Source organism: Roseateles noduli, assembly GCF_050626985.1.
In the GTDB taxonomy this organism is placed as follows: Bacteria; Pseudomonadota; Gammaproteobacteria; order Burkholderiales; family Burkholderiaceae_C; genus Roseateles; species Roseateles noduli_A.
This window is the reverse complement of sequence record NZ_CP192463.1, coordinates 57,672-112,136: the sequence shown is the minus strand read 5'-3', so window position 1 is coordinate 112,136 and position 54,465 is coordinate 57,672. Positions and strand designations below refer to the sequence as shown.

General features: G+C 68.3%; 56 protein-coding genes (2 of these 56 running past the window's edge). 28 read left to right on the top strand and 28 right to left on the bottom strand.

What is annotated here, in order from left to right:
* The 7 genes from ACQ4L4_RS00480 to ACQ4L4_RS00450 all read left to right on the top strand — a co-directional run.
* A protein-coding gene (locus ACQ4L4_RS00480) for a methyl-accepting chemotaxis protein (protein ID WP_431102286.1) crosses the window boundary here: on the top strand, positions 1-1,136 show its 3' portion. Its footprint begins 409 nt before the window's first position; only the last 1,136 of its 1,545 coding nucleotides appear in the window; its start codon lies off the left edge, out of view; its stop codon occupies positions 1,134-1,136.
* A 191-nt stretch (positions 1,137-1,327) separates the two neighbouring features.
* Positions 1,328-2,875, top strand: a complete 1,548-nt coding sequence (locus ACQ4L4_RS00475) for a protein adenylyltransferase SelO (protein WP_431102285.1) — start codon at positions 1,328-1,330, stop codon at positions 2,873-2,875.
* Positions 2,872-3,327: a peptide-methionine (R)-S-oxide reductase MsrB gene (gene msrB, locus ACQ4L4_RS00470; protein WP_431102284.1), complete on the top strand. Its 456-nt coding sequence runs from the start codon at positions 2,872-2,874 to the stop codon at positions 3,325-3,327. The genes ACQ4L4_RS00475 and msrB overlap by 4 nt, the downstream gene beginning before the upstream one ends.
* Before the next feature lie 25 nt (positions 3,328-3,352).
* Positions 3,353-4,000 carry a septation protein A gene (locus ACQ4L4_RS00465; RefSeq protein ID WP_431102283.1) on the top strand — a complete coding sequence of 216 codons (648 nt, stop codon included), beginning with the start codon at positions 3,353-3,355 and terminating at the stop codon, positions 3,998-4,000.
* Positions 3,997-4,341: a BolA family protein gene (locus ACQ4L4_RS00460; protein ID WP_431102282.1), complete on the top strand. Its 345-nt coding sequence runs from the start codon at positions 3,997-3,999 to the stop codon at positions 4,339-4,341. The genes ACQ4L4_RS00465 and ACQ4L4_RS00460 overlap by 4 nt, the downstream gene beginning before the upstream one ends.
* 69 nt (positions 4,342-4,410) lie before the next feature.
* Positions 4,411-5,208: a peptidylprolyl isomerase gene (locus tag ACQ4L4_RS00455; RefSeq protein WP_377156693.1), complete on the top strand. Its 798-nt coding sequence runs from the start codon at positions 4,411-4,413 to the stop codon at positions 5,206-5,208.
* A gap of 110 nt (positions 5,209-5,318) precedes the next feature.
* Positions 5,319-5,888 (top strand): DUF2062 domain-containing protein, encoded by a 570-nt coding sequence (locus ACQ4L4_RS00450; RefSeq protein ID WP_431102281.1) that lies wholly within the window; start codon positions 5,319-5,321, stop codon positions 5,886-5,888.
* Positions 5,889-6,043: 155 nt separating this feature from the next.
* On the opposite strand, the gene ACQ4L4_RS00445 is transcribed toward ACQ4L4_RS00450, so the two are convergent.
* Positions 6,044-6,739: an ABC transporter ATP-binding protein gene (locus ACQ4L4_RS00445; protein WP_431102280.1), complete on the bottom strand. Its 696-nt coding sequence runs from the start codon at positions 6,737-6,739 to the stop codon at positions 6,044-6,046.
* On the opposite strand from ACQ4L4_RS00445, the gene ACQ4L4_RS00440 reads away from it, so the two are divergent.
* From ACQ4L4_RS00440 to ACQ4L4_RS00425, 4 genes are all read left to right on the top strand, one after another.
* Entirely contained in the window at positions 6,738-7,445 is a 708-nt protein-coding gene (locus ACQ4L4_RS00440) for an arylesterase (RefSeq protein WP_431102279.1), read from the top strand. The genes ACQ4L4_RS00445 and ACQ4L4_RS00440 overlap by 2 nt on opposite strands.
* Positions 7,446-7,488: 43 nt before the next feature.
* Positions 7,489-9,150 (top strand): phosphoethanolamine transferase, encoded by a 1,662-nt coding sequence (locus tag ACQ4L4_RS00435; RefSeq protein ID WP_431102277.1) that lies wholly within the window; start codon positions 7,489-7,491, stop codon positions 9,148-9,150.
* A gap of 111 nt (positions 9,151-9,261) precedes the next feature.
* Positions 9,262-10,362 (top strand): tetratricopeptide repeat protein, encoded by a 1,101-nt coding sequence (locus ACQ4L4_RS00430; RefSeq protein WP_431102275.1) that lies wholly within the window; start codon positions 9,262-9,264, stop codon positions 10,360-10,362.
* 148 nt (positions 10,363-10,510) lie between these two features.
* Complete coding sequence (locus ACQ4L4_RS00425) at positions 10,511-11,308, top strand: tellurite resistance TerB family protein (RefSeq protein WP_431102274.1); 798 nt, start codon at positions 10,511-10,513, stop codon at positions 11,306-11,308.
* An 18-nt stretch (positions 11,309-11,326) separates the two neighbouring features.
* Here the strand turns inward: ACQ4L4_RS00425 and ACQ4L4_RS00420 are convergent, their stop codons facing one another.
* Positions 11,327-12,154, bottom strand: a complete 828-nt coding sequence (locus tag ACQ4L4_RS00420; RefSeq protein WP_431102273.1) for an SPFH domain-containing protein — start codon at positions 12,152-12,154, stop codon at positions 11,327-11,329.
* A 12-nt stretch (positions 12,155-12,166) separates the two neighbouring features.
* A complete protein-coding gene (locus ACQ4L4_RS00415) occupies positions 12,167-12,349 on the bottom strand; it encodes a hypothetical protein (RefSeq protein ID WP_377156706.1) in 183 nt (60 codons plus the stop codon).
* A 526-nt stretch (positions 12,350-12,875) separates the two neighbouring features.
* Between ACQ4L4_RS00415 and ACQ4L4_RS00410 the strand changes: the two genes are divergently transcribed.
* From ACQ4L4_RS00410 to ACQ4L4_RS00400, 3 genes are all read left to right on the top strand, one after another.
* Positions 12,876-13,058 (top strand): hypothetical protein, encoded by a 183-nt coding sequence (locus ACQ4L4_RS00410; protein ID WP_331613886.1) that lies wholly within the window; start codon positions 12,876-12,878, stop codon positions 13,056-13,058.
* Positions 13,051-15,012, top strand: a complete 1,962-nt coding sequence (locus ACQ4L4_RS00405; protein ID WP_431102272.1) for an AAA family ATPase — start codon at positions 13,051-13,053, stop codon at positions 15,010-15,012. Before ACQ4L4_RS00410 ends, ACQ4L4_RS00405 begins: the two co-directional genes overlap by 8 nt.
* Before the next feature lie 113 nt (positions 15,013-15,125).
* Positions 15,126-15,524 carry a GFA family protein gene (locus tag ACQ4L4_RS00400; RefSeq protein WP_431102271.1) on the top strand — a complete coding sequence of 133 codons (399 nt, stop codon included), beginning with the start codon at positions 15,126-15,128 and terminating at the stop codon, positions 15,522-15,524.
* A 100-nt stretch (positions 15,525-15,624) separates the two neighbouring features.
* Here the strand turns inward: ACQ4L4_RS00400 and ACQ4L4_RS00395 are convergent, their stop codons facing one another.
* The 3 genes from ACQ4L4_RS00395 to ACQ4L4_RS00385 all read right to left on the bottom strand — a co-directional run bounded on the left by ACQ4L4_RS00395 (position 15,625) and on the right by ACQ4L4_RS00385 (position 17,317).
* A complete protein-coding gene (locus ACQ4L4_RS00395) occupies positions 15,625-16,149 on the bottom strand; it encodes a GNAT family N-acetyltransferase (RefSeq protein ID WP_431102270.1) in 525 nt (174 codons plus the stop codon).
* A 3-nt stretch (positions 16,150-16,152) separates the two neighbouring features.
* Positions 16,153-16,356 carry a hypothetical protein gene (locus ACQ4L4_RS00390; RefSeq protein WP_431102269.1) on the bottom strand — a complete coding sequence of 68 codons (204 nt, stop codon included), beginning with the start codon at positions 16,354-16,356 and terminating at the stop codon, positions 16,153-16,155.
* A 67-nt stretch (positions 16,357-16,423) separates the two neighbouring features.
* On the bottom strand, positions 16,424-17,317 hold the full coding sequence (locus tag ACQ4L4_RS00385; RefSeq protein ID WP_431102268.1) for an IclR family transcriptional regulator: 894 nt from the start codon (positions 17,315-17,317) through the stop codon (positions 16,424-16,426).
* Positions 17,318-17,457: 140 nt separating this feature from the next.
* On the opposite strand from ACQ4L4_RS00385, the gene ACQ4L4_RS00380 reads away from it, so the two are divergent.
* From ACQ4L4_RS00380 to ACQ4L4_RS00355, 6 genes are all read left to right on the top strand, one after another.
* Positions 17,458-18,411 carry an MBL fold metallo-hydrolase gene (locus tag ACQ4L4_RS00380; protein WP_431102267.1) on the top strand — a complete coding sequence of 318 codons (954 nt, stop codon included), beginning with the start codon at positions 17,458-17,460 and terminating at the stop codon, positions 18,409-18,411.
* A gap of 50 nt (positions 18,412-18,461) precedes the next feature.
* Positions 18,462-20,327 (top strand): FAD-dependent oxidoreductase, encoded by a 1,866-nt coding sequence (locus tag ACQ4L4_RS00375; RefSeq protein WP_431104841.1) that lies wholly within the window; start codon positions 18,462-18,464, stop codon positions 20,325-20,327.
* Positions 20,318-20,608 (top strand): DUF2783 domain-containing protein, encoded by a 291-nt coding sequence (locus tag ACQ4L4_RS00370; RefSeq protein ID WP_431102266.1) that lies wholly within the window; start codon positions 20,318-20,320, stop codon positions 20,606-20,608. The genes ACQ4L4_RS00375 and ACQ4L4_RS00370 overlap by 10 nt, the downstream gene beginning before the upstream one ends.
* On the top strand, positions 20,605-21,978 hold the full coding sequence (gene hmgA / locus ACQ4L4_RS00365) for a homogentisate 1,2-dioxygenase (RefSeq protein WP_377156725.1): 1,374 nt from the start codon (positions 20,605-20,607) through the stop codon (positions 21,976-21,978). The genes ACQ4L4_RS00370 and hmgA overlap by 4 nt, the downstream gene beginning before the upstream one ends.
* 14 nt (positions 21,979-21,992) lie before the next feature.
* Positions 21,993-23,321 carry a fumarylacetoacetase gene (fahA, locus tag ACQ4L4_RS00360; protein WP_431102265.1) on the top strand — a complete coding sequence of 443 codons (1,329 nt, stop codon included), beginning with the start codon at positions 21,993-21,995 and terminating at the stop codon, positions 23,319-23,321.
* 214 nt (positions 23,322-23,535) lie between these two features.
* Positions 23,536-24,303 (top strand): DUF481 domain-containing protein, encoded by a 768-nt coding sequence (locus tag ACQ4L4_RS00355; RefSeq protein WP_431102264.1) that lies wholly within the window; start codon positions 23,536-23,538, stop codon positions 24,301-24,303.
* 72 nt (positions 24,304-24,375) lie between these two features.
* Here the strand turns inward: ACQ4L4_RS00355 and ACQ4L4_RS00350 are convergent, their stop codons facing one another.
* Positions 24,376-25,248, bottom strand: coding sequence for a LysR family transcriptional regulator (locus ACQ4L4_RS00350; protein ID WP_431102263.1), 873 nt, complete (start codon positions 25,246-25,248; stop codon positions 24,376-24,378).
* Between the two features lie 136 nt (positions 25,249-25,384).
* Between ACQ4L4_RS00350 and ACQ4L4_RS00345 the strand changes: the two genes are divergently transcribed.
* Genes ACQ4L4_RS00345 through ACQ4L4_RS00335 form a run of 3 tightly spaced genes read left to right on the top strand, consistent with a single transcriptional unit; the run spans position 25,385 to position 28,046 of the window.
* Positions 25,385-26,386: a Bug family tripartite tricarboxylate transporter substrate binding protein gene (locus tag ACQ4L4_RS00345; RefSeq protein WP_431102261.1), complete on the top strand. Its 1,002-nt coding sequence runs from the start codon at positions 25,385-25,387 to the stop codon at positions 26,384-26,386.
* 11 nt (positions 26,387-26,397) lie between these two features.
* Complete coding sequence (locus tag ACQ4L4_RS00340; RefSeq protein ID WP_431102260.1) at positions 26,398-27,132, top strand: RraA family protein; 735 nt, start codon at positions 26,398-26,400, stop codon at positions 27,130-27,132.
* The gene (locus ACQ4L4_RS00335; protein WP_431102259.1) at positions 27,129-28,046 is read left to right on the top strand and encodes an NAD(P)-dependent oxidoreductase; all 918 of its coding nucleotides are present in this window, start codon (positions 27,129-27,131) and stop codon (positions 28,044-28,046) included. The genes ACQ4L4_RS00340 and ACQ4L4_RS00335 overlap by 4 nt, the downstream gene beginning before the upstream one ends.
* Before the next feature lie 251 nt (positions 28,047-28,297).
* On the opposite strand, the gene ACQ4L4_RS00330 is transcribed toward ACQ4L4_RS00335, so the two are convergent.
* Together ACQ4L4_RS00330 and def are read right to left on the bottom strand one after the other, a co-directional pair.
* A complete protein-coding gene (locus ACQ4L4_RS00330) occupies positions 28,298-30,352 on the bottom strand; it encodes a DUF6600 domain-containing protein (protein ID WP_431102257.1) in 2,055 nt (684 codons plus the stop codon).
* Between the two features lie 312 nt (positions 30,353-30,664).
* Positions 30,665-31,201 carry a peptide deformylase gene (gene def, locus ACQ4L4_RS00325; protein ID WP_431102256.1) on the bottom strand — a complete coding sequence of 179 codons (537 nt, stop codon included), beginning with the start codon at positions 31,199-31,201 and terminating at the stop codon, positions 30,665-30,667.
* Between the two features lie 120 nt (positions 31,202-31,321).
* On the opposite strand from def, the gene ACQ4L4_RS00320 reads away from it, so the two are divergent.
* Together ACQ4L4_RS00320 and ACQ4L4_RS00315 are read left to right on the top strand one after the other, a co-directional pair.
* On the top strand, positions 31,322-32,338 hold the full coding sequence (locus ACQ4L4_RS00320) for an MBL fold metallo-hydrolase (RefSeq protein ID WP_431102254.1): 1,017 nt from the start codon (positions 31,322-31,324) through the stop codon (positions 32,336-32,338).
* Positions 32,302-32,568: a hypothetical protein gene (locus ACQ4L4_RS00315; RefSeq protein WP_431102252.1), complete on the top strand. Its 267-nt coding sequence runs from the start codon at positions 32,302-32,304 to the stop codon at positions 32,566-32,568. The genes ACQ4L4_RS00320 and ACQ4L4_RS00315 overlap by 37 nt, the downstream gene beginning before the upstream one ends.
* Here ACQ4L4_RS00315 and ntrC read toward each other — a convergent pair.
* From ntrC to ACQ4L4_RS00265, 10 genes are all read right to left on the bottom strand, one after another.
* On the bottom strand, positions 32,531-34,027 hold the full coding sequence (ntrC, locus tag ACQ4L4_RS00310) for a nitrogen regulation protein NR(I) (RefSeq protein WP_377156740.1): 1,497 nt from the start codon (positions 34,025-34,027) through the stop codon (positions 32,531-32,533). The two genes, ACQ4L4_RS00315 and ntrC, sit on opposite strands and share 38 nt — an antisense overlap.
* 42 nt (positions 34,028-34,069) lie before the next feature.
* Positions 34,070-35,179 carry a nitrogen regulation protein NR(II) gene (gene glnL / locus ACQ4L4_RS00305; RefSeq protein ID WP_377156742.1) on the bottom strand — a complete coding sequence of 370 codons (1,110 nt, stop codon included), beginning with the start codon at positions 35,177-35,179 and terminating at the stop codon, positions 34,070-34,072.
* 63 nt (positions 35,180-35,242) lie between these two features.
* A complete protein-coding gene (locus ACQ4L4_RS00300; RefSeq protein WP_431102251.1) occupies positions 35,243-35,782 on the bottom strand; it encodes a hypothetical protein in 540 nt (179 codons plus the stop codon).
* A gap of 219 nt (positions 35,783-36,001) precedes the next feature.
* Positions 36,002-37,420: a type I glutamate--ammonia ligase gene (gene glnA, locus ACQ4L4_RS00295; RefSeq protein WP_377156747.1), complete on the bottom strand. Its 1,419-nt coding sequence runs from the start codon at positions 37,418-37,420 to the stop codon at positions 36,002-36,004.
* A gap of 243 nt (positions 37,421-37,663) precedes the next feature.
* Positions 37,664-38,458: a competence/damage-inducible protein A gene (locus ACQ4L4_RS00290; protein ID WP_431102250.1), complete on the bottom strand. Its 795-nt coding sequence runs from the start codon at positions 38,456-38,458 to the stop codon at positions 37,664-37,666.
* Between the two features lie 54 nt (positions 38,459-38,512).
* Positions 38,513-39,490 (bottom strand): EI24 domain-containing protein, encoded by a 978-nt coding sequence (locus ACQ4L4_RS00285; protein ID WP_431102249.1) that lies wholly within the window; start codon positions 39,488-39,490, stop codon positions 38,513-38,515.
* Positions 39,490-40,542 carry a sterol desaturase family protein gene (locus ACQ4L4_RS00280; protein WP_377156753.1) on the bottom strand — a complete coding sequence of 351 codons (1,053 nt, stop codon included), beginning with the start codon at positions 40,540-40,542 and terminating at the stop codon, positions 39,490-39,492. Before ACQ4L4_RS00280 ends, ACQ4L4_RS00285 begins: the two co-directional genes overlap by 1 nt.
* 71 nt (positions 40,543-40,613) lie before the next feature.
* Positions 40,614-41,489, bottom strand: coding sequence for a polysaccharide deacetylase family protein (locus ACQ4L4_RS00275; RefSeq protein ID WP_431104840.1), 876 nt, complete (start codon positions 41,487-41,489; stop codon positions 40,614-40,616).
* A 95-nt stretch (positions 41,490-41,584) separates the two neighbouring features.
* A complete protein-coding gene (locus tag ACQ4L4_RS00270) occupies positions 41,585-42,613 on the bottom strand; it encodes a YncE family protein (protein ID WP_431102248.1) in 1,029 nt (342 codons plus the stop codon).
* Between the two features lie 293 nt (positions 42,614-42,906).
* Positions 42,907-43,719 carry a TIGR00266 family protein gene (locus ACQ4L4_RS00265; protein WP_377162067.1) on the bottom strand — a complete coding sequence of 271 codons (813 nt, stop codon included), beginning with the start codon at positions 43,717-43,719 and terminating at the stop codon, positions 42,907-42,909.
* 83 nt (positions 43,720-43,802) lie between these two features.
* On the opposite strand from ACQ4L4_RS00265, the gene ACQ4L4_RS00260 reads away from it, so the two are divergent.
* On the top strand, positions 43,803-44,609 hold the full coding sequence (locus tag ACQ4L4_RS00260) for an IclR family transcriptional regulator domain-containing protein (protein ID WP_431102247.1): 807 nt from the start codon (positions 43,803-43,805) through the stop codon (positions 44,607-44,609).
* Positions 44,610-44,750: 141 nt separating this feature from the next.
* Here the strand turns inward: ACQ4L4_RS00260 and phbB are convergent, their stop codons facing one another.
* From phbB to phaC, 3 genes are all read right to left on the bottom strand, one after another.
* Positions 44,751-45,488 (bottom strand): acetoacetyl-CoA reductase, encoded by a 738-nt coding sequence (gene phbB, locus ACQ4L4_RS00255; protein ID WP_377156759.1) that lies wholly within the window; start codon positions 45,486-45,488, stop codon positions 44,751-44,753.
* Between the two features lie 130 nt (positions 45,489-45,618).
* Positions 45,619-46,806 (bottom strand): acetyl-CoA C-acetyltransferase, encoded by a 1,188-nt coding sequence (locus tag ACQ4L4_RS00250; RefSeq protein ID WP_431102245.1) that lies wholly within the window; start codon positions 46,804-46,806, stop codon positions 45,619-45,621.
* A gap of 112 nt (positions 46,807-46,918) precedes the next feature.
* Positions 46,919-48,724, bottom strand: coding sequence for a class I poly(R)-hydroxyalkanoic acid synthase (gene phaC / locus ACQ4L4_RS00245; RefSeq protein WP_431102244.1), 1,806 nt, complete (start codon positions 48,722-48,724; stop codon positions 46,919-46,921).
* A gap of 137 nt (positions 48,725-48,861) precedes the next feature.
* Between phaC and ACQ4L4_RS00240 the strand changes: the two genes are divergently transcribed.
* Positions 48,862-49,230: a hypothetical protein gene (locus ACQ4L4_RS00240; RefSeq protein ID WP_431102243.1), complete on the top strand. Its 369-nt coding sequence runs from the start codon at positions 48,862-48,864 to the stop codon at positions 49,228-49,230.
* On the opposite strand, the gene pgeF is transcribed toward ACQ4L4_RS00240, so the two are convergent.
* Positions 49,150-49,977, bottom strand: coding sequence for a peptidoglycan editing factor PgeF (pgeF, locus tag ACQ4L4_RS00235; RefSeq protein ID WP_431102242.1), 828 nt, complete (start codon positions 49,975-49,977; stop codon positions 49,150-49,152). The genes ACQ4L4_RS00240 and pgeF overlap by 81 nt on opposite strands.
* A 37-nt stretch (positions 49,978-50,014) precedes the next feature.
* A complete protein-coding gene (gene maiA / locus ACQ4L4_RS00230) occupies positions 50,015-50,653 on the bottom strand; it encodes a maleylacetoacetate isomerase (RefSeq protein WP_431102241.1) in 639 nt (212 codons plus the stop codon).
* Between the two features lie 52 nt (positions 50,654-50,705).
* On the opposite strand from maiA, the gene ACQ4L4_RS00225 reads away from it, so the two are divergent.
* On the top strand, positions 50,706-51,254 hold the full coding sequence (locus ACQ4L4_RS00225; protein WP_431102240.1) for an NUDIX hydrolase: 549 nt from the start codon (positions 50,706-50,708) through the stop codon (positions 51,252-51,254).
* Positions 51,255-51,269: 15 nt separating this feature from the next.
* Here ACQ4L4_RS00225 and ACQ4L4_RS00220 read toward each other — a convergent pair whose 3' ends face one another.
* The 4 genes from ACQ4L4_RS00220 to ACQ4L4_RS00205 all read right to left on the bottom strand — a co-directional run.
* A complete protein-coding gene (locus tag ACQ4L4_RS00220) occupies positions 51,270-51,554 on the bottom strand; it encodes a type II toxin-antitoxin system RelE/ParE family toxin (protein WP_431102239.1) in 285 nt (94 codons plus the stop codon).
* Positions 51,551-51,874, bottom strand: coding sequence for a hypothetical protein (locus ACQ4L4_RS00215; protein WP_377156772.1), 324 nt, complete (start codon positions 51,872-51,874; stop codon positions 51,551-51,553). The genes ACQ4L4_RS00220 and ACQ4L4_RS00215 overlap by 4 nt, the downstream gene beginning before the upstream one ends.
* A gap of 108 nt (positions 51,875-51,982) precedes the next feature.
* Positions 51,983-53,911 carry an EAL domain-containing protein gene (locus ACQ4L4_RS00210; RefSeq protein ID WP_431102238.1) on the bottom strand — a complete coding sequence of 643 codons (1,929 nt, stop codon included), beginning with the start codon at positions 53,909-53,911 and terminating at the stop codon, positions 51,983-51,985.
* 22 nt (positions 53,912-53,933) lie between these two features.
* Positions 53,934-54,465: the 3' portion of a transglutaminase-like cysteine peptidase gene (locus ACQ4L4_RS00205; protein WP_431102237.1), read on the bottom strand. It continues 170 nt past the right edge of the window; the window shows 532 of its 702 coding nt (coding positions 171-702); its start codon lies beyond the right edge, outside the window — the gene reads right to left on this strand; the stop codon is at positions 53,934-53,936.

Sequence of the window (54,465 nt, the reverse complement as noted above, 5' to 3'; positions counted from 1 at the left end):
AGGAAGGCGGCGGCGACGTGAAGCCGATCGCCGCGTCGCAGCTGATCCCGGCGATGAACGACTACCTGGCCGCGATCGACAAGTTCGCCGAGCACACCCGCGACCTGCTGCAGGCGGCGCGCCATGAGGCGCAGGCCGAGGCCGAGAGCACCCGCAACCTGGTCATCGCGCTGATGACGGTGGCGATCGCGCTGGGCGTGGGCATCGCGCTGGTGATCACGCGCTCGGTGACCGAGCCGCTGGCCGAGGCGCAGTCGCTGAGCCGGGCCATCGCCGAGGGCGACCTCAGCCGCCGCGGCCCCGACGTCGAGGGCACCGACGAGGTCGCCGCATTGCGCCGCTCGCTGCAGGAGATGCAGCAACGCCTGGCCAGCACCATCGCCAGCGTGCGCTCGTCCGCCGACCAGGTCCGCCACGCGTCCTCCGAGATCGCCACCGGCAACGCCGACCTGTCCAACCGGACCGAGCAGGCCGCGAGCAGCCTCGAAGAAACCGGCGCCGCGATGGCGCAGCTTGGCGAAGGTGTGAAGCTCAACGCCGAATCGGCGCGTGAAGCCGATGCCCTGGCGCAGACGGCCTCGCAGGTCGCCGGCCGCGGCGGCGCGATGGTCGAGCAGGTCGTCGCGACGATGAACGAGATCCAGCAATCGTCCAACAAGATCGCCGACATCATCGGCGTGATCGACGGGATCGCGTTCCAGACCAACATCCTGGCGCTGAACGCCGCCGTGGAAGCGGCCCGCGCCGGCGAACAGGGCCGCGGCTTCGCGGTCGTGGCGAGCGAAGTGCGCTCGCTGGCGCAGCGCAGCGCTGAGGCCGCCAAGGAGATCAAGTCGCTGATCTCGGCATCGGTCGAACGCGTGGACGGCGGCTCCCGCCTGGTCGGCGAAACCGGCGCCACCATGCGCGAGATCGTCACCAGCGTCGAACGCGTCACCCGCGTCATCGGCGAGATCTCCGCGTCAAGCGCGGCGCAGTCGCTCACCCTCGGGGAAATCGGGCAGGCCGTGCGCCAGCTCGACCAGATGACGCAGCAGAACGCGGCATTGGTCGAGGAATCGGCGGCCGCCGCGGAGTCGCTCAAGGATCAGTCGGCGCAGCTCGTCGATACCGTCTCGAGCTTCAAGCTCGGCTGACACTCTTGAGAACCTGCGCTTAGCCAAGCGCGGGCTCTCCGCGGCGCAGGGGGCGCCCCTCCAGGGACCCCCAGCACCACTCCGGCCCCAGTGAGACCCCTCACTGCGGGCCTTTTCGCTTTCTGGGACCCTCATCCTTCTCGGGTACCCCGTGGGCCGCAGGGCCATGGAGGGGTCGGTAAACTGGCGCGATGAATGCGCCTCTCAACGCGGCCCTCCACGCGGACTTCCCAGGCGCCGAGCCTGAACGCTGGACCCATCGCTTCGCGACACTCGGTCCCGACTTCTTCACCGAACTCCCCGGCACCGGACTGCCCGACCCGCATTGGGTCGCGACCAGCCCCGATTGCGCCGCCCTGCTCGGCTGGCCCGAAGACTGGTGGACACGCCCCGCCGCGCTCGACGCCTTCAGCGGCAACGCCCGCCTCGCCGGCATGAAACCACTGGCCACCGTGTACAGCGGCCATCAGTTCGGCGTCTGGGCCGGGCAGTTGGGTGACGGACGCGCGCTGCTGCTGGGCGGCGTCGATGGCCCGAACGGGCATTTCGAGTTGCAGCTCAAGGGCGCGGGGTTGACGCCCTATTCGCGTCGCGGCGATGGCCGCGCGGTGCTGCGCTCGTCGATCCGCGAGTTCCTCTGCTCCGAAGCGATGGCCGCGCTGGGCATTCCGACGACACGCGCACTCGCGATCACGGGCTCGACCTCGCTGAAGGTGCAGCGCGAGCGCGTCGAGACCGGCGCCATCGTCACGCGCGTCGCGCCGAGCTTCCTGCGCTTCGGCCACTTCGAGCACTTCACGCATCACGGCATGGAAGCCCGCACGCGCGAGTTGTTCGACTTCTTCCTTCGCCACCACGCGCCGGAATGCGCCGACGCGCCGAATCCGGTGACCGCCGCGCTGGCCAAGGTCGCCGCGCAGACCGCGGAACTCGTCGCGCTGTGGCAGGCCGTCGGCTTCATGCACGGCGTGATGAACACCGACAACATGTCGATGCTGGGACTGACCATCGACTACGGTCCGTTCGGTTTCATGGACGGCTTCGATCCGGGCCACATCTGCAACCACTCGGACCATCAGGGCCGCTACGCCTTCGCGCGGCAGCCGCAGGTGGCGTTCTGGAACCTGCATGCGCTGGCCCAGGCGCTGCTGCCGTTGATGCCCAACATCGAGACCGACGCGGAAGCCGCCGGCGACGAGCTGATCGAGGCGCTCGAGATCTACCGCGAACGCTTCGGCGCCGCGCTGCTCGGCGCGATGCGCGCGAAGCTCGGCCTCACCGCCGAGGTCGACGAGCGCGGCGAAGACGGCCCGCTGATCGACGACTGGCTGCGGCTGCTGGCCGCGCATCACACCGACTACACGATCGCGCACCGCCGGCTGGCCGGTTTCGATCCGGCCCAGCCGCTGGATGCGGCGGCGAATGCGGGCATCCGGGACCTGTTCCTGGACCGCACCGGGTTCGACGCCTGGGCGTCCCGGTACGCGGCGCGCTTGAAGATCGAGCCGATGGACGCACTTGGGACCCGTGCCCGACGGATGAACGCGGTCAATCCGGCGGTGGTGCTTCGAAACCATCTGGCCGAGATGGCGATCCAGCGGGCCGAGGCCGGCGACTTCAGCGAAGTGCGCCGGCTGCTCGATGTGCTGCGCCGTCCGTTCGACGAGCCCGCGCTGGCGTCCGACGCCGGTTTCCCGCCCGACTGGGCGCAAACACTGGAGGTTTCCTGTTCATCATGAGCCGCTACGACAAGTTCATCCAAGACGCCACCGACCAGGACCGCGACCGCGACACCGCCTACCCCGTCAAGAAGACGGACGCCGAGTGGCGTGAACAGCTGGATCCGACCCAGTACCAGGTCGCTCGCCATGCCGCGACCGAGCGCGCCTTCACCGGCAAGTACTGGGACCACTGGGAAGCCGGGAACTACAACTGCGTCGGCTGCGGCACGCCGCTGTTCAAGGCGGACACCAAGTTCGACGCCGGCTGCGGCTGGCCCAGCTACTACGAGCCGATCAACGCCGAGGTGGTCGAGCGCGTCGTCGACGCGACGCACGGCATGGTCCGCGTCGAGGTGCGCTGCAACCACTGCGGCACGCACCTGGGCCACGTCTTTCCCGATGGTCCGGAACCGACGGGCGAGCGCTTCTGCATCAATTCCGCCGCGATAGACTTCGAGCCCCAGCGCTGAGCGCGCCGTACTGATTCCCGACCGAATGAAGCTCCTGCTCGATTTCCTGCCGCTCCTGCTGTTCTTCGTGACGTTCAAGTACGCCGACGGACAGCCGGACTGGGCAGCGGCCTTCGCCACCGAGCATCTCGGTTTCCTGGTCTCCGGCGGCAAGGTCGGTCCGACCGAGGCGCCCGTGCTGCTCGCCACCATCGTCGTGATGCTGGCGACCATCTCCCAGGTGCTCTTCCTGAAGCTGCGCGGCCGCAAGGTCGACCTGATGCTGTGGATCAGCCTGGGGCTGGTCGTCACGCTCGGCGCGGCCACCGTCTACTTCCACAACGAGACCTTCATCAAGTGGAAGCCGACGATGCTCTATTGGGCGTTCTCCGCGGCCTTCTTCGTCAGCCACGTCTTCCTCGGCAAGAACCTGCTGCGCAAGATGCTGGGCGCCGAACTGCCGCTGCCCGATGCCGCATGGACACGGCTCAACTGGGCGTGGGTGGCCTTCTTCGGACTGATGGGTTTTGCGAATCTTTACGTCGCTTACTCGTTCAGCACCGAGGCCTGGGCCAACTTCAAGGCCTTCGGATCGACCGGCCTGATCCTGCTGTTCACGCTGGGCCAGGGCGTCTACATGAGCCGGCATCTGCCGCACGAGGCCGAGGCGCCCGCCGAGGAGCCCAAGCCATGAGCGGCGGCGACGAAGGCGGGCATTCCTCGTCGACATCGAGGGCGGCGCCGAATCCGGCGGCCACGCCCTCGGTCGAGATCGAGGCCCGGCTGAGGGCCGCGCTGGCGCCGGTCTCGCTGCGTCTGCGCGACGACAGCGCGCACCACGCGGGGCATGCGGGAGCGCGCGAAGGGGGGCATTACTACCTCGAAATCGTGAGCGCGCGCTTTGCCGGTTTACCCAGGGTGGCTCGGCATCGGCTCGTATATGATGCCCTCGCCGATCTGATGCAGAAGGGCATTCACGCGCTGGCCATCGAGGCTCGCGCGCCCGACGAACAGCAGAAACCAGGTCCTCAGTAGCGCCGCGTGTCGGCGCTTTGTTTTGGAGCGCTCACGCTCACCCGAGAGTCGAAAGGCCCTTTACCCATCATGAAGAAGTTTGTGCTCGCCGCCACCGTGGCGGTCATCGGCGCCGTGGCCCTGCCGGCCCTCGCCCAGAACATCGCGATCGTGAACGGCAAGCCCGTGCCGAAGGCCCGCGCCGACGTGCTGATCAGCCAGATCACCAAGGGTGGCCAGCCGCGCAGCCCGGAGATGGAAGCCAAGGTCAAGGAAGAGGTCGTCCTGCGCGAGATCTTCCTGCAGGAAGCCGAGAAGCGCGGCCTGAACAAGACCGACGACTACAAGAACCAGATGGAACTGGCGCGCCAGTCGCTGCTGATCCGTGAGCTCTTCGCCGACTACGCGAAGAAGAACCCGATCACCGACGCCGACGCCAAGACCGAATACGACAAGTTCAAGGCGCAGGCCTCGGGCACTGAATTCCACGCCCGCCACATCCTGGTGGAGAAGGAAGAAGACGCCAAGGCGCTGGTCAAGCAGCTCAACGGCGGCGCCAAGTTCGAAGACCTGGCCACCAAGAACTCCAAGGACACCGGTTCCGCCCAGAACGGCGGCGATCTGGGCTGGTCCGCGCCGGACGCCTACGTGCCTGAGTTCAGCGCTGCCCTGGGCAAGCTGAAGGCCGGCGAGATGACGCAAGAGCCGGTGAAGTCGCAGTTCGGCTATCACATCATCAAGCTGGAAGAGACGCGCCAGGCGCAGTTCCCGGCCTTCGACGACGTCAAGGGCCAGATCATCCAGCGCATGCAGCAGCAGAAGGTCGCGGAGTTCCAGGAGGAACTGCGGACCAAGGCCAAGACCGACTTCAAGTTCTCCGCGAACTGATCGCCGATCCGAACAGTCTTTGCTGTACTGTTCAGAGCCCGCGCCGCTGCAGGTCAGCCGCGCGGGCTTTTCACATCTGAAGCATCCCCGACGCCCACTCTGACGCCCCAATGACGGCTTCCCGACTTGCCCGCCGACTGCTGCCCTCGCCCGAGTCCCTGGAACAGACCAAGGGACTGAAGTGGCTCGGCCTCTACCTCAAGGAGCGCCCCTGGCTGTGGGTGGCGCACCGGCGGCGGGTCGCCCTGGGTGCCGGGCTGGGACTGGCGGTCGGCGTAATCCCCCTGCCGACGCAGATGCTGCTGGCGGCCGTGGTCGCGATCGTGTGCCGGGCCAATGTCGCTGCGGCGATTGCCGCGACCTGGCTGACGAATCCGTTGACGCTGGTGCCGATCTGGACTTTGGCGATCTTCCTGGGTCGGCAGGTGCTGGGCATTCACGGCCCGATTTCCGCGCCAAAGGAACTGGCGCTGAACTGGAGCGATCCTTCGAGCTGGTGGCACGCCTTGAGCCAATGGCTGTCCGAGCTGGGCACGCCGCTGCTGGTGGGCCTGCCGCTTGCGGGCATGCTGCTGGGTCTGTGCCTCTACGTGATTGTCTACGTCGGCTGGTGGGCCGTGATCCGCTACGAGCGCAGACGTCGCCTGCGCGAGCGCGCCGCTCGCACCGCCCCCCTCTGACCTCTCCCGAAGTCCTCGGCAGCAAAACCGTCGAAGGACGGCAGTGGTTGGGGACGGCATTGCTGGGGGTTCAGGCGCTTGCCGCCTGTGGCCCCCTGCAATGGCGGCCAACGCCCCGGCCTCGGCAGGACAACAGCTTCAGCAGGACAGCAGCCTCACGCCGGCAGATCCGCCATCGTGATGTCCTGCAGATGGCCTGCCGAGATTTTCAACTGCCGCTCGCAGCGCGCCGCGATGCTCTGATCGTGGGTGACCATGACCAGCGTCGTTCCGAGTTCGCGGTTGAGTTCGAACATCAACGCCATGACCTGCTCGCCGGTGGCGTAATCGAGACTGCCGGTCGGTTCATCGGCCAGCAGCAACGCCGGCTGCTGCACGAACGCGCGGGCGAGCGCGACGCGCTGCTGCTCGCCGCCCGACAGCACGCGAGGGTAGTGCGACAGCCGCTGCCCCAGCCCCACGCGTTCCAGCATGGCCTTGGCCTGCGACCGCGCATCGCGTTCGCCGCGGAGCTCCAGCGGGAGCATGACGTTCTCCAGCGCCGTCAGGTGCGACAGCAGCTGGAAGCTCTGGAACACGAATCCCAGATGCGCCCCGCGCAGCGCGGCCCGGCCGTCCTCGTCGAGGACGAACATGTCCTGCCCCTGCAGACGCACGGTGCCTTCGGTGGGCGTATCCAGCCCCGCCAGGATGGACAGCAGCGTGCTCTTGCCCGAGCCCGAGGCGCCGACGATGGCGACAGACTCCCGCGCCCGCAGCTGGAAATTGATGTCATGCAGAATGGTCAGCACGCCGTCGGCATCCTGGACCGACTTGCTGACGTGATCGACTTCGAGGATGTTCTGAACCATGAATCAACCGCAGATGCGCCGCCGTGAATGGATGTTGCACTGTAGCGCCTGTGTCGCGACCCTCGTCGCGACGGGGGTCCTGGCCGGGCCTGTCGCCGCGCAAGGCCGCACCGAAGCGGGCGTTGCGGCCGCAGGAGCGACTGGCGGGGCATCGCGCCGCATCGTCGTGCTGGGCGACAGCCTCTCCGCCGAGTATGGCCTGGCCCGCGGCAGCGGCTGGGTGGCGCTGCTGGACCAGCGGCTGAAGGCGCAGAAGCTGGACGCCGAGGTGATCAACGCCAGCATCAGCGGCGACACGACCTCGGGCGGACGCTCGCGGCTGCCCGCGGTGCTGAAGCAGCATCGTCCGACGCACCTGATCATCGAGCTGGGCGGCAACGACGCGCTGCGCGGCCTGCCGCTGAAGATGACCCGCGAGAACCTGAAGGCGATGGTGCAGGCCGGCAAGGACGCCGGCGCGAAGGTGCTGCTGATCGGCATGCAGATCCCGCCCAATATGGGCGCGAGCTACGCGCGGGACTTCGAGGGCAGCTTCAAGACCGTCGCGCAGGAGGAGAAGGTGCCGCTGCAGCCCTTCCTGCTGGCCGGCGTGGCCGATCGGCCGGACATGGCCGAGTGGTTCCAGGGCGACCGCATCCACCCGTTGGCCAAGGCGCATCCGGTGATGCTGGACAACGTCTGGAAGGTCCTGAGGCCGATGTTGTGAGCGGGCGCCTAGACTGCGCGCCTTCGCCGCTTCCTTCGACCTGATGTCCGCTTCGATTCCCGGACGCCCCGCGCTGCTGCGCTGGGGCGCCATGAGCCTGCTCGCGCTCGCCTGCGCCGGCGCGGTGCTGGCCGGGCACGACAGCCGCCGCGCGGCGCAGGTCGGCTTGCTCGTCCTCCCCGTGCTGCTGTGGCTGCTGTGGCCGATCGAGCGCCTCGCCTGGCGCCGGGTGCGCTGGGTCACGGCCTTCGTCGTGATCTCGGCCTTCCTCGTCGACGGCGCGGTGCGAGCCTTCCTGCAGAACCAGTATCAGGCGGCGCCGGACAGCTCGCTCGTGCTCGCCGCGGCGGCGAACACCACGCCGCGCGAGTCGATCGAGTACCTCACCTCACAGGTGCCCGCGATGGCGATGGCCGTCGCCGCGTTGATCGGGATGCTCGCGCTCACCGGCGTCGCGATCACGCTCGCGACCCGGGCGAGCGGCGCGCTAGGCGCGAGCGGCAATCAGGCGGTGCTCTCGCGCCGCGCCCGCATCGCGCTGCTCGTCGTTCTGGCCGTCTGCGCCCTCGCCCACCTGAGCAAGCCCTGGCGCCGGCATCATCCGCTGCTGTTCTGGCCGGCCTGGACGCAGCAGGTCGCGGACCTGCGCGCCAACTGGGCGGACCAGCAGGTCCAGCGCGAGCAGTTGATGCGCAATGCCCGCGCCGCATCGCCGGCGGTGGCGACGGGCAGTCCGTCGACGGTGATGCTCGTCCTGGGCGAGAGCGTGAACCGCGACAACATGGGCCTCTACGGCTACGCACGGCCGACGACGCCCGAACTGATCGCGCTACGCGATGAGGAACGCGCCAAGCTGCTGACGCTGCGCCACGCGTGGTCGACGCAGGCGACGACGGTCGCGTCGCTGAGCGGCCTGTTCAGCTTCGGCGAGCGCGACGAGGACGATCCCGCCGGCCGCACGCAGCATCTGATCGCGCTGGCGAAGAGCGCCGGCTACAAGGTCTGGTGGGTGAGCAACCATGACGACGTCGCCGTCGACCAGCAGCATGCGCGGCTGGCCGATGTGGTGGAGATGATCAACCGGCAGCCGGGACGCTCGTCGGGCTCGCTCGACGAGGACCTGCTGGACGAGGTCGAACAGGCGCTGGCCGATCCCACGCCGCGCAAGCTGGTGGTGGTGCACCTGCTGGGCGCGCACCCGCACTACCGGCTGCGCATGCCGCCGGGCGAGCATCCGTTCGACGACCAGGACGGCGACGCCGTGGACGCTGCGATGGCGCGCGACGGCCGCGCCGCCTGGGTGCGCGAGTTCCGGCAGGACTACGACTCGGCCATCCACTATCACGACCGCATCGTCGCGCGGACGCTGCGGCTCACGCGCAGCCACCTGCCGGCGGGCGGACACGGCGCATGGATGTTCCTGTCCGACCACGGCCAGGAGGTCGGACACAGCCTCGACCACGCCGGCCACAGCCCGGGCACGGCCTCGGGTTATCGCATCCCCGCGCTGCTGTGGCGCAGTGGATCGGGCTTCGAGGCGTCGACGGCCTCGCGCCCGTTCCGCGCCGACTGGGCCGGCTGGACGCTGGCCGAGTTGATGCAGCTCCGCTGGCCGGGCATGCACGACGAGCGCAATGTGCTCCATCCCGCTTACGCATGGGAAGCGCCCGCGCTGCCGGTGAAGAACGTCCGCTTCGAGCAATAGCCGGCGGGCGCTGCGCGGGACGTGCCTGAGCGTTGCGCGGGCATCGTGCGGTCCTCGATGATCGTGCTGCAGACTTCCAGCACGCTCGGAGGCAGTCGCTAGACTGCCCCGATGACCGCATCCGCCCCGCTCCACGACGCCTGGTCCCTGCGCATCGACGATGTCTGGCGGCGCGCACCGGATCTCACCGGCGCGCAGATCGTCGAGGCGATCGATGCGCTCGCGGCCGAGCGGCCCGACGGTGACGCGCGAGGCCTCTTCGAGCGCGCCTGCGCGCGCGACACGGCCGGTCTCGAAGCGGAGGCCGAGCCGCTCTACCGCGCGGCGCTCGAGACCGGCGCGCTCGACCCGTACCGCCGCACGCGGGCGGTCATCCAGCTCGGCAGCACGCTGCGATGGCTGAAGCGTCTCGACGAGAGCGAAGCGCTGCTCGTCGCCGAGCTGGCTCATCACCTTCAGCCCGGCCACGACCGCCCGCTGCATGACGAGGCGCGCGCGATCCTGGCGCTCACGTATGCGGCGCAAGGCCGCGGCAACGAGGCGGCCGGACTGGCGCTGGCGACGCTCGCCCCGCGGCTGTCGCGCTACAACCGCTCGATGCTGGCCTGCGCGAAGCAGCTCGCCAACGAGGTCTGGGACGACGGTGCCGTCGTCGCGCCGGGCACGCCGGGCGTCGAGCTGATCGAGGGTCGCTTCGTGCTGCGGCCCTATCGGCCGGCCGATCTGCCCGACTTCGTCGCCGCGGTCCGCGAGTCGCATGCCTCCATCGGCCGCTGGATGAAATGGGCGCACGCGGACTTCTCCGCCACCGAGGGCGCCGAGTGGATCGCGCATTGCGCGCGGGGCTGGCAGAGCGGCACGAGCTACGAGTTCGGCATCTTCGATCGCGAGAGCGGTGACTTCGTCGGCGGCGGCGGGCTCAACTCGCTGCATGCGGTGCACCCGTTCTGCAACCTCGGCTACTGGGTGCGTTCGTCCCGGGAGGGCCAGGGCGCGGCCTCATCGGCGGTGCGCGCGCTCAGCCGGCATGCGTTCGGCAAGCTCCAGCTGATGCGCGTGGAGATCGTGGTCGCCGACGGCAACGAACCCAGCCTCGCCGTGGCGCGGCGCTGCGGCGCGCACTACGAGGGCCTGCTGCGCAACCGCATCCGGGGCGTGGACGGCAAGGCGTGGGATGCGCACATGTTTTCGCTGGTGCCGGGCTCGCCATGAGGCGCGGAAACCCGCAACGTCACTGGCACCGAGGGCCCCGCCGAACAAGCAGGCCCGACCGAATCGATTGACAGGGCGATCGGACTTGGGGATGTCCTCCGATGCCCTCAACTGACAGACTCTTCTACCGTGTTGAAAGGGGCTGGCGATGAGTGCGCATGGACTTCTGGATCAATTGCTGAGATCGGGTCGCGACCTGCTGGCAGGCGGCGGCGCGCCGGGCCGCAGTGGCTCGGGCGGCCTCGGTGGACTGGGCGGGCTGGGGAACCTCGGCAATCTGAGCAATCTGGGGAATCTCGGCAACCTGGGCGGCCTTGGACAGATCGGCGCAGGCGCCGGCGTCGCGGGCGTCCTGGGCGCCCTGCTCGGCAGCAAGCGCGGACGCAGCTACGGCGGCAAGGCACTGAAGTACGGCAGCATCGCGGCGCTCGGGCTGATGGCCTACAAGGCCTACACCGCGTGGCAGGCGCAGCAGCAGGCCCAAGGCCAAGGGCAGGCGCAGGGCCAGTCGCATGCGCCGGGTTCGCCGTCGTCGTCGCAGGCCAGCCTCACGGCGGAACCACGCACGCTGGACCGGGTGCCGCAGGACGAAGCGGAGGAACACAGCCGCGCCGTGCTGCTGGCGATGATCGCCGCCGCCAAGGCCGACGGACATCTGGACGACCGCGAACGCGAACTGATCGAGCAGGCGCTCAGCCGCGTGGAGGACGATCCCGAGCTGCGCCGCTGGCAGGAAGACGTGCTGCGTCGCCCGCTCGATCCGGCCGCGGTCGCGCAGGCCGCCACGACGCCGGAGATCGCCTCCGAGATGTACCTCGCGAGTCTCCTGATGGTCGACGAGACCAGCTACATGGAACGCGCCTACCTCGATGAACTGGCCCGCCAGCTGAAGCTGCCGGAGGGCCTCAAGTCACAACTCGAGGCCCAGGCGCTCGCGCAAGGCTGAAGCGTCCGCGCTGACCCGTCAGCGCGCCGGGTTGGCGTTCACGATGCCCTTGAAGTCGTAAGGGACGACGATCGTCTGCACCTTGCCGGCCGCGACGCCTTCGGCGATCTTGAGCTGGGCCTGCGCGTTCATGTACTCGATCGCCTTGCTGTTGGTGTTCAGCGCGGCGATCCGTTCGGCCTCCTTCTTGGCCGTCTCGACCTCGATCTCCTTGGCGCGCAGCGCGTTCTGCGCCGTCACCACGGCGTTGGCGGACGCGATGATGTCGTCGGCCGGCATCACCGTGCGCACCTGCACCAGCGAGACCGACAGCGCCGTCCCCAGCCCCTCCGACGCCAGCGTCTCCGACACGATGCGCTTGATTTCGGACTCGATCTTCTGGCGGTTGTCCGCGACGGCCAGGGCCTTGTATTCGCGCACGGCCTTGTAGGCCGCGTTGTTGGCCACCGTGGTCATGTAGCCATGCATCAGGATCCAGTCGCGGTCATCGCGGCTGAAGGCATGGAAGGTGCGGCTCTTGGTGGTCCAGAGGTCCGACACCGCCGAAGGATTGATCGAGTAGACCAGGGTCATGTCGAAATCCTTGAGCGTGCTGTTGTCGGACGTCAGCGGCTGCTTGTTCTCCAGCGTGACCGCGATGTCGCGGACCGGGAAGGTCAGCACGTCGCCGAACAGCGTCTGGTTGAAGCTGCCGGGCAGCAGCTCGGCGCCGCTGATCTGCTTGTCGACGCCGACGCGCAGGCCGACCTCACCGGTCTCGATGCGGGTGCAGCCCCCAAGCAGCGCCGCCACGGCCAGCACGCCGAGCGACAGGCGCGACGAACGCGCGCGATGGGTGGTGTTCATTTCTTCTTCTCCTCAGAACAGATAGATGGTGAGTGCCGCTAGCGCCAAGGCGAGCACCGCTCCGCCGACGGCCCAGCGCGCGAGCTGGAACCAGGCCAACGCCTGTCTGCGCGTCATCGAACGCACCCAGACCACCAGGCCCAGACAGGCCAGCCACAACACGATGAGCACCAACCAGGCGCGAATGAGAGCCATGCTTTTCTCCTCGGCCTGCATTGTGGGACGGCGAACCTCGATCGTGCTCGACTCCGATGGGGGGACACCCCTCGGAGGGAGAACCGCGCGGCGGGGACGCCACATCGGCGCCATCGCCTTCGGTCTGCCGGTGGGGAGTGCCAGGACTTGCCTGCTTGCAGCGGAGGCTCCCGCGTGCGGCTGTTCCGCGTTGGCGCGCCGCAACGCGACACCGCTCCGCAGACGAATCGCACTTGCGCGTCCGCGCCGCAATGCGCATCATCCGCGCCCAACTGCTGAAGGCGCCCACGACAGCGCCCGCATGACGGAGATCCCTCTTATGTCCTCCTTGTTCACCTCGACGATCGACTGAACACGGTTCCCGAGCCCCGGCTGAACCGTGTCTGTTCACAGATACGGCCTCAGACCGCGCGGCAAGCAAAGCCCCGCCGCCATTGAGCCGGGGCTTTTGCTTTTCGGAAACCGAATGAGTGCACAACTCCGTTCCCGCGCCCTCCAGGAGGGGCGGGTCAAGGCCCTGCGCCGCATGAAACAAGCCATGACGCTGGTGCTCGAGACGAGCCCCGGTGCGCGCGACCCCGTGGCGCGCGCGATGGCCCAGCGTGGACTGCGTGGCGCAGGCCAACACATCCAGAGCCGCGGCGCGCAACGCCGCGCCGACCGCGTGGCGCTGCAGGCGCTGCTGCGACGAGAGGATTGGGATGAATGAATCCACCGACCTGCGCGCGCAGCTGGCGCAGAGAAACCAGCAGCTGCAAGACGTCGCCGCCCAGCTCAAGACCGAGCTGTTCGGCATCGACGACATCATCGACCGCGTCATCGATTCGGTGCGGGCCTGGTACGTGCTGCCCGAGCTCGTCGCGCGGCCCGTCATCGTCTGTCTCTGGGGCCTGACGGGCACCGGCAAGACGCAGCTCGTGCGCCGTCTGGCGCAGCTGCTGGGCTTCTACGACCGCTTCGTCGAAGTGCAGATGGACGGCTTCTCCAACGGCGCGGGCATGCGCGGCGCGCAGAGCATCTCGGGCATGCTGGGTCGGTCCGGCGTGCGCGAGGGCGAGCCCGGCATCCTCGCGCTCGACGAGTTCCAGCGCTTCCGCACGATCAACGCCCAGCGCGACGAGGTGCGCGTCGAGCGTTATCAGGACGTCTGGGCGCTGCTCTCCGACGGCCGGCTTCCGCCGGCGCTCTCGCTGCTGGGCGACATCGAATCGTCCCTGGCCGAGGCGGCCTTCGACGCCGAACGCGCCGATGCCGACGACGCGAAGCTGCGCTTCAAGCTCCGCAGCTGGGAGGCGCAGGAGCTGCAGCGCACCCTCAAGCTCGACGAACCGCTGATGGAGATCATGGCCTGGACGCCGGACCAGGTGCAGGCGCGTCTGCGCGAATTCCGCGAGCGCGGCCAGCAGCACTGGGAGACCGACTACAGCCGGCTGCTCGTCTTCGTCTGCGGCAACCTCGACGAGATGTACGAGGACCTCGCCACCAGCGTGGACGACTGCGACAGCGATGCCGACATCTTCCATGCGCTGACCGGCAAGCTCAGCGTGATCGACGTCAAGCAGGCGCTCAATCAGCGCTTCAAGCCGGAGCAGGTGGCGCGGCTGGGCAACGAGCACGTGATCTACCCCTCGCTGTCGCGGCGCGCGTACGAGCAGGTGATCGCGCAGGGCTGCGCGCGGTATGTCCGCGAATCGGAGGCGCGCTGCGGCCTGCGCTTCGAGCTGGCCGACAGCGTGCGCGCGCAGATCTACGCGAACGCGGTGTTCCCGGCACAGGGCACGCGGCCGCTGTTCTCGTCGCTGCACGCGATCCTCGGGACCGGGCTGGCCAAGGCGGCGCTGTGGGCGATCGAGCGCGGTGTCGCGCCTGGCGACGGCGTGAGCCTGAGCGCCGACGGCCGTTGCCTGATCGCGCATTGGCGCGGCGAGTCGGGCACCGTCGCCGAGCCCTTCGAGATCAACCGCCTGCGCCAGCGCACCAACGCCGATTTCCGGGCGCTGCTCGCGGTGCACGAGGCTGGCCACGGCCTGGTCCACGCGCTGCTGTTCGGCATGGCGCCGCGGGAGATCAAGATCCATGTCGCGAGCTTCGAGGGCGGCTACAACTCGTACACGTCCCGCAAGGTGTGGTCGCGCCGGAACCTGCTCGATTCCATCTGCACGAGCCTGGCCGGCCGCGCGGCGGAGCTGCTGGTCTTCGGCGCCGACCTGAGTTCCAGCGGCGCCTCGAGCGACCTGCGCAAGGCCACGCGGACGGCCGCGCGCATGCTCCGCTACCTGGGTCACGGCGACCGCATCGGCCGCGTCGACGTGTCGACGGACAGCGAAGAGCACGTCTGCACCGACGTCGAATCCACCAACGCGGCGATCGAAGCCCTGCTGCGCTCCGAGCACGCGCGCGCCACGGCGCTGATCGATTCACATCGCGAGGCGCTGCTGGCGCTCGTGGACGAGCTGATCGCCGAGGGACAGGTGACGCCCGAACGCTTCGCGGTCGTGGTGGGGCTGCCGCTGGGCAGGACGGAGGATGCGCTGGATCCCTACGCGGAGAGCCTGGCGGCGTTCCGGGCAGCGGGGCGGAGGCCGTCGCGGCATCTCCCCGCCGAGGCAAGACACGAGCATGCCTTTCCCGCCTTCGCTCTCTCGGCTGCGCAACAGGGATGACCATGGCCCTGCATCTCTACGCTGTCGCAGCGTCGCGAGCACATCGAGCCGCGGGACGGATGGCTGCTGACGGCATAGACTGCGCCGAGCTTGAACTTCGAGATTCGCCCGTCATGAAAGTCCACGGTTCCTGCCACTGCGGCGCCATCCGATTCACCGGCGACGTCGATCCGACGCAAGTCATCGTGTGCCATTGCGACGACTGCCAGATCCTCTCCGGCGCGCCGTACCGGGCGGTCATCTCGGCACCCATGGAGACCTTCGAGATCTCCGGCTCGCCGAAGACCTACGTGAAGGTTGCGCAGAGCGGGAACCGGCGCGCGCAGGTGTTCTGTCCCGATTGCGGAACCGCGCTGTATGGCGCCGCGGCGGAGAACCCGACGCATGCGGTGATCCGGCTCGGTTGCCTGGAGGAACGGGACCAGTTGCGGCCGTCGCGGCAGATCTGGACGCACTCGGCTGCTGGATGGACCGGCAAGCTCGCCGAGGTGCCCGCTTCGCCGGAGCAGTGACCCGAACACGGGGAATCCCATGCAGGTCGGCGAGGCCGACATCTCCGTCGAGTACGGCCCCGTCGTCGAACCCAGTCCACCGAGTCCTTCAGGCGCCCGGTCAGGACGCAGGGAGGCGATGGAGGTCGACAAACATGGTCGTGAAGCTATTCACTTCATCCGCGTCCTCGCCCATCTTTGAAAAACCCTTGCGCAGATAGAAGCCGACCGAGTTCGGCTTGGCATCAACGACAAGGAAGCGGCAACCGGCGTACGGCATGATGTGCTCCTCCGCGAGGCCGATGGCGAAATCGACCAACTGCCCCCCAACGCCCTGCCCCTGCAATCCACTGTCCACGGCCAGACGTGCGAGCTTCACGGCAGGGTAGTCGGCATACCGGAAGCCATCCACGGGAGCCGGGCCTCCAAACTGCTGAACGGAGACATGGGTGCACACCAAGGTGATGTAGGCGAGCACTCGGGTCTCCCCGAACTCGACCATCACAAAGGTCTTTGCAAGGTTGTCCTTATGGAGCCGCTTGGCTTCCTTGCGGAGGAAGGTCTTCAGCGGGACCAGGTTCTGATCACCGAGACTCAGCGCGTTGCAGCCATCGGTCTCGTCAAGAGCGCGCAGCTCGTAAGACACGCGTTATTTCTTCGTCGAGGCCTTGGTCGACTTCAATTTGATGGCCACGGACCCCTTCTTTGCGAAGGTAGTGACCAGCTTGCGACCGTTGACGGCTGACTCAGCAGCTGCCTTCGTTCCGCGCGCATGGGTAATCTTCCGGGCGAACGATTTCGCATCGTCGCCGGAGACCTTCACGGATCCAAGAAAAGTGCTGTGGATAGCCATGTCGGAATTTTAGCAGCCGATGGCAACTTGCAGAATCAAGGGCGCGCGCGCAATACAGAAGGTGCGCCTATCGAAACATCTCCGGAAAGCGCCCGCCGATCTCCCGCATCAACGCCGTCGCCGCGCCGGTGAGTCCGCGCGCGACGGCACCGTCCCACGCCGCATCGAACGCCCCCGACGGCCCGATCGCCGTCAGCGCCAGCGCCATCTGCGCATCGCTGTCGAAGACCGGCACGGCCAGTGCGCTGACGCCCTCGACGATCCCGCCCACCGAGCGGTGCAGGACCCGGCCGCGGATCTCCGCAAGGGTCGCTGAGAACGCCGGCCACGTCGGCAGTTCACGCGGTCGATCGTGCGGACCGACGCGGGCGAGGTCCGCGGGTCCCTTGCGACGCGCTTCCGCGAGCATTGCCTTGATCTCCGCCTCCGGCCGGTAGGCCGCGAACAGCGGACCCGACGCGGTGTCCGACAGCGACACCACCGTCCCGTGCCGCATCGTCACGTGCACCGCCGCCGGCGACGCCGCCGTGCGCACGATCGTCGCGCCCTGCGAGCCCCACACCGCGATCGCCACCGTGTGGCCGATCTCCTCGGCCAGCGCCTCCAGCCGCGCCGTCGCCAGTCGGATCGGATCGATCTGCCGCATACCGATCAGGCCCATCTCCATCGCCAGCGGGCCCAGGCCGTAGTACCCCGTCGCCGCGTCCTGCCGCATCAGCCCGAGCTTGCAGAAGCTCACCAGGTAGGGATGCGCCTTTGCCGGGCTCATCTCCGCCGCCTGCGACAGCGCCTTCAGCGGCAAAGGCTGGCCGCGCGCCGCCGCAGCCTTCAACAGGCGACCGCCCACCTCGATGCTCTGGATGCCGCGCCGGTCCTCGCGGTCGTCACGATCCTCCCGGTCGTCACGGTCGTCACGGTCGTTGGCGTCCGGCCCGTCGCCGGCAATGTCTGGCATGGTCATTTCGCTATTGTTGAACGAATTCAGCGACACAGCTATATTTGCATCCAACAAACGAATTCCGTTTTGTTGAATTCCATCGGGCTTCGATGACCATCGAAGCGCTCCCCGCCTTCCCCCTCAGCCAACGCCCGGGACACGCCATGACCAAGCAGTTCGCCAGCCACGCCGACGTCGAGGAGAAGCAGGTCTCCTTCGTCAAGCTCAGCGACAACGCCTACGCCTACACCGCCGAGGGCGACCCCAACACCGGGATCATCATCGGCGACGACGCGGTGATGGTCATCGACACGCAGGCCACGCCCGTGATGGCCCAGGACGTGATCCGCCGCATCCGCGAGGTCACCGACAAGCCCATCAAGTACGTCGTGATGAGTCATTACCACGCGGTGCGCGTGCTGGGTGCGTCGGCGTATGAGCCCGAGCACATCATTGCCAGCCGCGACACCTACGACCTCATCGTCGAGCGCGGCGAGCAGGACAAGGCCAGCGAGATCGGCCGCTTCCCGCGGCTGTTCCGCAATGTCGAATCGGTGCCGGCCGGCCTCACCTGGCCGACCATCACCTTCCAAGGCGCGATGAGCCTCTGGCTCGGCAAGCTCGAGGTCCAGTTGCTGCAGCTCGGACGCGGGCATACCAAGGGCGACACCGTCGCGTGGCTGCCCGAGCAGAAGATCCTTTTCTCCGGCGATCTGGTCGAGTTCGACGCCACGCCCTATGCCGGCGACGCGTACTTCAGCGATTGGCCGCAGACGTTGGACAACCTCGCCGCGCTCAAGCCAGTCGCGCTGGTGCCCGGCCGCGGCGCCGCGTTGACGACGCCCGAATCCGTCGCGCAGGGACTCGCCGGCACGCGCAGCTTCATCGCCGATCTGCACGCGTCGGTGAAGGCCGGCGTCGCCGCGGGCAAGGAGCTCAACGCCGTCTACAAGGACACCTACGCCGTCATGAAGCAGAAGTACGGCCACTGGGTCATCTTCGACCACTGCATGCCCTTCGACGTCACGCGCTGCTATGACGAGGTCACGCAGTTCCGCGACCCGCGCATCTGGACCGCGCAGCGCGATCAGGAGATGTGGCAGACGCTCGAAGGCTGATGGCCCTCACCCGCAAGCGGGAGAGGGAGTTTGAATCGCTGACTGCCGCGATGGAGACCGCCGTGCATGCCACCTCGACCGCGCCGACGTCCGATGTCGACTATCAGCGCGTCGTCTATCCGTACCGTCACAGCGCGGATCAGGACGCCCATGAGGGCGGCCGGGCCGCGCGCCATCCGGTGGTCGTCGTCGGTGCGGGACCGGTCGGATTGACGGCAGCGATCGACCTCGCGCTGCAGGGTGTGCCCGTCGTGCTGCTCAACAACGACGGGCGGCTCTCCGTCGGGTCGCGCGCGTTGTGCTTCGCGAAGCGGACGCTGGAGATCCTCGATCGCCTCGGCTGCGGTCAGCGGCTCGTCGACAAGGGCGTCTCGTGGAACGTGGGGCGCGTCTTCTTCCGCGACGAGCAGGTCTACCAGTTCAACCTGCTCGCCGAGCCCGGCCACCAGCGCCCGGCCTTCGTCAACCTGCAGCAGTACTACGTCGAGGGTTTCCTCGTCGAGCGCGCGCTCGAACTCCCGCTGATCGATCTGCGATGGCACCACGGCGTGACCGGACTGACGCAGCATGACGATCACGTCGCGCTGGAGATCGACACGCCCGAGGGGCCCTACACGCTGCTCGCCGATCACGTCGTCGCCTGCGACGGATCGCGCTCCACGCTGCGCAAGCTGATCGGCGAGGAGAGTCACGGCCGTACGTTCAAGGACCGTTTCCTCATCGCCGACGTGCGCATGAACGCGCCCTTCCCCGCCGAGCGCTGGTTCTGGTTCGATCCGCCTTTCCATCCAGGACAGAGCGTGCTGCTGCACCGCCAGCCCGATGGCGTCTGGCGCATCGATTTCCAGCTCGGCTGGGATGCCGATCCCGAGCTCGAGAAACAGCCCGAGCGCATCCTGCCGCGGGTGCGCACGCTGATGCGCGAAGCCTCGATCGCCGCGGGCGGCGATGGCTCGGTGCCTGAGATCGAGCTGGTCTGGGCGAGCGTGTACACCTTCGCCTGCATGCGCATAGATCGTTTTAGACACGGGCGCATCCTGTTCGCGGGCGACGCGGCGCACGGCGTGTCGCCGTTCGGCGCGCGCGGGGCCAACTCCGGCATCCAGGACGCAGACAACCTCGCATGGAAGCTCGCGGCGGTCGTTCAGCGGCGTGCGCCCGACGCGCTGCTCGACACGTATGCCCGAGAGCGTGAGATCGCTGCCGACGAGAACATCCTGAACTCGACGCGCTCGACGGACTTCATCACGCCGAAGAGCGACGTCAGTCGGATGTTCCGCGACGCGACGCTGACGCTCGCCAAGGACTTCGACTTCGCGCGCCGGCTGGTCAACAGCGGACGACTCTCTGTCCCGACGACGCAGTACGGCATGCCTGCCGCGGACGCGCCGATCCGCATCAACGACTGCGACGACTGGCTGCTCCGCCAGATGCGGCCGGGTCGATTCACCTTGCTGGTCTTCCACGATTCGAACGAGCACGAGCACGAGCACGAGCACGAGCACGAGCACGAGCACGAGCGCGAGCATGAGCATGAGCATGAGCATGAGCATGAGCATGAGCATGAGGACGAGGACGCCGTCGCAGTAAGTCGGAGTCAACGAGTGCCGGTGGGGCCGGAATGGGGCTTGGGGGTCCAGGAGGGATCCCCCATGCCCCGTGGAGAGCCCGCGCTTGGCGACGCGGGGTCTGGGCTTGAGGCGGTGCTGACGATCCACGTTGATGAGTCGCTCGACGCACGCGGGCTGGTCCGTCAGCGCTACGCCGGCGCCCCGGGCGCGGTGGTATTGCTGCGTCCTGACCAGCACGTCTGCGCGCGTTGGCGCAGGATGCCGGCTGGTGGAGCGATCCGTGCGGCGATGCGTCGCGCGCTCGGCCATGATGTTTCTGTGAAGGAGCCGGCCGCATGCCTCTGATCACTGCTCCCAACCTGGACGCTGGCGACGATTTCTATGAAGCGCTGCTGGGCGCGCATCATGGTCTTGACGCCGAGGCGAGCCATGCTTTCAACGCGCGGCTGATCCTGCTGCTCGCGAACCACATTGGCCGGCAGGATGTGTTGCTCGAGGCGCTGTCCGCGGCGGCCCGCGCCACTCCGGTTTCCCCGGTCTCCCAGGCTTCCCAGGCTTCCCAGGCTTCCCCAGTTTCCATCGATGCCCCGACCCCGGGCGCCGCTTCCCCACGAGGACAAGCATGAACGCACCAGAGACCCTCCGCTCGCCCGAGGCGACCGGCCAGGCGCCGAGCGCACTGGATTACCAGAGCGGCTTCGGCAATCAATTCGAGACCGAGTCCGTCCCCGGCGCGTTGCCGAAGGGCCGCAACAGCCCGCAGCGCGCGCCGATGGATCTTTATCCGGAGTTGCTGTCGGGCAGCGCCTTCACCGCACCGCGCGTGGAGAACCGCCGCACCTGGCTGTATCGCCGACAGCCCTCCGTCGTGACGGGCGCGTTCCACGCCTACGAGCAGCCGTTCTGGACCAGCGGCGCGGCGGGCGGTGTCGCGGCGCCGCCGGACCCGCTGCGCTGGCATCCGTTCCCGATGCCCGATGACAACGCGAATGCGCCGGGTGTCGACTTCGTCGACAGCATCAAGACCATCGTCAGCAACGGCGATCCTGACGCGCAGGTCGGCATGGCATCGCTGATCTACGCCTTCAACCGCCCGATGACCCGTCGCGCGTTGATGAACGCCGACGGCGAGATGCTGATCGTTCCGCAGGAAGGCGGGCTGCGCCTCACGACCGAGATGGGCCTGCTCGACGTCGTTCCCGGCGAGATCGCGCTGATCCCGCGCGGCGTGAACTTCCGCGTCGAGGCGCTCGACGGTCCGCAGGCCCGCGCACGCGGCTACGTCTGCGAGAACTACGGTGCCGCCTTCCGCCTGCCGGAGCTCGGCCCCATCGGCTCCAACGGCCTGGCGAACCCGCGCGACTTCCTCGCCCCCGTCGCCGCGCACGAACCCGACGGCGCGCCGTATGAAGTCATCCGCAAGACGGGCGGCGCGCTGTGGCGCAATGCCCAGGCGGTGACCCCGTTCAACGTCGTCGCCTGGCACGGCAACCTGACGCCGCTGAAGTACGACACGAAGGATTTCATGACGATCGGCTCGATCAGCTTCGATCATCCCGATCCGTCGATCTTCACCGTGCTGACCTCGCCGAGCGACACGCCCGGCACGGCCAACTGCGACTTCGTGATTTTCCCGCCGCGCTGGCTGGTGCAGGAGGACACCTTCCGTCCGCCCTGGTACCACCGCAACGTGATGAGCGAGTTCATGGGGCTGATCTACGGCCAGTACGATGCCAAGCCCGAAGGCTTCCGTCCCGGCGGCGCGAGCCTGCACAACTGCCTGGTGCCGCACGGCCCCGATGCCGACGCCTTCGAGGCCGCCAGCACGCGCACGCTGACGCCGCAGAAACTCGACCACACGCTGGCCTTCATGTTCGAGAGCCGCTGGCGCTTCCGCCCGTCCGAGTGGGCGCTCAACGGCGGCGCGCTCGACACGAACTACGCGGCCTGCTGGGGCGCGTTGAAGGACAAGTTCAATCCGAATGCCTCCGAATAACAAGGCCTGACCCCATGACCGACCTCGACCTCGACCACACCCACGATCCCGCGCTGCGCAGCTGGATCGCCTCCGCCAACACGCCGGACACCGACTTCCCGATCCAGAACCTGCCGCTGGGCATGTTCCGCATGGCCGGCGCGACCGGCTCGTTCCGGCCCGGCACGGCGGTCGGCGACCAGGTCCTGGACCTGATCGCCGCCGCCGATCTCGGCGTGCTGTCCGATGGACTCGGCGCCGTGCTGCGCACCTGCGAGGGACTCGGCCTCAATTCGCTGATGGCGATGGGCCCGGATCTGCGCCGGCAGCTGCGCCATGAACTCGTCGCCGCGCTGAACGCGGACGCGGGATCGACGTCCTCCGAGCAGCTCGCGCCGGCGCTCAAGCCGATGACCGACGTCGAGATGACGCTGCCCTGCCGCATCGGCGATTACACCGACTTCTACGCCGGCATCCATCATGCGACGACGGTCGGCAAGCTGTTCCGCCCGGACAACCCGCTGCTGCCGAACTACAAGTGGGTGCCGATCGGGTATCACGGGCGCGTGTCGTCGATCGGGGTCAGCGGGCAGACCTTCCGCCGTCCCGTCGGCCAGACCAAGGCGCCCGATGCCGAGGTGCCGAGCGTCGGTCCGATCAAGCGGCTCGACTACGAGCTGGAGGTCGGCGCGCTCGTCGGCACCGGCAATGCGCAGGGCCATCCGATCGCCATCGGCGACGCGGAGCAGCACCTGTTCGGCCTCGTGCTGCTGAACGACTGGTCCGCGCGCGACATCCAGGCCTGGGAGTACCAGCCGCTTGGCCCCTTCCTGTCGAAGAGCTTCGCGACGACCTTGTCGCCGTGGGTGATCACGATGGAGGCGCTGGCGCCGTTCCGTCGCGCCTTCACGCGGCCCGAGGGCGATCCTCAGCCGCTGCCGTACCTCGACGGCGAGGCGAACCGCGATCGGGGCGCGATCTCGATCCGCCTGGAAGTCCATCTGCAGACCCGCGCGATGCGCGACGCCGGCGAGGCGCCGGCGAAGCTGATGGCCTCGGACTTCGCCGACGCCTACTGGACCGTCGCGCAGATGCTCACGCACCACGCGAGCAACGGCTGCAACCTGCAGCCGGGCGACCTGTTCGGGTCGGGGACCATGTCGGGGCCGGAGGCCGGCCAGGGCGGATCGCTGCTGGAGTTGACCAACGGCGGCAAGCAGCCGATCACGCTGCCCAACGGCGAGCAACGCACCTTCCTGCAGGACGGCGACAGCGTCGCGCTGGTCGGTCGCTGCGAAGCGCCGGGGCGTCGCACGATCGGATTCGGACCGTGCGTCGGCACGGTCGTGCCGGCGGTGGCCTGATCGGCCAGACCGGCTAGACCGGCCAGATCGGCCAGATCGGCCGGGTCACACACCGAAACACCCTCAGGCGCCCGCTGTCGCCCCGCCATCCCGGCAGGTTGTCAGCGGAAGCCGACGGATGACGTCGGATTGAATCCAGTCCGTGCGCATTGCAGACGCACGGGATCGGAGGTTGCCGAAGCTGCGCATGCTCACTCTCCCCAAAGGAATCGACATGCCGCCGACGCGCCTCCTCGCCGTCTCCGCCGCCGCCTGCCTGGCCGCCTCGCCCCTGCTCTCCTTCGCCCAGGTCACCGTCAAGGACGACGGCCAGTGGCGAGCGCTGTTCACCGCCGGGGCCAGTCTCTCGTCGGGCAACAGCGACTCGACGACGGTCAACCTCAGCGGCGAAGCCGTCAAGGCCACGAAGACCGACAAGCTGTCGATCAACGGCCGCGCGCTGTACCTGAAGAACGACGACGACCAGGCCGAGCAGCGCTACGCCTTCGGCACGCACTACCAGCGCGACATCAACGAGCGCGTCTTCGGCTTCGGTCAGTTCGACGCGCTCAAGGACGAGCCGTCCAACCTGTCATCGCGACTCTCCGTCGGCACCGGTCTCGGTTATCACGTGATCAAGCAGGACAACGTGACCTGGGACGTCTCCACCGGCGTGGGCTACACCCGCGAGCGCTACGTCGAGCCGTCGATCGTCGACGGCGTGGCGCGCGACCGGTACGCCAACACCGAGTTGCTGTTCGCCGAAGAATCGAACCACAAGATCTCGGACAACACGACGCTCAAGCAGCGCCTGGCTTATCTGCCCGACCTGCGCAACGGCGGCGAATTCCGCGCCACCTTCGACGGCGGCATCTCGGTCGCGATGACCAAGCGGTTCAGCCTCACGGCCACGGTCCAGCACCGCTACGACAGCAATCCCGGCGATGGGCTGAAGAAGAACGACACGCTGTTCATCACCGGCGTGTCGTACCGGATCGATTGATCGATTGCTTGCTTGATCGGTTGATCGGTTGCTTGCTTGATCGGTTGATCGGTTGACCGAAGATCGTCCGCCTCAACCAAGCAGCGCAATGAGCCGCGTCGCCGCCGGCGGCAGGTAGGCCTGGGCGCGATGCGTCACCACCAGGTGGCGGCGCATCGTCATCTCTTTCAGCACGACCTCGCGCAGTGATCGAAGCCGCCCAGGCCCTTCGAGGTGGCGGCGCGAGATGAAGCTGAGCAGCCCCGTCTCGGCGATCAGCGCGGGCAGCATCTGCAGCGAACTGCTCTCCACCTGGACCACCGGTCGCGGCAGGCCGTGCCGGTCGAAACCGTGATCGAGCCAGTCGCGCGTCGGCGCGCCCGCCGGCTGCAGCACCCAGCGGTATTCGCCGAGCGCCTTCAGGCTCGGTTTCCCCGAGAAGATCGGGTGTTTCGCCGAGGCGGCCACGACGACGGCGTCCTCGACCAGCCGCTGCGACACGAAGCCCGCTTCCGCGCGCCGTTCGGTGCCGACGATCAGGTCCAGCTCGCCCGCGCGCAGCATCGGCATCAGCGCGTCGACCAGCGCGACCGTCGTCTTCAGCGTGACCTCGGGCGCCTCCTTCAACAGTCGATTCACCGCCTTGGGCATCAGGAACTGCGCCGCCGTCGGCACGACACCGACGCGGACTTCGCCCGACAGGCCGCGCCCGATGTCGCTCATCTCGCGCTGCGCGTCCTGCGCGTCGAAGCGCAGCTGACGCGCCCAGCGCAGCATCACCTTGCCGGCCGGCGTCAGACGGATGCCGCGCCCCGCGCGCTCGAACAGCGGCGCGCCGGCCGCCTTCTCGAGCCGGCGGATCGCGCCGGTCAGCGCCGGCTGGGTGCGATGCAGGCGTTCCGCCGCCTGGCCGACGTGTTCGAGCTCGGCGATGGTCTCGAAGTAGCGCAGGTCACGGAGATCCATAGCAAAAGCCGTGCTGATGAAAACGAAAGAATAATCGATTGGACCGGGGTGGAGGGTCCGCCAATACTTGGCCTCGACAGCTTCAAGAACGTCCAGACCCCGGCCTGCGGACCGGGGCGCACACGGAGACAGACCCATGATTCGATCGATGCCCTCGCGCCGGGCGGCCCTCGCCGTTCCGCTGGCCATTCCACTCGCCCTGACCCTGGCCCTGTGGACGACCGCCAGCGTTGCCGCGCCCTATCCCAACAAGCCCATCCGCGTCTACGTGCCCTTCCCGCCCGGCGGCGGCACCGACGTGATCGCCCGCGAGGTCACGCAGGCGGTGGCGACCTCGACCAAGTGGGTCTTCGTCATCGAGAACAAGCCCGGCGCCGGCGGCAATCTCGGCGTGGACGCGGCCGCCAAGTCGGCCAAGGACGGCTACACGCTGGTGCTCGGCCAGAGCAGCAACCTCTCGATCAATCCGTGGCTGTACGCGCGCATGCCCTACGACCCCGCGAAGGACCTCGCGCCCATCGGCCTGGTCGCGCGGGCGCCGCTGGTGCTGGTGACCTCGGCCGACTCGAAACTGAAGACCATCGCCGACGCCGTGGCCGCCGCCAAGGCCCAGCCGGGTGCGCTGAACTACGCATCGGCCGGCAACGGCACGGTCGCGCATCTCGCCACCGAGCTGTTCCAGAAGGCCGCTGGCGTGAAGCTCCAGCACGTGCCGTACAAGGGCGTGGGGCAGGCGCTGACCGACGTCGTCAGCGGCAACGTGGACCTGTACATGTCGACCACGCCGTCGCTGCTCGGCCACATCCGCCAGGGCAAGCTGCGGCCGCTCGCGGTGACCTCGGACAAGCGGCTGCCCGAGCTGCCCAACGTGCCGACGCTGGCCGAATCCGGCTTCAAGGGCGCGGAGTCGGCGACCTGGTTCGGCTTCCTCGCACCGGCCGGCACGCCGCCGGAGATCGTCGCCCGATTGAACAGCGAGTTCACCAAGGCGCTGCAGCAGCCCGCGCTCGTGAAGAAGCTCGGCGACGAAGGCGTCGCCGTCACCGTCAGCACCCCCGACCAGTTCAGCCAGCTCATCCGCCAGGACCTCGCCCGCTGGGGCAAGGTCGTGAAGGACGCCGGCATCAAGATCGATTGAAGGAGAGCCCCATGAGTCAAGCCGCCGCATTGCCGAACGCGACGCAGAGCACGACGCCCGACGCGCTGCCCGACGTGATCCGGGACATCGAACGCACGCCCGCGGAGGTCGTGGCGCGCGCCGCCGCCTATCCGTCGTCCATCCTGGCCGACGTCGCGGGACGCCGCGGCGCGTTGCACGGGCGCATCCAGGGGCTGTCCCCGTCGATGCGCTTCGCGGGCACCGCCATCACCGTCGAGGTGCGGCCAGGGGACAACCTCATGATCCACGCCGCCATGGCATTGGCGCAGCCGGGCGACGTGCTGGTCGTCGACGGCAAGGGCGACCTGTCGAGCGCACTGATGGGCGAGATCATGTCGCAGCAATGCGTGGCGCTCGGCATCGCGGCCGTCGTGATCGACGGTGCCGTGCGCGACAGCGAGGCGATCCGCGCGCTCGGCTTCCCGATGTTCGCCGCGGGCTTGAATCCCAACGGGCCGACGAAGTCGGTCTCCGGCCGCTTGAACCATCCCGTCTCCATCGGCGGCGTGACGGTGCATCCGGGCGACCTGGTCGTCGGCGATGCCGACGGCGTCACCGTGGTCGAGCGCGCCAGGGCCGCGTCGCTGCTGCCGCTGGCCGAAGCGAAGGTCGCCGCCGAGACGGCCCGCATCGCGGGCATCCGTGATCGCGTGGCGTTGCGGCCGGCCTGGCTCGACGGCGCGCTGCGCGCCGCGGGCGTGATCAAGGACGGAGAGACGCTGTGAGCCGTCCCGTGCTGCTCGTGACCGGCGCGGACCTGGCGCCGCAGGCGCTCGCGCTGCTGTCGGACTTCGAGGTGATCTACGCCGGCAGGACGCCCAGCGAGGACGACATCGTCGACCTCTGCCGCGCGCGCAATCCGACGGCGATCATCGTGCGCTACAGCAAGGTCGGCGCGGCGGCGATCGAGGCGGCACCGGCCTTGAAAGTGATCTCCAAGCACGGCAGCGGCACGGACACGATCGACAAGGCCGCCGCCGCTGCGCGCGGCATCCACGTGGTGGCCGCGGCCGGCGCCAATGCGGCGGCCGTGGCCGAGCAGGCGATGGCGTTGCTGCTGGCCTGCGCGAAATCGGTCGTGGCGCTGGACGCGCGAATGCGTGATGGGCACTGGGACAAGGCGACGCACAAGAGCATCGAGCTGGAGGGGCGCACGGTGGGTCTCGTCGGTCTCGGCGCGATCGGGCAACGCTTCGCGCGGATGGCCGACGCGATGGGCATGCGCGTGATCGGATCCGATCCGTTCGCGAAGGAGCTGCCCGCGTTCATCGAACGCGTCGCGCTGGATCAGCTCTGGCGCGAGGCCGACGTGATCTCGTTGCACTGTCCGCTGACGGCGGACAACGCAGGGCTGCTCGACGCGGGCACGCTCGCGGCGTGCAGACGTGGCGTGATCGTCGTCAACACGGCGCGCGGCGGCTTGATCGACGAGGCCGCGTTGCTCGAGGCCGTCCGCAGCGGACAGGTGGCCGGAGCGGGCCTCGACAGCTTCGCGATCGAGCCGATGCCGGTGGACCATCCGTTCATTCACGAACCGCGCATCCTGCTCAGTCCGCACATCGGCGGCGTCACCGCCGACGCCTACGTGAAGATGGGCATCGCCGCGGCGCGCAACGTGCTGGCCGCGCTCGCGGGTTGACAGGCTACAGGCTGACAGGCTGACAGGCTGATGGGCTGATGGGCTGATGGGCTGATGGGCTGGCGGGCGGGCTGGCGGGCTGGCGGGCTGGCGGGCTGGCGGGCTGGCGGGCTGATGAGCTAACGGTCTCATGGCTCATGGCTCATGACTCATGACTGATGGCTCATGACTGATGGCTGATGGCTGCTGGGCCATCCCACTGCGGCGAGGCCCAAAAAGCACTGAGGGGCTCGCGCCCCTCAGTCTCTCGTTCAGCGCTCCATCTGACGGCCGGGGCCGTCGTTGCGGCGCGGCGGATCCACCGCGCGCGGAGGTTCCGCGGCCCGTGGCGGCTCGGCCCGCGGGGCGGGACGCGGCGCCTCGACGCGCGGCTGCTGCGGCATCGGGCGCGGCGCTTCGACGCGAGGCTGCTCCACGCGCGGTTGCTCGAACCGCGGCTGCTGCGGTTGCTCGAACCGCGGTTGCTGCGGACGCTCGAAACGAGGCTGCTCCGCACGGGGCTGCTCGAAGCGCGGTTGTTCAACACGAGGCTGCTCGAACCGTGGCTGCTCCACCCGCGGCTGCTCGACACGATCGGGGCCACGATGGCGCCAGTCGCTCCGATCGCGATCGCCATCGCGGCGCTCCGACGGACGTTGCACGTCGGGACCGCGCTGCGGCACCACCGTCTGCGCGGGCGGCGTCTGCTGCGCCTGCGGCAGCTGCGGCAGCTGCGGCCGCACCGTGGCGTTGTCGGGCTCGGGGCGGATCACGCCGCGAACCGGGCGGCTCTCTCCGGGCCGCGCATCATTCGGCGCGTCCGGGCGACCGTCACCGTTCCGGTCCATGAAGGGGCGGCTTTCGTTGCGGCCATCGTTACGACCGTCATTCCGTCCGCCATTGCGACCGTCGTTGGGGCCATCCGGCCGACCATCGTGATTGCGGTCCACGAACGCACGTCCGTCATTGCGCCCATCAGGGCGGCCATCCGGACGACCATCGGCCTGCCCGATCGGACGCGGCGGCCACGCGCGCTGCGGCTGCAGCGCGGTCGCCGGCAGCGGCGCCGACACAGGGCGTTGCGTGTAGAGCGCGCCGTGGTCACGCTCGTTCCGATAGGCCGGTGGGCGCTGACCCGGCCGCACGACGGTGGCCGGATTCGCATCCGGATTCACGCGGCGCCAGTAGGCCTGGCTGTGGCGGAAGCCCGGGGTCCAGGCCTCGCGCGGCGCCAGCGGCACCCAGCTGCCGTAGCGCGGCGGCGGCGGACGCCGGCCTCCCCCCACGACAACGCCGATCGAGATCCCCGGCCCCACCCCGCCGACCAGCGCCGGCGCATACGCGGGACGACGCACATACGGTCCCGGCACCCAGCACCAGCGGTCGCGCCAGTAGGCCCAGCGGCCGTAATGGAACGGTGCGAAGCCCCAGGGCATGTCGTCCACCCAGGTGTAGCCCCAGCGCGCGCTCCACATCCAGCGGCCGTAGCGGTACGGCGCCCAGTCGGCGACGACCACCTGCGGCACCCACACGGCGCCGTAATCCGAGCTCTGTTCCCAGGCGCCGTAGCGCGCCAGATCTTCAGCGCCGGTCATCTCCGGCGACACGTAGGGCACGCTCGTGCCGCTGCCCACCAGCGGCTGGACCGCGTCGCGGCTGTCTTCCAGCATCAGGCGCGCGAAGCCGTCCTGCTCCAGCGGCTGACGCTCGGTGCGCGGGCCGTTGTCCCACCAGAACTCGGCCTGTTCGTTCGTTCCCAGCCAGACCGGCTGCGCGTCGGTCGCGCGCGAGTCGAAGCGCAGCTTGCCCTGCCACGCCTGCGCCTCGCTGCCGCGATCCAGCTGCGTCACGCGGTACAGGCCCTCGCGCTCGAAGCCGAAGCGGCCTTCGAGCGTGCGCACCGTCCATTCATCGGCCGACTCCTGGCCCCGCACCCGCAGACCGACCGCGCCCTTCACGATCTGCACCGCGATGCGGTTGTCGGCGAGCGCATTGAACTCGATCTCGCTGCGCTGGTCGATCCACAGCGTGGACGTGCCGATGGTGACCGTCGCGCCGCTCCCGTCGTCGGAACGCAGCCGATCGCCTTCGCCGATGCTCTGGTTGCGGTGCATCTGCACCCATTCGCGTTCATCGGCGTCGTACAGCCACACCGAGCCCGCCAGATCGGCCAGCCGCCCCGCGCGCGACGGGGCGTCCGCCATCGCCGGGCCATGGGCCAGCAACGCCGCCAGCGCGACCAGCACCAGCGAGGTCGCGATCCACCAGCGCGACAGCGCCCCGCGATCCCGCGCACGCGCCAGCCCGGGGGTCGGGCGTCGGAACAACGCGTGCTCCGGCGGACGATCTGGTGAACGATTCAGCGAACGGGTCATCGAGTCTGTCATGGCCTTGAGCCTCCACCGGTATCCGGAGGAATGCGGGACGCGGAACTCCGCGATCGCTTCTTAACGCTTTGGCGACGTCCTGGTGCACGCCTGCTTACAACTTGACGCCCTGTTGCGCGAAGGTCAAGCGGACGGCGTATGTCCATCCGCGATATCCATCCGGTCCGACTGCGCGCCACCAGACGCTCGCAGACGCTCGCAACAGGTTCCGGCACTGCTCCGGCACCCGGCGCGCCCGGGATTGCGCCCGGGTCAATCGTCGGTGTTCGGGTCCAGGCCCGGGAACAGGATCTCGGTGAAACCAAAGCGGCTGAAGTCCTTGATGCGCATCGGATACAGCGTCCCGACCAGGTGATCGCATTCGTGCTGGACGACGCGGGCGTGGAAGCCCTCGGCCTCGCGGTCGATCAGGCTGCCGAAGGCGTCGAAGCCGCGGTACCGGATGCGGCTCAGCCGCGGCACGACGCCGCGCAATCCCGGCACCGACAGGCAGCCTTCCCAGCCCTCTTCCATGTCGTCGGACAGCGGCTCGATGGTCGGGTTGATCAGCACCGTCATCGGCACCGGCGGCGCCTCCGGATAACGCTCGTTGCGCTGGAAACCGAAGACGACCACCTGCAGGTCCACGCCGATCTGCGGCGCGGCCAGGCCGGCGCCGTTGGCGGCCTTCATCGTGTCGAACATGTCCTCGAGCAGCTGCTTCAGCTCCGGCGTGTCGAAGTCCTCCACCGGCTTGGCGTGGCGCAGCAGGCGCGGGTCGCCCATCTTCAGGATGTCTCGAACGGCCATGGCGGGTTCCTTGTGCGGTGGCTTCCGGGGGAAGCGTGGCGGGTCATGCAGGCGACGGCGGCCGGAGGCGCCATCACGTAATCTGGGGACCATTCTAAGAACCCGACCCGGAGACCGCCCGTGAGCGTCACCACCGCCCTGCCCTCAGCCCCGGCATCACTGCCGGCCTACCTCGAACCGCTGGGTCCCGGCGTCTTCGCCATCGACACGGCCTTTCAGCGCGACCACTTCGACGCGGCGTTCCTGATCGTCGACGGCGGGCGCGCGGCCTTCATCGACACGGGCACGCGGCTGGCGCTGCCGCGGCTGCTCGGCGCGCTGGAGGCGCTCGGCGTGCCGCGCGACGCCGTGGACTGGGTGATCCCGACCCATGTGCATCTGGACCACGCCGGCGGCGTCGGTCCGCTGATGGCGGAACTCCCGTTGGCGACGCTGCTGGTGCATCCGCGCGGACTGCGGCACATGGTCGATCCGTCCGCGCTGTGGGCCGGTGCGCTCGCGGTCTACGGCGAGGCGGAGATGCGCCGCTCCTACGGCGAGCTGGCGGGCGTTCCGGAATCGCGCGCGCAGGCGAGCAGCGATGAGCAGCGCATCACCGTGGGCGCGCGCCCGCTGCGGCTGATCGACACGCCGGGGCACGCGCGCCATCACCACTGCGTGTGGGACGAGACGAGCGGCGGCTGGTTCACCGGCGACACCTTCGGCTTGTCGTATCGCGAGTTCGACGATCCCGAACGCGGCGCGTGGATCATGCCGACCAGCACGCCGGTGCAGTTCGAGCCGGACGCGCTGCGCGCCTCGATCGCGCGGATGATGGCGACGCGGCCGTCGCGCATGTACCTGACGCACTACAGCGTCGTCGGCCGCGATGCGGCGGACGTCGAGCGCCTCGCCGCGCTGCTGGTCGCGCAGATCGACGAGATGGAAGCGATCGCGCTGCGGCTGAAGGACGCGCCGGATCGGCACGTTGCGCTCAAGCGCGAGTTGCTCGCGCTGTACCAGCGCCGCGCCATCGAACACTGCGGCGAGCGCATGCCGCCGACGCGTGTGGCCGCGCTGCTGGCGATGGATGTCGAGCTGAATGCGCAGGGGTTGAGCGTGTGGCTGGACAAGCTCGACAAGGCTTCGACAGCCTGAGCGCGAGGCGGCCGTTCGGCATCGGCATCGGCATCGGCATCGGCATCGGCATCGGCATCGGCATCGGCATCGGCATCGGCATCGGCATCGGCGTCGGCATCGGCGTCGGCATCGGCGTCGGCATCTGCGTCGACAACACCCCAAAGAAAACGGCGGCCAAGGCCGCCGTGAGGTCATGCGTGAAGCGGTGCGTCACGCGTCGAGATTCAACTCCTGGATCTTCCGCGTGATCGTGTTGCGTCCGATGCCGAGCTTCTGCGCGGCCTCGATGCGGCGGCCGCGCGTCAGGTCCAGCGCGGTCAGGATCAAGCTGGCCTCGAAGCGACGCGTCAGCACGTCCCACACGTTGGGCTCGCCGGCCGCGAGCAGGCGTCTGGCCTCGCGCGCCATCTCGGCGACCCACGCGTCCGGCGACGGCGGAATCGGCACCGCCGGCAACGGCATCGATGTGGATGCAGCCGAACTCGTCAGCCCGCTCGCCAGCGGCATGACCTCGGACGACATCGTGGCGGAGATCGCCGACGCATGCGCGCCGGGCTGCGCCAGCAGTTCCTGCGGAAGGTCCTTGGCCTCCACCACCAGGCTCGGCGCCATCACGCTCAGCCAGTGGCAGATGTTCTCCAGTTGCCGGACGTTGCCCGGGAAGTCGAAGTTCACCAGGCGCTGCAGCGCCGCCTCCGACAGCCGCTTCGGCTCGACGCCCAACTCGCCCGCGCTGCGCTGCAGGAAGTAGCGCGTGAGCAGCGGCACGTCCTCGCGGCGCTCGCGCAGCGGCGGCAGTCTCAGGCGGATCACGTTCAGGCGGTGGAACAGGTCTTCGCGGAAGCGCCCTTCCTTGACCAGCGTCTCGAGGTTCTGGTGCGTCGCCGCGACCACGCGCACATTCGCCTTCTGCGGGCTGTGACCACCGACGCGATAGAACTGGCCGTCGGACAGCACGCGCAGCAAGCGCGTCTGCAGGTCCAGCGGCATGTCGCCGATCTCGTCGAGGAACAGCGTGCCGCCCTCGGCCTGCTCGAAGCGGCCGCGCCGCGTCGCCTGCGCGCCGGTAAACGCGCCGCGCTCATGGCCGAACAGCTCCGACTCCAGCAGGTCCTTCGGGATCGCCGCCGTGTTGATCGCGACGAACGGCCCGTCCGCGCGCGGACTGTGCTTGTGCAGCGCCCGCGCCACCAGTTCCTTGCCGGAACCCGACTCGCCGGTGATCAGCACCGTCACGTGGCTCTGGCTCAGCCGGCCGATCGCGCGGAACACGTCCTGCATCGCCGGCGCCTGGCCCAACATCTCGGGCATCTGCACCTGCTCGGCCTCGCCGACGGCTTCGCGCTGGCTCTCTTCCTGCGCGCGCCGGATCAGCTCCACCGCGCGGGGCAGGTCGAAGGGCTTGGGCAGGTATTCGAAGGCCCCGCCCTGGAACGCGCTCACCGCGCTGTCCAGGTCCGAGTAGGCCGTCATGATGATCACCGGCAGCCCCGGCAGCTGCTTCTTGATCGTGCTCAGCAGCTCCAGGCCCGAGCCGCCCGGCATGCGGATGTCCGACACCAGCACCTGCGGCGTGTCCTCCTCCAGCGCGGCCAGCACCTCGCGGGTCTGGCTGAAGCTGCGCACCGGCAGCCCTTCGCGCGTCAGCGCCTTCTCGAGAACAAAACGGATGGAATGGTCGTCGTCAACAATCCAGATCGACTTCATCTATGGCTCCCCTTTCCCCCGTTGTCGGCTTGTGGCCGCGGCTCAGGGCAAAGGCAGGGTGATTCGGAAATCGGTCCGACCCGGCTGGCTGTCGCAATCGATCATCCCCTGGTGCTGTTGGGCGATCGTCTGCGCCAGCGTCAGCCCGAGACCGGAACCGCCCTCTCTCCCTGAAACCAGCGGAAAGAAGATGCGGTCCTTGATCTCCTCGGGCACGCCCGGGCCGTTGTCTTCGATATGCAATTCCAATGCCAAGCGCCAGCGCTGCTTGCCGATGGTCACCTGCCGGGCCACGCGTGTGCGCAGGGCGATGAAGGCATCGCCCATCGGGATGCGCTCGTGCAGCGCCTGCGCGGCGTTCTGGACGATGTTGAGCACCGCCTGGATCAGCTGCTCGCGGTCGCCGCGGAAGTCGGGCAGCGAGATGTCGTAGTCGCGGATCATCGTCAGCCCGCGCGGGTACTGCGCCAGCACCAGCGTGCGCACCCGCTCGCAGACCTCGTGGATGTTGACGTCGCCCACCACCTGCGCGCGCCGGTGCGGCGCCAGCAGCCGGTCGACCAGCGACTGCAGCCGGTCGGCCTCGTGGATGATGACCTCGGTGTATTCCTCGAGCTCCGGCCACAGGTCCGTCGGCTGCAGCTCCAGCGCCAGCAGCTGCGCCGCGCCGCGGATGCCGCCCAGCGGATTCTTGATCTCGTGCGCGAGGTTGCGCGTCAGTTCCTTGGTCGCGTGGACCTGGTCGAGGTTGCGTTCCTCGCGGTCCTGGCGAGTCTGCTGCGCGTTCTCGATCAGCTCGATCACCAGCCGCTGCGGGTCGTCGGTCTGGCTGACGATCACGTGCACCGGCAGCAGGTCGTCATGCGTGCGCGGGCCGCGACGGATGGTGGCGTCGAAGCGCGAACTCGAGAACGCGTTGCGGCTCACCTCCTCGAGCGCCTCGACCACACGCCCGGTGTCGACGAACCATTCGAGCAGGTTGCTGCCCTGCACCGCGCGGCGCGGCAGGTTGAACAGCGTCTCGACGGCGGTGTTGGCGAACTCGCAGGTGCCGTCGGCTCGGACCACGGCGACCAGGGTCGCCAGCAGGTCGAAGCAGGCGTACTGCGCGTGATGCGGATCGTGGGGAACTGGGGCGGGCGTCTTCTTCATGCGGTGTCGCTCTCGTCGCCATCGACGCGCGACAGGCCGGCGGCCCCGCCCGCCGTCCCTCGATCAGAGGTTGGGCGGCGGAAGCTTGGCGAGCTCGCGCTTGATGGCCTGGACGTCGGCCTCCTGGCGCGACACCGAAGCCTTGAGCTCGGTCGTGCGGTCCAGGTACTTCTGGTAGTTGCGTTCGTCGCCGCGGCGCTCGGGCTGGCCGTTGTTGTATTCCTGCTGGATCTTGGCGAGCTTGCCTTCGGCGTCGCGCAGTTCCTGCTCGAGGATGCGGCGGCGGTCGTCGTCGCGGACACGCTGGTCCTTGACATCGACCTTGAGGTCAGCACTCTGACCTCCCGAGGCGGGCGCCGTCGTCGACGGCGCGCGCGGCTTGCTCGGCGCGATCACGGAGATCGGCGTGCCCTCGATGCTGCGGCAGCCCTTGTCGGCGGCTTCCTTGGCGGACATCGCGTCGGTGTACAGCACGGGGGGGCCGGGGCAGCGATACACCACGCCCTGCGCCGATGCCTGCCCGGCCGCCATGCCCACCATGGCGGTCAGCATCATCACCAACCACGAACGTCCCACCCGCTTGTGCTGCAGCGTCATCTGCATTCCCTGCTTCTAACTGACCAGAGTCGTCGGGCATTGTGACGCAATCAGTCACTGTCAGGCGAGGGCGTGCATTCACGCGCTGTTGCCAGGTGTACGCGCGGGGAAGGTCCGGCACGGCGCGCCAATGAGAAAGGGACGGCCGGAGCCGTCCCTCTGCGTGGTCACGAACGTGCGGAGCGGGCCGTGCCGAAGCGGTCATGGCGCCCTCCGCGCGGACGATCACAGCGAGTAGTACATGTCGAACTCGACCGGGTGGGTGGTCATGCGGAAGCGCTGGACTTCCTGCATCTTCAGCTCGATGTAGGCATCGATGAAGCTGTCGGTGAACACGCCGCCCTTGGTCAGGAACGCGCGGTCCTTGTCCAGGTACTCCAGCGCCTGGTCCAGCGAGTGGCAGACGGTCGGGATCTTCGCGTCTTCTTCCGGCGGCAGGTGGTACAGGTCCTTCGTGGCGGCTTCGCCCGGATGGATCTTGTTCTCGACGCCGTCCAGACCGGCCATCAGCAGGGCCGCGAAGGCCAGGTACGGGTTGGCCGAGGGATCCGGGAAACGCGCCTCGATGCGGCGGCCCTTGGGGTTCGCCACGTACGGGATGCGGATCGAGGCCGAACGGTTCTTGGCCGAGTAGGCCAGCTTCACCGGGGCTTCGAAGCCGGGCACCAGGCGCTTGTACGAGTTCGTGCCGGGGTTGGTGATGGCGTTCAGCGCGCGGGCGTGCTTGATGATGCCGCCGATGTAGTACAGCGCGAAGTCGCTCAGGCCGGCGTAGCCGTCACCGGCGAACAGGTTCTTGCCGTCCTTCCACACCGACTGGTGGACGTGCATGCCCGAGCCGTTGTCGCCGACGATGGGCTTCGGCATGAACGTGGCGGTCTTGCCGTAGGCGTGCGCGACGTTCTGGATGATGTACTTCTGCAGCTGCAGCCAGTCGGCGCGCTGGACCAGCGAGCTGAACTTGGTGCCGATCTCCATCTGGCCCGCGTTCGCGACCTCGTGGTGGTGGACTTCGACGGGGATGCCCATCTGTTCCAGGATCAGGCACATCTCCGAGCGCATGTCCTGGCCGCTGTCGACCGGGGGCACCGGGAAGTAGCCGCCCTTGACGGTCGGACGGTAGCCGCTGTTGCCGTGCTCGTAGTCCTTGCCGGTGTTCCAGGCCGCTTCTTCCGCCTCGATCTTGACGAAGGAGCCGGACATGTCGACGTTCCAGCGCACGCTGTCGAAGATGAAGAACTCGGGTTCCGGACCGAAGTAGGCGGTGTCGCCCAGGCCGGACGACTTCAGGTAGGCCTCGGCGCGACGGGCCAGCGAGCGCGGATCGCGCTCATAGGCCTTGCCGTCGGTCGGATCGATGACGTCGCAGCTCAGGATCAGGGTCGGTTCTTCGAAGAACGGGTCGATGTTGGCCGTGTTCGGATCCGGGATCAGCAGCATGTCGGACGCTTCGATGCCCTTCCAGCCGGCGATCGAGGAGCCGTCGAAGGCATGGCCCGACGTGAACTTGTCTTCGTCGAAATGGGAGACGGGCACGGTCACGTGCTGCTCCTTGCCGCGCGTGTCGGTGAAGCGGAAGTCAACGAACTTGACTTCATGCTCCTTGACCAGGTTCATCACGTCGGCGACGGTCTTGGTGGCCATCAATCACTCCTAGAGGGGGCTGGATGAGAAAGAAAGAGTCGTGGGGCATCGGCCCAGCGCGGACGATTTAGCAGTTTGCATGCCAACAGATGGCGGCACGGTGACAGTCAGGCGCCAGAGCGGTGCATGGCACGCAAGCCCTTGATGCCCAACGCGCCACACGGGGGCGGTGTCAGGCGATCAGAGAGATCCGCTGCCCGACCACGCCCGGCATCGTCCGGGCGACCTGCCCGAAGCGGTGCATCATCGCACCAATTCAGTGCTGATGGCGGCACCAAACTGAACCACGCCCGCCCGCAGGGCAGCGTAGGCGGCGTCCATGGCGGCCGGGTCGCCCTTGACGCCCAGTTCGATGTGCCGGCCCCATTGCGGGTGGTCGACGCTGGGCAGCGAGAAGACCTTGATGCCGGGGAAGTCGGACTCGACGCGTTCCATCAGCGGCGTCAGGCTGGCTTCCATGGCGCCTTGCACGATCAGCGAGCGCTCCCGCGTGCCGACCTCGCGATGCAGGTCGGCGTGCAGGTGGTCCAGGACCCACTCGATCATCGGGTGCGCCATCACCGGGAAGCCGGGGACGAAGTAGGCGCGACCGACCGAGAAGCCGGGGATCTTGTTGTACGGGTTCGGGATGATGGCGGCCCCTTGGGGGAACACGCCCATCTCCATGCGGCGCCGCGTGTCCGGATGGTCACGCTCGGGCGTCGTGCCCTGCTCCGCGGCCATCTGCTGGACGCGCTGCCAGATCAGGTCCGCGGCTTCGGGATGCAGCTCGAGCGGTCGACCGAGCGCCGCGGCCGCGGCCTGGCGCGTGTGGTCGTCCGGCGTCGCGCCGATGCCGCCGCAGCTGAAGAACAGGTCGCCGCTGTCGAAGGCGGCGCGGTACTCGCGGATCAGGTGCTCGCGGTCGTCGCCGAGGTACTTCGCCCAGGCGAGCGACAGGCCGCGCGCGCCCAGCAGCTCGATCACCTTGGACAGGTGCTTGTCCTGGCGTTTTCCGGAGAGGATCTCGTCGCCGATGATGAAGAGGCCGATGTTCATGCGGGGTTCCTGCGAAAGCGTGGGAGCGGAGGTCGGCGCGGGCCTGGATCGGGATCAGAGCGGCGACGGCTTGTTCTCGATGCGGGGCGTCGGACCGGGGGCCGGGTCTTGCCTGTCGTCGACATTCTCGATCTGGTCGACCTGGTCCAGGACACGCGGCGGTGCAGCCTCGTAGTTCGCCGGCAGCGCGTCCATCACCGGATCCGGCGCGCGATCGGCGACGGTGTCGGCGCGCCGCATCTCCTGCAACGCGGCCAGCGCGTAATGCGAGAACCACAGCGAGCTGAACGCGAAGACCAGCGTGTACAGCCACACCGAGACCAGGATCAGCACCGGCGCGAAGGCGATCGTCAGCGCGCCCATCGCCCAGATCGCGGCAGGCGCCGCACCGAGGTAGCCGGTGGCCAGGCCGAGCACCAGCAGCGGCATCCGGTGCTCGGTGATCAGGCGGCGGCGCTCGGGGCCGGACGCATGCTCGGCGAGCACGTCGAAGGTGAAGACGCGGTAGCCCAACCAGCCCCAGATCAGCGGCGGCAGGATCAGCGCCAGCGGCGGGATGAGCCAGAACGGCAGCGACGCGATCAGCAGCACGACGCACAGCACCGTGTGGCCGAGCGACCAGCTCAGGCTCGCGACGAAACCCGCGCCGTGCTTGCGCTCCAGGCTGGCGAAGCGCCGCTGCGCGACCAGGTCCACCATCGACGGCGTCATCAGCAGCGCCACCAGCAGCAGGCTCAGCACGACCAGCGCCGGCACGGCCATCGCCAGCACGATGATGGGCGCGAGCACGGTGCGGAAGGACGCGGCGCCGAGGCTGTCCAGCCACTTCAGCATGCCGTCGATGAGACTCCACGACTCCATCGTCGCGCGCACGCCGGCGACCGCCGCTTCCCAGAAGAAGTAGCCGAGCCCGAACGCCAGCGCCGCCGACACGATCAACGGCAGCAGCGACAGGCCGATCACCCGCGGATGCAGGCAGTACGCGGCGGCGCGCCAGAACGAGTCCGCCAGGCGGCTCATCGGCTTGATCATCAGTCGTTCCCTCCGGCCGGCGCGCGGCCGGCGATGTCCATGGGCGCGCCGCCGGACGGGGTCGATCCGTTCCCGGGCGCGTCCGCGATCTTGTCACGCCCGACCATCCGCTTGAGTCCCAGCCACTGCTGCGCCCAGAAACCGCGCCCGTAGTCGCGACCGCCCTCCTCCGGCAACTGGTCGCGCACGCCGGTCGGATCCCAGCGGTCCTCGAAGTTGGCGGTGCGGAACAGCACGTCCCAGATCGGGAACATCACCGCGAAGTTGTGGCCGCCCAAGGTGCCGCGGCCGAAGCCCTCATGGCCGATGCCGATCGAATGGTGCAAGCGGTGGAAGCGCGGGCTCACCAGCAGCCGCTCGCCGATCAGGCCGAAGGTCAGGCGCAGGTTCGCGTGCTGCAGGTTCTCCAGCAGCTGCGAGATCGCCACCAGCGCGACGAACTGTCCGGGACCGACGCCGATCAGCCGCGCCGTCACCGCGACGGCGCTGTCGATGATCAGGTCGTCGAGCAGATGGTTGCGGCTGTCGCTCCACATCGTCATCTGGCGCTGGCTGTGGTGCAGCGAATGCAGCGCCCACCACCAGTTCCACGAATGCTGCGCGCGATGCAGCCAGTACATCAGCAGGTCGAAGGCGACGAGGTAGACCACGAAGCTGACCCAGGCCACGTCGGTGACGCCGGGCCACAGCGCGTCGAGCTGGAAGGTCGGGATGCCGTGCATGCGCATCTCGCCGACGGCGCTGTCGAACAGCGGTTCCAGCGAGAAGAACATCACCAGCCGGAACAGGCCCAGCCGCTGGATCAGCGTGTAGAGGATGTCGATGCGGATCGCGTGGCGGTCGGTGACGGCCTCAGCCGGACGCCAGCGCTGCAAGGCGCCGATCACCGCCAGCATCACGATGATCTGGATCAGGCCGACCAACAGCCAGCCGGTCGCGTCGAACGCGTCCTCGAGCAGGTTGCCGTAACCCAGGTTGAAGACGATCGGTTGAATGACGCTTTCGAACAGCGCCTGCTGCACCTGTCCGAACAGATCGGTGAACCAGTCCATCACGCCGTCGGCCCTCCTGAAAATCGATGCATCGCCGCTTCAGCCCGGAAGCACGTCCACACGCCGACGCTTCAGCGCCTGAGCGCGTCCTTCGGGCCTGGCGCCCCGGCGCCACCGCCGGAGGCCGCGGTGCCCGCGGCCGACGTCGCCTTCAGGGCGACCGCCTCCTGCGGCCTGCGCATCCACGCGACGTACTCCGGATGATCGCGCAACGGCGCGAAGCACATGCCCCGGGCTTTCAACCCTTGCAGCAGCGGTTCCAGCACCGTCGGCGCCCAGGGGTCCTGCCGCGACCAGATGCCCAGGTGCGCCATCAGGATGTCGCCGGGCTTCACACGTCGCAGCGCCTGATCGAGCAGCGCCTGGTTGGGAAACTTGTCGCTCGGCAGTTCGTCGCCGAGGAAACCCGACGCGCTCCAGCCCACATGCCGGAAGCCGCAGGCCTGCGCCGCCGCGAGCAGCGCCGGCGAGGTGCGCCCGGCCGGCGCGCGGAAGATCATCGACATCGGCCGCCCCGTCATCTCGAGGAAGCGCCGCGCGGGGCGCTTGAGCTCCTCGCAGTACTCGGCCGAGGTCAGCACGACGTTCTGCGGCACCTGCTCGCCCGCCGCGCGCTTGAAGCGGAACTTCCCGTCGGGCAGATCCGCCGACCAGGCGTCGTGGAACCAGGTGTGCGAGCCGAAGTCATGGCCCTGCTCCGCCAGCTGCTTCCACCAGGGCGCCCACTTGTCGTCGAGCGTCTGGCCGCCGTCCATCGTCGGCTCCTGCGCCAGGAAGAACGTCGCCTTCGCGTCGAAGCGCTTGAGCGTGTCGACGATCAAGGGCGCGACCCCCATGTGGCCGGTGTCGAAGGTCAGATAGACGGGTTTGTCGCAGGTCGCGGCGGCCGGCGCTGGCGCGGACTGCGGCTGCGCCTGCACGACCGCGGTCAGGCCGAGCAGCAGCATCGCGCCATGACGCGACACCTGACGCAGCGCATGACGGCGCGCCTGGCGCAGGACGAACGAAGTCTTCACGGGTAGTGGCCTGGGTGGGGTCGCGCTCACTGGCGCGGCATCTGGTCGAGCGTCCACACGCCGTGCGGCGACTTGCCGACCTTGACCTGCTGCAGGATCTGCTTGGTCTGCAGGTCCATCACCGTGAGCTTGCGGGCCCAGCGCGACGTGAACATCAGCGTGCGGCCGTCGGTCAGGATCTCCATGTCGTCCGGGCCGCCGGGAGCCTTGAACGTGTCGACGACCGTGAAGTCCGCCAGCGCGATCTTGCTGATCGTGTTGGCCGCGCGGTTGCTCACCAGCACATGCTTCCTGTCGCCGAGCGCGCGGAACGAGTGGGCGCCGTCGCCGGTCTCGATGCGCTTGACCAGCTTGGGTTGCGCGGCGCTGACGTCGTAGACCTCGACGCTGCGCTCGCCGGTCAGCGCGACCAGCAGGTACTTGTCGTCGGGCGTCAGGTAGAGATCGGCGGGCAGCTTGCCGACGGGGATCTTCCAGCGCGCGGCCATCGTGTTCAGGTCGATCGCCAGCAGCTCGCTGCTGTCCTGCAGGCTCGCGTAGACGACGCTGCTCCTGCTGTCGATGGACAGGTGGCTCGGCGTCTTCGGCGCGGAGAAACGCTTGAACAGCGCCAGCGGCTGTGCCGCGTTCTGCGGCTGCCACTTGTAGATGTCGACGTGGTCCAGGCGATTGCCGGCCAGCACCAGCCACTTCATGTCGGGCGAGAAGCGCAGGTGGTAGGGATCGGGAATGCCGCGCACGGTGCGCTGCACTTCGGCCGTCACCGGATCGAGGAAGGTCAGGGAGTCACCCAGCGCGTTCGCCACGACCATCGTCTTGCGGTCGGGCGTCAGGTAGAGGTGATGGGGCTCCTTGCCGGTCGGGATGCGCTTGAGCTCGCGGAAGTCCTTCGGGTCGATGACGCTGATGTCGGCGTCCAGCGAGTTCAGCACGAAGATGGGACTGCCGACGGACGCGAAGGCGGCCGGGGCCGCGGTCAGCGCGCCCAAGGCGGCAACGACCAGGGCGGTGACGGCCAGGGCGGCCCGCACGGGCCGCACGAGGGAAGACAGCATGGAGATCCTCAACAGGAGATGCCCGGCGCGCCCAGCGCCACGCAGCCCTCAAGTGTAGGCGGGTTCACCCTAGGTCCCGGCCGGAACAGGGCCGCGCAGCCCCTGCTGATGCGGGCTTGGGCGCCAGACAGGTCCGGTGCGTGAGCTGATCTTGAGCGATTCGAGGCGCCGTCTTCACGCGGCCAGCGAGTCAGTCACGGGACGGTCGTCTGGGCCTGCCGTTGCATCCGGTTGCGCCAGACTTGCCGCCAGCGTTGCGGCAAGTCTGCGCATGGCGAACTTCGCCCGACGACTTATTCGTCGTCGCCGCCCAGCAGGCCACCCAGCAATCCGCCGCCGGCGATGCCGGTCAACAGGCCGCCCTCTTCCCGGGAGCCCCCGCGTTGCGGGGCCGCGGCGAAGACACGCGAAGCCAGACGGGAGAACGGCAGGCTCTGCAGCCAGATCTCGCCGGGGCCGGTCAGCTTCGCCAGGAACAGACCTTCGCCGCCGAACAGGGCGGTCTTGATCTTGCCTACGTACTGGATCTCAAAACTCACGCTGGGCGTGTAGGCGACGACGCAGCCGGTATCCACCAGCAGCGTCTGACCCGGCTGGAGCGTACGTCGAACCACGGTACCCCCTGCATGCACGAAGGCCAGCCCATCACCATCGAGCTTCTGCATGATGAACCCTTCGCCACCGAAGAAGCCAGTCGACAGGCGCTGCTGGAGTGCGATCCCCAGCGACACGCCGCGGGCCGCACACAGGAACGCATCCTTCTGGCAGATGAGCGTGCCCCCGAGCTTGCCCAGATCCATCGGCAGGATCTTGCCGGGATACGGCGCCGCGAAAGCGACCCGCAACTTCCCATGACTCTGGTTCGTGTAGACCGTGGTGAACAGCGATTCACCGGTCACCAGCCGCTTGCCGGCGCCCAGCAACTTCCCGAAGAAACCGCCCTGGTTGGCGGACCCGTCGCCGAACACCGTGTCCATGCCGATACCGGCATCCATGAACATCATGCTGCCGGCTTCACCGATCGCTGCTTCGCCGGGGTCGAGTTCGACCTCGACGAACTGCATCTCGGCACCCTTGATTTCGTAGTCGACTACATCCATGGCCATGGTCTTCACTTTCTGTCTTTTCACCCGGAAACGGGCGCGATATTAACGTCTCGCGGCCTTCCTATACTGCGGTCATGACGCCCATGTCTCCTGACGAAAGCGCACCCAACACCCCCCTGAAGCCCGGCGACAGCTACGTGCAATCCTTCGCACGCGGCCTGTCGGTGATCCGGACCTTCGATACCCACCACGCCCGGCAGACGCTGACGGAAGTCGCCAAGCGCTGCGGACTGACGCGCGCCGGCGCGCGTCGCATCCTGCTGACGCTGCAGACGCTGGGCTACGTGAGATCGGAGGGGCGGCTGTTCGAGCTGACGCCGAAGATCCTCGATCTCGGCTTCGCCTACCTGTCCTCGCAACCGCTGTGGCGCTTCGCCGAGCCGGTGGCCATCCAGCTGGCCAACGACCTGCGGGAGTCCGTCTCCATCGCGGTGCTCGACGGCGACGACGTGGTCTTCGTGCTGCGCGCGCCGCTGCGCAAGATCCTGTCGGACCCGATGGGCATCGGCAGCCGTCTGCCGGCGTGGGCGACGGCCACGGGCCGCGTGCTGCTGGCCTCGCTGACGGTCGAGGAACGCGAGACCCGCGTGGCGCAGGTGCAGCTGGCGCGACGCGCGAGCAACACCGTGCGCTCGCACGAGGAACTGCGCGCCGCGATCGAGCAGGCGCGGCGTCAGCACTGGTGCCTGGTGGACCAGGAACTCGAGGATGGCGTGCTGAGCGTCGCCGTGCCCATCACCGGCCGTGACGGCCGGGTCGTGGCGGCGATGAACGTCAGCACGCATGCCTCGCGCACGCCGCCGCAACTGCTGCTGGAACAGGGTCTGCCCAAGCTCCAGGCGGCGGCGCAGAACCTGTCGCAGCTGCTGGTGCTGATGAAGAAGGACTGAGGCTGAAGGGCGCATTCTTGCGTCCGGCAACGACGAAGGGCTGCCGAGGCAGCCCTTCTTTGCATGCGCCCGGCCTTCGGACTTTCGGTCCGCAGGCCGTTCGTCGATGTCGCTCAGCCGGGCTGAGCGAGTTCCGACTCACTAGCCCATGTGCAGCCCGCCGTTGCAGCTGAAGTCCGCGCCGGTGGTGAAGCCGGACGTCTCGCCAGCCAGCCAGCCGACGATCGAGGCGATCTCCTCGGGTTCGCCCAGGCGCTTCACCGGGATGCCGGCCACGATCTTCTCGAGCACGTCGGGCCTCACCGCCTTCACCATGTCGGTGCCGATGTAGCCCGGGCTGACGGTGTTCACCGTCACGCCCTTGGCCGCCAGCTCCTGCGCCAGCGCCATCGTGAAGCCGTGCATGCCGGCCTTGGCCGCCGAGTAGTTGGTCTGCCCGACCTGGCCCTTCTCGCCGTTGACCGACGAGATGTTGATGATGCGCCCCCAGCCCTTGTCGACCATGCCCGGCACCACCTGCTTGGTGACGTTGAACATGCTGTTGAGGTTGGTGTCGATGACGGTGTCCCACTCGTCGCGGGTCATCTTGAGGAACATGCGGTCCTTGGTCACGCCCGCGTTGTTGACCAGCACCTCGATCGGCCCATGCTCCGCGATCGTGCGATCGAAGGCGGCGACGGTCGAGTCCCAGTCCGCCACGTTGCCGACCGAGGCATAGAACGTGTAGCCCAGCGCCGTCTGCTCGGACAGCCACTTGGCGTGATCGCGGCTCGGGCCGCAACCGGCGATGACCTTGAAGCCTTCCTTGTGGAGGCGCTGGCAGATGGCGGTGCCGATGCCGCCCATGCCGCCGGTGACGTATGCAACTTTCTGACTCATGCTTGCCTCCTGTATGACCCCCCGGTGCGCCGCGTCCGCGGTCGGGGTGCCTGGAATATCGGTACGGGAAAGACGCGAAAAAACCACTCCGGAACGAAGCGGGAAAGAAGCCGGGAAATCGCTGATCGCTTCAGCGCTCGACGCACAGGGCGACGCCCATGCCGCCGCCGATGCACAGGCTGGCGATGCCCTTCTTCGCATCGCGCTTGATCATCTCGTGCAGCAGCGTGACCAGGATGCGGGCGCCGGACGCGCCGATCGGATGGCCCAGCGCGATCGCGCCGCCGTTGACGTTGACCTTGCTGACGTCCCAGCCCATCTCCTGATGCACCGCGCAGGCCTGCGCGGCGAAGGCCTCGTTGATCTCGAGCAGGTCCAGGTCCTTGGGCTGCCAGCCGGCGCGCTGGAGCGCCTTCCTCGACGCCGGCACCGGGCCCATGCCCATGGTCTTGGGATCGACGCCGGCGCTCGCGTACGAGGCCAGGCGCGCCAGCGGCGTCAGCCCCAGCGACTTGGCCTTGGCGTCGGTCATCAGCACCAGGCCCGCGGCGCCGTCGTTCAGGCCCGACGCGTTGCCGGCCGTCACCGAACCCGCCTTGTCGAAGGCGGGCTTCAGCCCGGCCAGCGCCTCGGCGTTGGACTTGCGGTTGATGAACTCGTCGGCCGAGAACACCACCGGATCGCCCTTCTTCTGCGGGATCGTCACCGGCACGATCTCGGCGGTGAAGCGGCCCGCGTCCTGCGCCGCGGCGGCCTTCTGCTGGCTCGCCAGCGCCAGTTCATCCTGCTGCGCGCGGCTGACGTGGTACTCCTTGGCCACGTTCTCGGCGGTGATGCCCATGTGGTACTGGTTGTACACGTCCCACAGGCCGTCGGTGATCATCGTGTCGACCAGCTTCCAGTCGCCCATGCGCTGGCCTTCGCGCGAGCCCGGCAGCACGTGCGGCGCCAGGCTCATGCTCTCCTGGCCGCCGGCGATGATGATGTCCGAATCGCCGTCGCGGATCGCCTGCGCGGCCAGCATCACGGCCTTCAGGCCGGAGCCGCAGACCTTGTTGATCGTCAGCGCCGGCACGGTCACTGGCAGGCCCGCCTTGATGACGGCCTGGCGCGCCGGGTTCTGGCCGACGCCGGCGGTCAGCACCTGGCCGAGGATGACCTCGTTGATCTGGTCGGGCTGCAGGCCGCTTCTGCGCAGCAGCTCCTGGATGACGATCGCGCCCAGCTCGCTGGCGGGGGTCTTCGACAGCGTCCCTCCGAATTTGCCGATCGGCGTGCGCGTCGCGGCGACGATGACGATGTCTTGGGGTGAACTCATGACGGTCTCCTTTTTCGAAACTGCTGGACGGCGGGCGTCAGCGGGTGACTGCTGGATGAACTGGCGGAATCAACTCTGAACCGGATGGGTTCTCACTGCGCGGGAGTGGGTTTCACGCGCGCTGCTTCACATAGCGGCCTGGCGCCGGCTCGATGGCCTCGTGGCCGTGACCGCCCGGCTTGCGCGGTGCCGCCTTCTGCGGACCCGCGTGGCCGGCCAGCCACTGCGACCAGTCGGTCCACCAGCTGCCGGGATGCTCGGTGGCGCCCTGCAGCCATTGCTGGTGATCGGCGGGCAGCGCCGCGCCTTTCCCCAGCCAATGGCTGCGCTTCTTCTTCTCCGGCGGATTGATGACGCCGGCGATGTGCCCGGACGCGCCGAGCACGAAACGCTTCTTGCCCTTGAACACCTGCGTGCTGCGGTAGGCGGCGTCCCACGGGACGATGTGGTCCTCGCGCGAGCCGTAGATGTAGACCGGCGCCTGGATCGCGCCGAGGTCGACCTTCTCGCCGCAGACGGTCAACTGACCGGGCACGCGCAGGTCGTTCTGCAGGTAGGTGTGGCGCAGGTACCAGCAGTACATCGGACCCGGCAGGTTGGTCGCGTCGCCGTTCCAGTACAGCAGGTCGAAGGCCGGTGGCGCATCGCCCTTCAGGTAGTTGCCGACGACGTAGTTCCAGACGAGGTCGTTGGGGCGCAGGAAGCTGAAGGTCGTCGCGAGCTCCTGGCCCTTGAGCAGGCCCGGACCGCTCACCGCCTGGTCGCCCAGCGTCATCTCGCGCAGCTGCACGGCCTGCTCGTCGATGAACAGGTCCAGCACGCCGTTGCTGCTGAAGTCGATCAGCGTGGTCAGCAGGGTGACGCTTTCGGCGGGCTGCTCGCCGCGCGCGGCCAGCACGGCCAGCGCGGTCGCCAGGATCGTGCCGCCGACGCAGAAGCCCAGCGTGTTGATCGTGTCGGTGCCGGCGATCTCGCGCGTGACCTCGATGGCCTTGATCGCGGCGCGGCCGATGTAGTCGTCCCAGGTCCAGTGCACGCAGTCCGCATCGGGATTGCGCCAGCTCACCACGAAGGTGCGGTGCCCCTGCGCCACCGCGTAGCGGATCAGCGAGTTCTCCGGCTGCAGGTCGAGGATGTAGTACTTGTTGATGCAGGGCGGCACCATCAGCAGCGGCCGCGCATGCACCTTGGCGGTCAGCGGCTTGTACTCGAGCAGCTGGAAGAACTCGTTCTCGAAGACGACGTGGCCTTCGGTCGTCGCGACGTTGCGGCCGACCTCGAAGGCGGATTCGTCGGTCTGCGACACGTGCCCGCGCCGCAAGTCGGCCATCAGCAGCTGCAGACCGCGCGAGAGGCTTTCGCCCTGCGTGTTCAGCGCGCGCTGCTGGGCTTCGGGATTGAGCGCGAGGTAGTTGCTCGGCGAGGCCGCGTCGACGAACTGCTGCACCGCGAAGCGGACGCGCGCCCGGGTCTTGTCGTCGGCCTGCACCTGGTCGGCCATCCGCTGCAGCGTCTTGGCGTTGAGCAGGTAGAGCTGCGCGGTGAAGTGGGCCAGACGGTTGTCGTTCCAGGACGCGTCGGCGAAGCGGCGGTCCTTCAGCGCAGCGGTCGCGCCGGAACCCGTGGCGGACGCCGTCGAGGCGGCGATCGCGCCGTGCGCGGCGGCCTGCGCCGCCGCCTGGGAATCACCGAGCGCGGCGTTCCACAGCTCGCCGGCCTCGCGGACGTACTCGGACTGCAGCCGCGACCAGGCGTCGGCGGGGATCTGCATGGCCTGCAATTGCTTGAAGGCATCGCCGAAGCCATGCGACAGACTGCTGGCCGTCTGTTGGGCCTGCTGGGCCCAGTGTTCGAAACCGTGGACCGATGCGCCGGGGAACCCGGCTGCGGCGTTGTTCGCGCTCATGTGTCTCCTCATGCCGACCTGAGCAAGAAGCTTGCCACAGCCGGTCACGCGGATCGACGGGGAGGCTTCGCATATGCTCAGGCGCTTTGTAGCCCGACCAGCTTACCCCCGCGTGACGCTGCTGTCGCGAAGAGCCGAGGAAATCGTTGATGTATCTGGTGGCCATCGCCTGGATGTACGTGGTGCTGATGATGGCGCTCGTCGAGGCCTTCAGCTCGCAGGGCTCGGTGCTGGGCGCGCTGATCACCTTCGTGTTCTACGGCGTGGTACCGCTATCGATCGTGATGTACCTGATGGGCACGCCCGGGCGGCGCGCCGCACGCCGGAGAGCCGAAGCGTCCGGAAAGCCGCATGACGACGGCGAAGAAGCTGTTGCGCCGATGCCGATGCCGATGCCGATGCCGACGTCGAGTCCGATGCAGGCGGCCGCGCCAGCCTCACCGCAGTCGGATGACCGCGGCCATGCGCCCACTGCGCAGTCCGGTGACGCGTTCGTGGCGGAACGAAAAGAACCGTGACGGCTCGCTGAGGGTGCACCAGCCGCCGCCGCTGACGGCGGCGATGCCGAGCGCTTCGAGCCTGCGCCGCGCCAGGCCGTAGAGATCGGCGCGCCAACGCGCTTCGCCCTGTTCGTTCGGCTGAAAGCGGAACATCGGTTGATCCTGATGGCGCGGCTCCGCGCCGAAGGCCGCCAGCACGTCGGCGCCGACCTCGAACTGCGACGGCCCGATGCACGCGCCCATCCAGGCGCTGATCTCGCGAGGCTCGCAGCGCACGGCCTCGCACATCGCGGCGACGGTGTTCTCCAGCACGCCGCCCGCGAGACCTCGCCAGCCCGCATGCGCGGCACCGACCACGCCCGGTCCGGCGAACAGCACCGGCAGGCAGTCCGCGACCATCACCGCGCAGGCGAGCGCGGGATCGGTGCTGACAGCGGCGTCGGCGGGCTCGGGATCGGCGCCGGGAAGCGCATGCGCGGCGCGAAGTCGCAGCACGGTGGTCCCGTGCACCTGCTTCAGGAACACGGGCAGACCGCCGATGGTGACCGCGACACGCCGGCGGTTTTCGGCCACGTGCGCCGGATCGTCGCCGACCGAACGTCCGAGGTTGAGGCTCGCCAATCCGCGTTGATCTTCAGACGCTTCCGGCCCGCCGCTGACGCCGCCAGCGCGCGTGGTCATGAAGGCATCGACGTGCGACACGCTCCAAGCCGGCCGCAGCCAGTCCGGAGGCGACGTCGCGGTGAACGCCTCACGTGCGCTCATGCCGCTCGCGCCGCTCATGCCGTTCGGCTTGCCCCCCTCACTCGGCATCGGGGCAGGCGCTCGGTTGCGTCTTGTTGAAGGCGTCGAGCGCCATGCACTGCTCGAAGATCGCCATGACCGTCGGCACGTGATCGAGCCGGCTGTTGAAACGCTGCGCATTGAAGATCTGCGGCACGAGCACGCAATCGGCCATGGTCGGGCTGTCACCGAAGCAGAAGCGGCCCGATCTTCCTTCGGCCTTCAAGCGATGCTCGACGACCGCCAGCCCGCTCTCGACCCAGTGATGGATCCAGCGGTTCTTGTTGTCGTCCCCGACAGCAAGATCCTTCACCAGGTAGCGCAGCACCCGCAGGTTGTTCAGCGGATGGATCTCGCAGGCGATGTCCTGCGACAGCGCGCGGATGTAGGCGCGGCTCAGCGCGTCGCCGGGCAGCAGCGGCGGCTCGGGGTGCGTCTCGTCGAGGTACTCGATGATCGCCATCGACTGCGTGACCAGCGCGTCGCCGTCCTTGAGCAGCGGCACCAGACGCGACGCGGACACGGCGGCGTAGGACTCGTTGAACTGCTCGTTCTTCGCGAGGTGGACGGACTTGTAGTCGAAGTCCAGGCCCTTGAGCGCCATCGCGATGCGGACGCGGTACGAGGCGGACGAACGGAAGTAGTTGTAGAGCTCCATGGCCGGCGATGATGCCACGGAGGCCCCGGCGAGGGCCGGTACACTGCGGCCCATGTTCCAAGCGCGGCGCTACCAGCATTGCCCCACCTGCGGCGGCCAGATCGAATACCGCGTCCCGGCCGATGACAACCGGGAACGCGCGACCTGCACCGCATGCGGCGCGATCCACTATGAGAACCCGTTGAACGTCGTCGGCACCTTGCCGGTGTGGGGCGATCAGGTGCTGCTGTGCAAGCGCGCGATCGAGCCGCGGCTCGGCAAGTGGACGCTGCCGGCGGGCTTCATGGAACTCGGCGAGACGCTGGCCGAAGGCGCGGCGCGCGAGACGGTCGAGGAGGCCGGCGCGCAGATCGAGCTGCAGAACCTGTACTGCGTGATGAACGTGGTCCGCGTCGGGCAGGTGCACGCCTTCTATCGCGCGAAGCTGCTGAGCCCCGAGTTCGATCCAGGGCCCGAGACCCTCGAAGCGAAGCTGTTCCACGAGCACGAAGTGCCCTGGGACGAGATCGCGTTCCACACGATCCGCGAAGCGCTGCTGCGCTTCTTCGAGGACCGCCGCAGCGGCAACGGGTATCCGTTGCATACGGCGGATATCGACTGAGCATCAGGTCCCGGCTCAGATTGGCAGTGGCCGCAGTTGAGCGGTGTGCCAGAACCCGACGACCTGGATCACCACCGGTTCAACGACGTAGCGAAGCACATACTGCTTGCTTCGTCCGAGTCCCCACTCGCGCGCGCGAGTGCTCACGGGTCGACCAAACTCCGGATTGCGCGCAAGCAACTCTGAAGCATTGCGCACGTCGCGCATCAACCGGTCCGCAGCCTGCTGGCTGTGTTCCTCCAGATACCGTCGTTGCTGCTTGAGTTGAATGGCGGCGGATGGGGTCCAACGAACCCTCATTGCGCCTCACCCCGCTGCTGGCGCGTTTCTTCCTCGATCTCGGCCATGAGGTCTTCATGAGAGATCGTGTCGCCACGAAGTGCGGCCTTCACCGCGTTGTCTTCCTGACGCTCCATGAGCACCTCATGAAGAGTCACGTCCGGCTCGTTCGGGTCGGTGCGTTCAACCCAGCGCTTGACGAGGAACTCGACGAGATAGTCCATGTCCACAGTCAAGCGCGCGGCAAGCGCTTCGACGCGAGCCTTGAGCTTCTCATCGATCTGGACACGGAAATCGGCGCGAGGCATGAAGAATTCGGGGGCCTGTAGGAGTGCGGACATTCTGCACCTGCTCTTTCAAAAACAAGAGAAAGGCGCGGATTCTCAGAGCTTCAAAACGCTTGGCAAGAGTGCTTGACGGAGGTCAAGCGATTCACCGACTTCGATGAGTCAGGGCTTGATTTCCTGCGCCGACGCCCACGGCCCGGTGATGCCGTCGAGTTCGCAATCCCACAGCGCCTGTGCGTCGAGCGCATCGGTGACGCCTTCCGCATAGACCTTCAGAGAGAGGCTGCGCAGCATGACCACCAGGCTGCGCACGAAAGCGGCGCGCGCCACGTCCGCCGACACGCCGCTGACCACCGAGCTGTCGAGCTTCACGTAGTCCAGTCCGGCCTGGAAAAGACGGTCGATTTGAGCCAGTCCAGCCCCCGCATGTTCGAGGCCGAGTTGCACGCCCAGCGGGCGCAATTGACGACCGAGTTCCTGCAGCGCCTCGAAGTGCTGCACCGCCGCCGGCTCGGCCAGTTCGAGGCCGATCTGCCGCCGCACCGCGGACGGCGCGGCCTGCACCAGTTCGCGCGCACGGGCGATGAAGCTGCCGTCGTTCAGCGACGCCGGCGCCACGTTGACGCAGCGCATCCGCCCGTCACGCTGCGTGGCCTGCAGCGCCAGTGCCAGCGCCTGCAAGTCCGCCTCGGCGCTGAGCCGATGGCGCAGCGCCAACGGCAACCAGCGCGCCGCTGGCTCGAACTCGCCGACCGGATTCAGCTTCAGCTGCAACGGACATTCGAGATGCAAGACCTGACGCTCGCGTCCGATCAGCGGGAACTCCAGCAGCCGGCTGCGTTGATGCACCAGGGCGTCCGAGATCAGCGCGCGCCACGCCCGTTCGCCCTGCGCGACCTCGTCCGACGGCGGCGCCTCGCGCAACTCCAGCACGACGCCCTCGCCCTGCTCGGCCTTCGCCAGCGCCGCGTCGGCCGCGGCGAACCAGGCGCTCATCGGCTGGTCGCGCATCAGCTCGACCGCGCCCAGCGCGACGCCGACCCCCGAGCCCAGGTTCTGCAGGCCGGCCCGCAACGCATCGGCCAGCGCCTGCGCGGTGTCGCCGACCACGTTGGGCGCCGGCAGCCACAACGCGAAGTCCGAGCCGTTGAGCCGTCCCGCGAGGCAGCCGCGCACCTGCTCCGGATACACCCGCAGCGCCTGCGCGATCGCCGTCAGCGCCTGGTCCGTCGCGCCGTGCCCGAGGCGCTGGTTCAGCCCCTGCAGGTCCCGCAGCCGCACCAGCACGAGGCCCGCGCGCAGCGGACCGTCGTCGCGCTCCAGCGCCGAGTTCAGCTCCGCCACGAACTGCCGCCGGTGCGACAGGCCCGTCAACTCATCGCACAGCAACTGGTGATGCAACGTGCGCAGCTGCTCGGCCTGGGCCTCGAACATCTGCCGCGTGCGCACCACCATCGTGTTCATCGCACTCGTCAGCTTGCGCATCTCGGGCACGCGCGGCTCCAGCACGGTCTCGAAGCGCCCTTGCGACACGCCCTCGGCCTGCCGCACGGCGGTGTCCAGCGGCCGGCGCAGCCGCGCCAGCACCGCCGCCGCCGCCACGCCCGTCAACACGCCCACCGCGATCAGCCACAGGGCCGTGCTGAGCGTCGCGCGCCACAGCGCCTCGTGCACGTAACCGGTCTGGCCGCGCAACTCGATCTCGCCGGCGGCCTTCCAGCCGTCCGACACCTTCGCCACGCCCGGCGCCACGTCCAGCGGCAGCAGCGCGACGAACCATCGCGGCGCGTGCGAGACCTGCGGCGTTTCCAGATGGCGTTCGAACACCTGCGCGCCGCTGCCGTCACGCCAGCGCACGCTCTCGTACGCGCCCGCGTCGAATTGCGCCGAGATCAGCAGCGACATCAGCTCCGCGTCGCCCTTCTGCTGCGACAGCGCCAGCGCCAGCGCATTGGCGTTGTCGGCATTCTTCAGCTGCGCCTGCGTCTGCAGCAGCTCGCGCAGCGACCAGGTGCTCACCGCGACGCCGCCCAGCGCCGAAGCCAGCACCGCGCCCAGGACCAGCCACCAGATTTGTCTTATCAGGGACATGTCTTGAATTCTCCGTCGCCCATCAGAAGCCCTCCGCCTTCGCCTTCGCCAGCAGGTCGCGCCACAGCGACAGCCGCACCAGCGGGTTGCCCGCCGTCGTGGCGCCGACGCCGCTCCACAGACCTTCACCGTTAAAACTGAACACCGGCGTCAGGTCCGGCCGCAGCGACGCGGGCCGGATCTCCGGATTGATATTGTCCAGAATCAAGGGCTCCGCTTCCGGCTGCGCATAGTAGGCCAGGACCATGTGCGCCTGCGGCCGGCCCTGGAACTGCGCCCGCACGTACACCATCCGCAACTTGGACTGCGGCACGCCGGCGCTCAGCAGACTCATGTACTTGGCGATCGCGTAGTCCTCGCAATCGCCGGCGCCCTTGTCCAGCAGTTCCAGCGGCGTGGCCCAGTAGTCGACCTGACCCCAGACCTCGATGTCGTCCTTGAACGCGACTCGCTGGTTGAAGAAGTTGTTGACCGCCGTCAGCCGGTCGCGTTCCTCGGGCATCGCCGCCGCGCGATCGGCCATCTGGATCATGGCCTTCACCGCAGCCTGCGTC

Excerpts from the sequence above, each read along its gene's own strand:
- ACQ4L4_RS00475 (WP_431102285.1), top strand. The coding sequence starts at position 1,328 with ATGAATGCGCCTCTCAACGCGGCCCTCCACGCGGACTTCCCAGGCGCC.
- msrB (WP_431102284.1), top strand. The coding sequence starts at position 2,872 with ATGAGCCGCTACGACAAGTTCATCCAAGACGCCACCGACCAGGACCGC.
- ACQ4L4_RS00465 (WP_431102283.1), top strand. The coding sequence starts at position 3,353 with ATGAAGCTCCTGCTCGATTTCCTGCCGCTCCTGCTGTTCTTCGTGACG.
- ACQ4L4_RS00460 (WP_431102282.1), top strand. The coding sequence starts at position 3,997 with ATGAGCGGCGGCGACGAAGGCGGGCATTCCTCGTCGACATCGAGGGCG.
- ACQ4L4_RS00455 (WP_377156693.1), top strand. The coding sequence starts at position 4,411 with ATGAAGAAGTTTGTGCTCGCCGCCACCGTGGCGGTCATCGGCGCCGTG.
- ACQ4L4_RS00450 (WP_431102281.1), top strand. The coding sequence starts at position 5,319 with ATGACGGCTTCCCGACTTGCCCGCCGACTGCTGCCCTCGCCCGAGTCC.
- ACQ4L4_RS00440 (WP_431102279.1), top strand. The coding sequence starts at position 6,738 with ATGAATCAACCGCAGATGCGCCGCCGTGAATGGATGTTGCACTGTAGC.
- ACQ4L4_RS00445 (WP_431102280.1), bottom strand. The coding sequence starts at position 6,739 with ATGGTTCAGAACATCCTCGAAGTCGATCACGTCAGCAAGTCGGTCCAG.
- ACQ4L4_RS00435 (WP_431102277.1), top strand. The coding sequence starts at position 7,489 with ATGTCCGCTTCGATTCCCGGACGCCCCGCGCTGCTGCGCTGGGGCGCC.
- ACQ4L4_RS00430 (WP_431102275.1), top strand. The coding sequence starts at position 9,262 with ATGACCGCATCCGCCCCGCTCCACGACGCCTGGTCCCTGCGCATCGAC.
- ACQ4L4_RS00425 (WP_431102274.1), top strand. The coding sequence starts at position 10,511 with ATGAGTGCGCATGGACTTCTGGATCAATTGCTGAGATCGGGTCGCGAC.
- ACQ4L4_RS00420 (WP_431102273.1), bottom strand. The coding sequence starts at position 12,154 with ATGAACACCACCCATCGCGCGCGTTCGTCGCGCCTGTCGCTCGGCGTG.
- ACQ4L4_RS00415 (WP_377156706.1), bottom strand. The coding sequence starts at position 12,349 with ATGGCTCTCATTCGCGCCTGGTTGGTGCTCATCGTGTTGTGGCTGGCC.
- ACQ4L4_RS00410 (WP_331613886.1), top strand. The coding sequence starts at position 12,876 with ATGAAACAAGCCATGACGCTGGTGCTCGAGACGAGCCCCGGTGCGCGC.
- ACQ4L4_RS00405 (WP_431102272.1), top strand. The coding sequence starts at position 13,051 with ATGAATGAATCCACCGACCTGCGCGCGCAGCTGGCGCAGAGAAACCAG.
- ACQ4L4_RS00400 (WP_431102271.1), top strand. The coding sequence starts at position 15,126 with ATGAAAGTCCACGGTTCCTGCCACTGCGGCGCCATCCGATTCACCGGC.
- ACQ4L4_RS00390 (WP_431102269.1), bottom strand. The coding sequence starts at position 16,356 with ATGGCTATCCACAGCACTTTTCTTGGATCCGTGAAGGTCTCCGGCGAC.
- ACQ4L4_RS00385 (WP_431102268.1), bottom strand. The coding sequence starts at position 17,317 with ATGACCATGCCAGACATTGCCGGCGACGGGCCGGACGCCAACGACCGT.
- ACQ4L4_RS00380 (WP_431102267.1), top strand. The coding sequence starts at position 17,458 with ATGACCAAGCAGTTCGCCAGCCACGCCGACGTCGAGGAGAAGCAGGTC.
- ACQ4L4_RS00375 (WP_431104841.1), top strand. The coding sequence starts at position 18,462 with ATGGAGACCGCCGTGCATGCCACCTCGACCGCGCCGACGTCCGATGTC.
- ACQ4L4_RS00370 (WP_431102266.1), top strand. The coding sequence starts at position 20,318 with ATGCCTCTGATCACTGCTCCCAACCTGGACGCTGGCGACGATTTCTAT.
- hmgA (WP_377156725.1), top strand. The coding sequence starts at position 20,605 with ATGAACGCACCAGAGACCCTCCGCTCGCCCGAGGCGACCGGCCAGGCG.
- fahA (WP_431102265.1), top strand. The coding sequence starts at position 21,993 with ATGACCGACCTCGACCTCGACCACACCCACGATCCCGCGCTGCGCAGC.
- ACQ4L4_RS00355 (WP_431102264.1), top strand. The coding sequence starts at position 23,536 with ATGCCGCCGACGCGCCTCCTCGCCGTCTCCGCCGCCGCCTGCCTGGCC.
- ACQ4L4_RS00350 (WP_431102263.1), bottom strand. The coding sequence starts at position 25,248 with ATGGATCTCCGTGACCTGCGCTACTTCGAGACCATCGCCGAGCTCGAA.
- ACQ4L4_RS00345 (WP_431102261.1), top strand. The coding sequence starts at position 25,385 with ATGATTCGATCGATGCCCTCGCGCCGGGCGGCCCTCGCCGTTCCGCTG.
- ACQ4L4_RS00340 (WP_431102260.1), top strand. The coding sequence starts at position 26,398 with ATGAGTCAAGCCGCCGCATTGCCGAACGCGACGCAGAGCACGACGCCC.
- def (WP_431102256.1), bottom strand. The coding sequence starts at position 31,201 with ATGGCCGTTCGAGACATCCTGAAGATGGGCGACCCGCGCCTGCTGCGC.
- ntrC (WP_377156740.1), bottom strand. The coding sequence starts at position 34,027 with ATGAAGTCGATCTGGATTGTTGACGACGACCATTCCATCCGTTTTGTT.
- glnL (WP_377156742.1), bottom strand. The coding sequence starts at position 35,179 with ATGAAGAAGACGCCCGCCCCAGTTCCCCACGATCCGCATCACGCGCAG.
- ACQ4L4_RS00300 (WP_431102251.1), bottom strand. The coding sequence starts at position 35,782 with ATGCAGATGACGCTGCAGCACAAGCGGGTGGGACGTTCGTGGTTGGTG.
- glnA (WP_377156747.1), bottom strand. The coding sequence starts at position 37,420 with ATGGCCACCAAGACCGTCGCCGACGTGATGAACCTGGTCAAGGAGCAT.
- ACQ4L4_RS00290 (WP_431102250.1), bottom strand. The coding sequence starts at position 38,458 with ATGAACATCGGCCTCTTCATCATCGGCGACGAGATCCTCTCCGGAAAA.
- ACQ4L4_RS00285 (WP_431102249.1), bottom strand. The coding sequence starts at position 39,490 with ATGATCAAGCCGATGAGCCGCCTGGCGGACTCGTTCTGGCGCGCCGCC.
- ACQ4L4_RS00280 (WP_377156753.1), bottom strand. The coding sequence starts at position 40,542 with ATGGACTGGTTCACCGATCTGTTCGGACAGGTGCAGCAGGCGCTGTTC.
- ACQ4L4_RS00275 (WP_431104840.1), bottom strand. The coding sequence starts at position 41,489 with ATGCTGCTGCTCGGCCTGACCGCGGTCGTGCAGGCGCAGCCGCAGTCC.
- ACQ4L4_RS00270 (WP_431102248.1), bottom strand. The coding sequence starts at position 42,613 with ATGCTGTCTTCCCTCGTGCGGCCCGTGCGGGCCGCCCTGGCCGTCACC.
- ACQ4L4_RS00265 (WP_377162067.1), bottom strand. The coding sequence starts at position 43,719 with ATGGCCATGGATGTAGTCGACTACGAAATCAAGGGTGCCGAGATGCAG.
- ACQ4L4_RS00260 (WP_431102247.1), top strand. The coding sequence starts at position 43,803 with ATGTCTCCTGACGAAAGCGCACCCAACACCCCCCTGAAGCCCGGCGAC.
- phbB (WP_377156759.1), bottom strand. The coding sequence starts at position 45,488 with ATGAGTCAGAAAGTTGCATACGTCACCGGCGGCATGGGCGGCATCGGC.
- ACQ4L4_RS00250 (WP_431102245.1), bottom strand. The coding sequence starts at position 46,806 with ATGAGTTCACCCCAAGACATCGTCATCGTCGCCGCGACGCGCACGCCG.
- phaC (WP_431102244.1), bottom strand. The coding sequence starts at position 48,724 with ATGAGGAGACACATGAGCGCGAACAACGCCGCAGCCGGGTTCCCCGGC.
- ACQ4L4_RS00240 (WP_431102243.1), top strand. The coding sequence starts at position 48,862 with ATGTATCTGGTGGCCATCGCCTGGATGTACGTGGTGCTGATGATGGCG.
- pgeF (WP_431102242.1), bottom strand. The coding sequence starts at position 49,977 with ATGAGCGCACGTGAGGCGTTCACCGCGACGTCGCCTCCGGACTGGCTG.
- maiA (WP_431102241.1), bottom strand. The coding sequence starts at position 50,653 with ATGGAGCTCTACAACTACTTCCGTTCGTCCGCCTCGTACCGCGTCCGC.
- ACQ4L4_RS00225 (WP_431102240.1), top strand. The coding sequence starts at position 50,706 with ATGTTCCAAGCGCGGCGCTACCAGCATTGCCCCACCTGCGGCGGCCAG.
- ACQ4L4_RS00220 (WP_431102239.1), bottom strand. The coding sequence starts at position 51,554 with ATGAGGGTTCGTTGGACCCCATCCGCCGCCATTCAACTCAAGCAGCAA.
- ACQ4L4_RS00215 (WP_377156772.1), bottom strand. The coding sequence starts at position 51,874 with ATGTCCGCACTCCTACAGGCCCCCGAATTCTTCATGCCTCGCGCCGAT.
- ACQ4L4_RS00210 (WP_431102238.1), bottom strand. The coding sequence starts at position 53,911 with ATGTCCCTGATAAGACAAATCTGGTGGCTGGTCCTGGGCGCGGTGCTG.